Below are 57,671 nucleotides of genomic sequence, written 5' to 3' on the forward strand. Positions count from 1 at the left end.
TTCCCGGACCTTTTTGCGTTTCGGGGCTGCGGGGAATTTCGGCCGGGCCGGGCACGGGAGGCTCAGTGCTAAACGGCCGGCGTGGGCTGGTGGAGATCGGCCCGGTCCCACGGTCGCCGGTGGCCGGGAGCCCTGGGCTCCCCGGCGAGAGGTGGGCGTTGCTTGCCGGAAAGGCGCTGGCAACGGCGCGGAAGGGTGGGCGGCCCGGTGAGGTCCGCCGGGGAGCCTTTCCGAGTGGGTCGGGTGTTCGCGGCCGGCGGTCGCGTCTTGGTCGGCAGCGGGAGGCTCAGTGCTAAACGGTCGGCGTGGACCGGCGGAGATCAAGCCCGGTCCCACGGTCACCGGCGGCCGGGAGCCCTGAGTCCTCCGGCGAGAGGTGGGCGTTGCTTGCCGGAAAGGCGCTGGCAACGGCGCGGAAGGGTGGGCGGCCCGGTCGGGTCCGCCGGGGAGCCTTCCCGAGGGGGCCGGGCCGTTGCGGCCGGCGGTTGCGTTTTGGTCGGCAGCGGGTGGCTCAGTGCTAAACGGTCGGCGTGGACCGGCGGAGATCAAGCCCGGTCCCACGGTCACCGGCGGACGGGAGCCTTGGGTTTCCCGGCGAGAGGTGGGTGTTGCTCGCCGGGAAAGGCGCTGGCAACGGCGGAGCCGGTTGGGGAGCCCGGTCAGGTTCGCCGGGGAGCCTTTCCGAGTGGGCCGGGCGTTCACGGCCGGCGGTCGCGCTTTGGTCGGCAGCGGGTGGCTCAGTGCTAAACGGTCGGCGTGGACCGGCGGAGATCAGCCCGGTCCCACGGTCACCGGCGGTCAGGAGCCCTGGGCTCCCCGGCGAGACACGGGCGTTGCCTGCGGGGAAAGGCGCTGGCAACGGCGGAGCGGGAGGGGAGTCCGGTCGGGTCCGCCGGGGAGCCTTCCCGAGTGGGCCGGGCCGTTGCGGCCTGCGGTGGGTGGGCGGTGGCGGGAGACGAGAAGAAGAGCGGGCGGTGAGTGGGCGGTTTCGGTCGCCGGAGTGCACAACCCGGCCCTCGACACGCGCTCCTCCCGGTCGGTCCCGTAAAACCGCAGGTCAGCGGGAAGCCGCGAGCTTGAAGCAGTCCCGGGATCCCGATCGTGACCCTCGAACCCCTTAGACGGCCTTCGGACGGCCTCCCGCTCGACCGCCCCGACCCCAAACGCCCACCGGAACAGCCCCAACCCCCCCGGAAAGACTCCCGGCGCCCCTCACCGGGCCGCCCTTCCCGCCACCCGACCCGAAACGCCCACCGAGAACCCCTGCCCGCACGCAATCCACCACCGGCATTCACAAACCGGCCCTCGACACGCACTCACGCCGCGCGGCCCCGCAAAACCGCAGGTCAGCGAAATCCCGAGCGTGCGAAGCAGCCTCGGGATCCCGATCGTGACCCTCCAAGCCCTCAGACAGCCCTCCACCCTGCCACCCGACCCGAAACGCCCACCGAAACGCTCCCGACCCACTCGAAAAGGTCCCCCGGCGGACCTCACCGGGCCGCCCTCCCGCTCCGCCGTTGCCAGCGCCTTTCCCGCCGAGCAACACCCACCTCTCGCCGGGAAACCCAAGGCTCCCGGCCGCCGGTGACCGTGGGACCGGGCCCACCTCCGCCGATCCACGCCGACCGTTTAGCCCTGAGCCTCCCGCTGCCGACCAAGACGCGACCGCCGGCCGTGAACGCCCGGCCCACTCGGAAAGGCTCCCCGGCGGACCCGACGCAAGCACCCTCCCGCTCCGCCGTTGCCAGCGCCTTTTCCCGCAGGCAACGCCCGTGTCTCGCCGGGGAGCCCAGGGCTCCTGACCGCCGGTGACCACGGGACCGGGCCCACCTCCACCAGCCCACGCCGACCGTTTAGCCCTGAGCCAACCGCACCCAACCCAACCAAGACGCAACTCCCACGTCCCGCCCACGCCGGATCCATCCGCCTGCCGGGCGTGGCTCGTACCCTCGTAGTCCCAGGTGCAGGTGCGGATCAGGTTCGGGAAGGTGTGCCGGTGGTTGATTCACGGCAGGTCAGGGACATCGGAAACGTCGCGGATGCGGATGCGGATGCGGATGCCGAGCACGGGCCCGACGCCGGAAACGGCCCTGATGCTGTAGACGGCCCCAACGCCGCCAACGGCCCCGACGTCGAAAGCGGCCCCGATGTAGGGCTCTTCGGTCCAAGTTCGGTGACCTGGCAACTGCACGCCGATCCCGTCATGTGGGTGGCGGGCGTGCGAGCCCTGTATCTCCAGGCCCTCTACCCAAGGGCTGTGCGCGGTGTCGTGCAGAACTCCGACTTTCGGAAGGATCCCTGGGGTCGGTTGATTCGTACCGCCGACTTCATCGGCGTGACGACCTACGGGACGCGGGGGGAAGCCGAGGCGGCCGGGGCTCGGGTGCGGCGGATCCACGATGTGATCAGGGCGGTGGATCCCGAGACGGGGCAGCCGTACCGGATAGACGAGCCTGAGTTGCTGCGGTGGATCCACTGCGCCGAGGTCGGGTCGTACCTGTCCGTCGCCAGGCAGGCCGGGTTCCCGTTCACCGACGAGCTGGCCGATCTGTACCTGGACGAGCAGCGGCGCTCCGCCGAGTTGGTGGGGCTGCCGGGGGCGGAGGTGCCGGGGTCGGTGGTCGAGCTGGATCGCTACTTCGCGGAGGTTCGGCCCGTGCTCGCTTCGTCGGACGAGGCGCAGAGCGTGTTCGATTTTCTGCGTCGGCCGCCGGTGCCGTTCGTGCTCGTGCTCGGGCGGGAGGTGTTGTGGCGCCAGGTCTCGGAGTTGGCGTACGCGGCGTTGCCGCGCTGGGCCAAGGAGCTGTACGGGTATCGCGGCCTGCCCTCGTCGGTGGCGCGGCCCGGGCTCAAGGGGCTGCGGCGGGTGATGGGGGCGGCCACGCCGTTGATTCGTATGGCGTACCCGTCGCCGCACATCAAGGGCGCGATGCAGCGGCTCGGCCCGGAGGCCGAGCCGTCGGTGGCACGGTTGCCCGGGATCGGTGCCGCAGAGTGAAGCGTCGCTGACACCGTCCGGCGGGCTGCCACACAGACGACCACTCAGATCACCGAGCGGACCGCCACCCAGGCCACCACGCGGACCGCCACCCAGACCACAGCACAGACCGCAGCACAGACCACCGCCAAGGGACCCGCAGCCAGGCAGAAGTCACCCACAAATAAGTAAGGTCCCCTTTCTTTCTAGGCGCCGGCCCGTCACAATGTCAGACATTGTCAAGTAACCGGTCAGCTCGAAGGGAACCGCACGTGGCGAACGGCTTCTGGGCCCATGCGCAGGCCAATCCGGACCGGCTCGCGCTGGTCGACCCCGATGGCGCCGAGTGGACCGCGGGGGAGTTGTTCGCCGCGTCGAACCGGCTCGTGCACGGGCTGCGGGCGGCGGGGTTGGGCACCGGTGACGTGTTCAGCGTGATCCTGCCGAACTGTGCCGAGTACATCGTGGCGTACATGGCGGCGGCGCAGGCCGGGCTCTACATGGTGCCGGTGAACCACCACCTGGTCGGGCCCGAGATCGCCTGGATCCTCGCGGACAGCGAGTCCAAGGTGGTGATCGGCCACGAGCGGTTCGCGGACACCATCGCGGCCGCGGCGGACGAGGCGAAGGTGCCTGCCGAGGCGCGGTTCGCGGTCGGCGCGGTGCCGGGCTTCCGGCCGTTCGCCGAACTGAGCGAGGGCCGGTCGGCGGAGCCGCCGGCCGAGCGCAGCGTCGGCATGACGATGAACTACACCTCCGGCACCACCGGCCGGCCGCGCGGCGTGCGCCGGCCGCTGTCCGGGGGATCGCCCGAAGAGGCCCGCTACGGCGGCACGTTGCTGATCTACGGCGTCAAGCCGCACGACGACAACGTGCACCTGGTCGGCTCGCCGCTCTACCACACGGCCGTGCTCCAGCACGCGCAGCAGTCGCTGCACATCGGCCACGCCGTCGTGTTGATGGAGAAGTGGCGGCCCGAGGAGATGTTGCGGGTGATCGACCGGTACAAGGTCACCCACACGCACATGGTGCCGACCCAGTTCCACCGACTGCTGCAACTGCCCGACGAGATCAAGGCCCGGTACGACGTGTCGTCCATGCGGCACGCCGTGCACGGTGCCGCGCCCTGTCCCGATCACGTCAAGCGGCGGATGATCGAGTGGTGGGGGTTGTGCGTCGAGGAGTACTACGCCGCCAGTGAGGGCGGCGGTACCTTCTGCTCCGCGCAGGAGTGGCTGGACCGGCCCGGGACGGTGGGCAAGGCGTGGCCGATCAGCGAGATCGGCATCTTCGACGACGACGACAACCGGCTGCCGGCCGGCGAGATCGGCACCGTGTACATGCTGATGCGGGCCGGCCGGTTCAACTACCACAAGGACGAGGAGAAGACCCGCAAGGGTCGGATCGGCGACTGGTTCACCGTCGGCGACGTGGGGTTGCTCGACGAGGACGGCTACCTGTACCTGCGCGACCGCAAGATCGACATGATCATCTCCGGTGGGCAGAACATCTACCCCGCCGAGATCGAGAGCGCCCTGCTGCGACACCCCGCGGTCGGTGACGCGGCGGTGTTCGGCATCCCGCACGAGGACTGGGGCGAGGAGGTCAAGGCGGTCGTCGAGGCCAACGAGGGCTTCGTCGCCGGCCCCGAACTGGCCGGGGAACTGCTCGCGTTCTGTGTCGAGCAACTCGCCACGTACAAGCGCCCGCGCACCGTCGATTTCGTGGACGCGATGCCGCGCGACCCGAATGGGAAGTTGCAGAAGCGGCGGTTGCGCGATCCCTATTGGGAGGGTCGCGAGCGGGCCGTCTGAGTCGAGAGACGAATACACCGCCCGGGATTACCCGGGCGGTGTATTCGACGTTTCCTTTATCGATCCGAATCGGCACTCCACCGATTCGGATCGATGCGGCTAATTTTTTCGAACCGTGTTGTTCCGGTTCGAACCGTGTGCCGCCGGGCGGATTGCGAACCCCTGTTCCGCCACACGGCTCGGCAACCGCGGTCCGCTAAGCGGATTCGGTTTCGGATTCGGCTGCGCCGTCCGGTGCGGACGCCACCGCGAGTGCCCAGGGCAGGTCGGGCTTTCCGGTGGGTGTGCGCTGGGTCCGTTCGACGATGCGCATGACCCTGGGCACCTTGTAGCCGGCGATCTTGGTGCGGCAGTGCTCCTGGATGTCCGCCAGGCTCGGCGTGCGGCCATCGCGCGGTTGTACGACCACCGCGACGGTCTGGCCCCAGCGCGGATGCGGGACGCCGACCACGATCGCGTCGTAGACCTCGGGGTGGGCCTTGACCGCGCCCTCGACCTCCTCGGTGAAGATCTTCTCGCCGCCGGAGTTGATCGTCGCCGAGCCGCGGCCCAGGAGCGTGATCCGGCCGTCGCCCTCCAGGCGGGCGTAGTCGCCGGGTACCACGTAGCGGGTGCCGTCCGGGCCGGTGCGGAAGACCTCGGCGGTCTTGACCGGGTCGCCGAGGTAGCCGAGCGGGATGTTGCCCTTGCGGCCGAGTCGGCCCACGACCCCGGCCGGGAGCTGGTTGAGGTCGTCGTCCAGGACCACCGAGTCGGGGACCGCCTTGACGGTGATCCCGCTCTGCTGCTCGGTCTGGCCCTTGACCGCGACGCCCACGCCGTTGGCGCCCGACTCGGAGGCGCCGATGGCGTCGCTGACCACGATGCCGAGGCGCTCCATGAATTCCTCCTTCAGCGACGGCGAGAACAGCGCCGCGCTGGAGGACAGGGCGAACAGGGAGGACAGGTCGTACGACTCGCGCCCGTCGCGCGGCTCGGCGAGCGACTCCAGAAGCGGGCGGGCCATCGCGTCGCCGGTGATCAGGATGACGTTGACGCGCTCGGCGACCACGGTCTCCCACACGCCGTGTGCGTCGAACTTGTCGATCAGCACCACGCGGTGGCCCTTGGCCAGGTTCTGCAGCACTCCCCACTGGGTCGCGCCGTGCATCAGCGGCGCGATCGGGAAGGTGGTCATCTGGCCGTTGCGGCCCTTCTCGACCATCTCCTCGGGCCGGGATATGCGCTCGCCGTTGGTGGGGTCGATGCCGCCGCCGAGGGCGAAGATCACGTCCTCCTGGCGCCACACGACGCCCTTGGGCAGGCCGGTGGTCCCGCCGGTGAACAGCAGGTACAGGTCGTCGGCCGAGCGTGGCTCGAAGTCCCGCTCGGGCGCACCGGCCGCCATCGCGTCCTCGAAGCGCACCGCGCCCAGCGACTCGGCGGTGACCCCGGCCGGGTCGGGCTCGGTGCCGTCCTCGACCACGATCAGGTGGCGCAGCGAGGCGACCTTGGGCGCGACCTCGGCGACCCGGTCGGTGAACTGCCGCTGGAAGACCAGCGCGACCGGTTCGGCCTGATCCAGCAGATAGGCCAGCTCATCCGCGACATAGCGGAAATTCACATTGATGCAGACGGCTCGGATCTTGTAGATCGCGAGCATCGCCTCCGCCCATTCGATGATGTTGAAGGCGTAGACCGCGACATGGTCGCCCGGCTGCACGCCGGAGTCCCGGAGGTGATGGGCGAGGCGATTCGCCCGCTCCTCCAGAAGGGCATATGTACGGCGTTCACCGTTCGCGACGATCGCCTCGCGTTCGGGGTATTCCCCGGCCGCGCGCTCGAAGAGGTCGGCAAGGTTGAATTCCATGGGCGGAGCGTAAGGCGTGGGCCCGGCCATATTCCAGAGGCAATATCGTTTGGACGGCCTCGGGAAACTGTGACGCTGTCGACCGCCGCGAACACTTGACTGCGGCAAAGATGTGGGCAGGGGTGGTACGCCGGACCGGCGGGGCCGTCGACACGCCGGACCGGCGGCGCCGCGGCTCAGCGCTGTGCGTACTCCAGCAGACGCGGGCGCGCACTCGCCGCCACCAGCACCACGCACACCCCGAGCACGCCGATCGGCACCCACGGCCAGCCGGTCAGCGCGTCGTCGGCGCGGTCGGTGCGGTCCTCGAAGTCGGCCAGCTCGGCGTCCGCGACCTGGGCCAACGCGGTCTGGTAGTCGTAGAAGTCGAAGGCCAGGTTGCCGCGGCCGACCTTGGTGGCCAGGCCGACGGCGACATCCAGCCGGCCCTCGGCGACCGCCGCGCGCAGCGCCCGGTCGTCGCGGCGGAAGGCATCCAGGCGCGCGGCCACCCGCTGGTTCGGCACGATCCGCTCCAACTGCGCGGACTTGGCGGCGAAACTCTCGCTGTACGAGCGGGCACGGTCGGGCAGGATCACGAACCGGCTCTCGTCCGCGTTCGCGTCCGAGGCGGTCGCCCGGGCCCGGGCCAGCGCCAGGAACGGGTCGAACGCCTGCGTCTGCGCGTCGCGCAACCGGGCGGCGTGGTCGGTGAACAGGGCTACGGCGGTGCCGGTGAGCGCGGCCACCGCGATGGTCACCGCGGCCAGCCCCGGTGCCAGGACGCGGTGGAAGCGGCGGGCCCAGCGGATCTGGCCGACGATCAGCACGACCACCAGCAACACACCCACCGCGCCGACCGCCAGCGCCGCCCAGCGGGCGTGCGTGCGGTCGGAGTCCGCGTCGGAGGCCAGCTTCTCCTCGGCGCCACGACCCAGGGCGTCGGCGGCCGGCAGCAGATCCTCGTGCAGCATGCTGGTCGCGCTCGCGAAGTAGTTGAGCGCGGACGTCGGCGGGCGCCCGGCCGGGCGTTCCTGGACCTGCTCGTCGGCCAGGCGCGCCTGTGCGACGTAGGCGTCGTAGCGGCCGAGTCCGTCGATCAACGTGCCGACCGGCGCGCCGCCGGAGGCGAGCGTCTGGATGTCGGCGGTGATCCGGCTGCGCCGCTCGCGCATCTGCCGCAGCGCCAACTGCCGGTTGCCGACCTGCTCGTCCGAGCCGACCAGCAGCACGTTGGCGACCTGCGCGTCGAGATCGGCGAGCGCGAAGTAGAGATCCGCCGCGACGGCGGCCCGCGGTGCGGAGGTGTCGGCGACCTCGCCGAGTCCGGACCGGGCGTTGCCGGCGCCGACCGCGATCACCGCGGTCAAGGCGACCAGGCCGGCCAGGATCAGCGCGGCGAATCCGTACACCCGGGCGGGCGCCGCACCCACCCGGCGCAACCGACGCAGTCGAATGCGCGGCGTCCGATCCGGGGGCGGCGCGACCGGCGCGACTCGCGGCGGCGATGGCACGTACGCGGGCGTCGGGGGCGCGGGTAGGGCGGTCGGTGCGGCCATGCCGAAACGGTAGACAGACGGCGCGAAGGGCCAACCATGAACCGATGGCGGTGATGCGAAGGCCGAGTGAACATCCGTGTGTTCGAAGGGTGTTCGGAAAGTGACGGGCAGGCGGCCGGCGAGGGCCCGCGACTGACGCTTGGTCAGCCCTCGGTTGCGCCCAGTTGTGTCACCCGCGCGGATGAACCGAGCGACGTGTGCCGGCTATGCCCCCCGTTGGCCGCATTGGTGACGGTCGGATTCGCACTGCGAAGGGCTGTTGCGGAGCACTCGTTGGCATGTAGCGTTGTCCGCGGTTGCAGCAGTAGATGTAGTTCCCTCGCACGTCCAACGCCTGCGGACATCAACAGCCGTGGGCGTTTTTCGCTCCTCACAGCGAGGGCATCCCGGGGTAACGCGGGGAGTGGGACCACTCGACGGTTCGCGACCCGGGCATCACGAGGTGTGGTGTCTGTGGGTTACGTGAAGGAATCAAGACATGGCCACCGGTACGGTCAAGTGGTTCAACGCCGACAAGGGCTACGGCTTCATCTCGCAGGACGACGGCGGCGCAGACGTCTTCGTCCACTTCTCCGCCATTCAGACGAACGGCTACCGTTCGTTGGAGGAGAACCAGCGCGTGGAGTTCGAGGTCACGCAGGGCCAGAAGGGCCCTCAGGCCGAGATGGTTCGCCCGCTCTGAATCGGTCCCGCGGCTCCGGCAACGGACCGCAGACCTAGCAAGGCCCGCGCCCGTGCAGGGTGCGGGCCTTGGGGCGTTTTCGGGGCGATTCGTGGTGCTTTGGGCGACCTTCGGTGGATTCGCGTTCCCGCTCGGATGTCGCCCAAGGATCATGCGTGGCCGGCGGCATGGTGAGGGGCCACTAGCATGTCTGTATGGGTTTCCTGCGCCGCCGCCCCCCGTCCGGGCCGGATTTCGACGTTCTTGCCATCCCGTTCACCGACTGGCCCGGCTCCGTGATCGTGGCCATGTTGCCGGGGGAGGACGGCAGTTGCCAGGGGATCTTCGTCCGCTACGACCTGCTGGCCAACCGCGGTCCGGCGATGCTGATCGGCAACCTGCCGCCGGGCTCGCCCGCGCGCGAGGAGGGCGTCGGCCGGATCGAGGCCCAACAGCTGGTCGCGGCCCTGGGGCACGAGGAAATGCCCGAGGAGCTGTCCACCGAGGACACCCCGATCATGCTCGGCGACGACCTGCTGATCATCCGCAAGGTCAAGTACGCGGAGGGGCGCCTGGCCTGCGTGGAGTTCGACCGCAGCGACAACGTGATGGTGCGCATCGTGACCTGGGACCGCCCGATCACCGACGACGTGTTCCAACTGCTCAAGCCGATCCCTTCGGACACCTTCGGCGGCTGAGCGAGCGGTACGGCGGGGCGATCCCGCCGGCGCCGGGCGGCCACGACCACTAGCGGGTGCCGATGGCCGCGCGCACGGCCCGGCGGACCATCCCGCAGTCGTCGTGCAGCCTGCGCAGCAGCCGGCGCTGGTCCTCCCCGACCGGGCCCACGTCGTTGAGTCGGATCTCGCGGACGAGCACCAGCATCAGGTTGACCAGGAACGCGTCCCGGGACAGGGAGCCCGATTGTTGGGCCGTCTGGATGATCTGGCGGCGGGTCATCGGGTCCCGCGCCAGCAGGGTCCACAGGACCGCCAGGTCGTAGCCGGGCAGGTGGTAGCCGGAGGACTCCCAGTCGACCAGCGCCGCGCCCTGGGCGGTCAGCAGCACGTTGGACAACACCGCGTCGCCGTGGCAGAACTGCGCGGGCACCCGGCTGAGGCCGCGCAGGAGTTGGGCCAGGTCGCCGGCGTCGCGGTCGGTGAGCAGGCCGAGCTTGTGGTAGCGGTCGACGCGGGCCGGATAGTCGAACGCGAGCGGGAACGACCCGGGCGGGGGCTTCCACCGGTTGAGCGTGGTGAACGCGTGCAACACGGCGCGGACGTCGGCGCGGGCCATCGCGGTGCCCGGGTGGCGTTCGTTCGCCGCGGGCCGGCCGGCCACGTGTTCCATCACCAGGATGCGCCGCTCGGGGTCGGCGGCGATCAGTCGCGGCACCCGGACCGGCGGCCGCTGCCGGGTGAAGGTGCGGTAGGCGTTGACCTCGTGCCGAAAGCGCTGGAGCCAGTGCGGTGAGGCGTCGGTCAGATACTTGACCACGACCGGGCCGCGCCCGACCGAACCGGACAGCAGCAGCGAACGCGGTGTCCGGCGCAGCACCGCGCCGGCGGTGAAGCCGGGACAGAGTCGGGCCGTGAGCGCGGCGACCGCCTCCGGCCCCGGAATCTGTTGCGGCATGCGAGGCACTCCAGGGCCGGCTCCGCCGGCCGGGGCCGGACCGGTGGCGACCGCGGCGTTCGCCGCGACCGCGGGGTTCGTCGACGCCACCGTGCCGGGCGCCGAACCACCGGAGGATGTACGCCTGTTCGGACCGGGTGTGCCCGGCCGTGAGGTCGCGGAACCGGGATTGGTCGGGCGGCCGGGGGTGGTGGACGTCGTGGATGACATGTAGACCTTCCTGCGCTGCCGAGAGGGTGGACCCGGCCGCGCGGCGGGTGGGGGCCCACGTGCCGGATCCACCATCCACAACACTCCGAGATCCGGGTGGTGATCCACGTGGCGAGCCCTGGCGAACCATGGCGAATCGGAGCCGGCTGCTCCGGACCCGGCTAGCCTCGGTCCGGCGAGCGACCTCCTACAGGGCGCTTTCGAGCCACGGTCCCCACATCAACGGGCGGTTTGCAATGCGCCGGGAACCCAACACCAAACTGGTGGACCTCTTCGCCCTGACCGGGTGGTCCAAGGGCGAACTCGCCCGACTGGTCAACCGTCGGGCCGCCGCGATGGGCCATCCTCAGCTTGCCACGGATACCTCCCGGGTCCGGCGCTGGCTGGAGGACGGCGAGCGGCCGAGGGACCCGGTGCCCCGGGTCCTGGCGGCGCTTTTCACCGAGCGGCTCGGGCGTGTCGTCACCTCCGAGGACCTCGGCCTGACCGGTCGCCCCCGGCACAACGCGCAGGTGGTGCAGGAGGATCTGCCGTGGAGCACCGAGCGCACGGTGACCGCGCTGACCGAGTTCACCGGCATGGATCTGATGCTCAACCGGCACGGCTTCGCGGGCAGCGGGTTCGCGCTCGTCGCGGGTCCGGCCCTGGTGGCCAATTTCGAGCGGTGGCTCAACCCCGGGCTCGGCCTGTCCCATCCGCGCGGCGCGCTCGCCGATCCGGTGTCGTACGGACTCGTCGACGCGGGCCCGATCGGCGCCGAGGAGGTCACCGCGCTGGAGAACGCGGTCACCGTCTTTCGCATGTGGGACGCGGATCGTGGGGGCGGGCTGCAACGCAAGGCGGTGATCGGACAGTTGAACGAGGTCGGCAATCTGCTGACCTATCCCAACCCGATGCCGATCACCCGCCGGTTGTGGAACGTGGCGGCCAACCTCGCTGCGTTGGCCGGTTGGATGTCGCACGACGTGGGTCTGGACCCGACCGCGCAGAACTACTTCGTGATCGCGGCGCACGCCGCCCGGGAGGCGGGCGACCTGCCGCGTGCGGCCGAGGCGCTCTCGCGCGCCGCCCGGCAGATGGTGCACCTGGAGCGTCCGGCCGACGCGCTCGCGCTGATCGAGTTGGCGCAGCGCACGGCGGGCGAGCGGGCGGGGGCGACCACACGCGCGATGTTCCACACCGTGGAGGCGTGGGCGCAGGCCGCGCTCGGCCGGGCCGCGGACTGCCGGCGCACCCTGGGCCGGGCCGAGGCGGAGTTCGCCCGGTCGCGCCCGGACGAGGATCCGGACTGGGTGGCCTTCTTCGATGCGGCCGATCTGCACGGCATGCAGGCGCTGGTCTACCGCACGCTGGCCGAGGTGGACCCCACCGCCGCCGGCCGGGCTCAGGAACACGCGCAGAAGGCATTGGAGTTGCGGGCCCGCGGCCACGAACGCTCGAAGACCTTCGACCTGATCTCGCTGGCCTCCGCGTGCCTGCTCGACGGCCGACCCGAGCAGGGCGCGCACCATGCGCGCCTCGCGGTCCGCGCCGCCGGCGAGGTGAGCTCCAAACGCACCTGGGACCGCCTGGAGGTCCTGCGCAAACTCACCGACCGCTACCGCGACGTCCCGGAGATCCACGCCTTCCGCGAAGAATTCGGCCGCGAGGCCTGAGTACCCGGACCCGAACGAGTGCCTTCCGCGGCCCTCCCACCGACGCCGTCCAAGCCTGTCGCGAGCACCCGGTCCGCGAGGGGGGAGCACCCTGCCCCGAACATGCCTCCCGCCGCCTGCCCACCCGACGCAACGGGTGGGCAGGCGGGCAAAAGCCGTCCCGAGCCGAGCGGAGTGCTACCGCACGCACACCGCCATCACGCACGCGTCGTCCTCGTACCGGGTGTGCCCGAGCCGACTCAGTACCACGTCCACGCAGGTCCTGGCATCCGCGCCGAGCAACCGCGGGCCCAGGCCCAGGAGCGCGTCCACCGCCTCCTCCGTGCCGCGCCCGCGCCGCTCGACCAGGCCGTCGGTGAAGATCAACAGCACGTCCCCGGCGAGCAGTTCGACCCGGGCCTCGACGAACTCCGGTTCGTCCAGCGCGCCCAGCAGCACGCCGAACGGCGTCGCCAGCGCCCGCCCGGCCCCGTCCCGATACAGCAGCGGCGGCGGATGGCCGCCCTGTGCCCAGGTCAACACCCGCCCCACCGGCTCGAAGCGCGCGCACACGGCGGTGGCCACCTTGTCCGCCGGCAGCGTGTGCACCACGATCCGGTTCAGCGCCGCCAACATCGCCGCCGGCCCCGCCCCGGTCATCGCCACCCCCTGCAACGCGCCGCGCAGCGTGGTCATCCCGGACGCCGCCGCGACTCCGTGCCCCGACATGTCGCCGACCGCCAGGAGCACGTCGCCGCCCGGCAACGCGAGCGCGTCGTACCAGTCGCCGCCGACCTTGGAGTCCTGCTCGGCCGGGAAGTAGCGGGTGGCCACCTCGATCCCGGGCAGCCGGATCGGCCGGGTCCACCACGGCATCACCACGCGCTGGAGCTCGGCGGCGACCCGGTGCTCGGAGCGCACCAGCCGACGCTGGGTCAGCAGTTGTGCCCGGGTCCGGGTCAACGCCTCCTGGGTGCGCCGCAGTTCGGTGATGTCGCGGAGCAACGCCCAGACCGCGTGCGGGGTCCCGTCCGCGCCGAGCACCGGCTCGCCGACGAACTGCACGAAAACCCGGGTGCCGTCGGCCCGCACGATCCGGAATTCCCCCTCGGCGCCGTTCGCGTGTTCGAGCAGCTCGCGTACCAGCTCCGCGACGAACGCCCGGTCCTCGACCGCGGTGTGCCCGGCCAACTCGGCCAGCGGCACCGGGCCGAGCGCGCGGTCGCGGCCGAACAGCGCGTACATCTCGTCGGACCAGCGCACGTCGTCGCGATCGAGGTGCCACTCGGCGCTGGCCACCGGACCCGAGCCCGGCCCCTCGGTCGCGGCGGTGTGGCGCTGCTCGGGCAACAGCCCGTGCGGGTCCGGCTCGACGAACAACCGGCGCAGGTGCCGCCAGGGCAACGCCGTGTCGTCCCCGTCGTCGGGTCCGAACGGAGTGCCTGGCCCCACGTCCGCCGGCCGGACCGTGCTGCGCGCCGGCGTGCTGGTCGCCGGACCCGGATCGTGGGCCTGTCGATGTTCGGGATCGTCGGTGTCCAGAGTCAGCCGGGCCAGATACTCCGCCGCCTGCCCGAGGCTGCCGGCCAGCAGATCGCACAACAACCCGCGCCGACGCGCCTCCTCGACGGCCGCCGCGTCCTCGCCCGAACCGGCGCCGGCTGCGACAGCGGCGCCCGGGGCCGCTCCCGTGAAGCCGACCGGCCCCGGGCGCAGCCCGAAACCGCCGCGCAGGGCGTCGAGTTCGGCGCGCATCCGGCCGATGTGCGCGAGCCATTGCGCCGGATCCACCACGAGGGGGCCGTCCACGGGGTGTTCGGGCCGTTCGCGCATCCGCTCGCGCTCCTCCGGGCATGAGGTGGCAGGGTGCAATGACTGTCGCACATCAAGGGCCCGGACGCGGATGAAACCACGGTAACCGTGATGCTTGTGGCAGATTGCCCATTTCCGGTGTCCGGAGATGGCGAAAGGGGCCCGATCGCGACCGCGATCGAGCCCCTCACCAGCCGTGACGAGCAAATCCCGACGTGCTCGACATCCTCGAACGACGCACGGGCGAAGCGGGTCAGCCGAGTTCGTTGCCCAGGATGGAGATGAACGAGACCATGTCGCCGGGATACCCGCCGAGGTTGTGGGTCAGCGCGAGCTTGCGCCCGTCCGCCGGGATCCGCCGGTCCGCCGGCGCCTCGTCGCGCAACTGGAGCCAGGCCTCGAACATCATCCGCAGCCCGGACGCGCCGACCGGGTGGCCGAAGCTCTTCAATCCGCCGTCCGGGTTCACCGGCAGCCGGCCGTTCAGGTCGAACGCGCCCGCCAGCACGTCCTTCCACGCGGTGCCGCGATCGGCGAAGCGCAGGTCCTCCATCAGGACCAGCTCGGTCGGCGTGAAGCAGTCGTGCACCTCGGCCATCGCCAGTTCCTCGCGCGGGTTGCGCACCCCCGCCTGCCGGTAGGCGTCCTCGGCGCACGCGGCGATCTCCCGGAACGTGGTGTAGTCGTACTCCGGGTCGATCACCCCCGAGCCGTTGCCCGCCACCAGCGACAGCGCCTTGATGTACAGCGGCTTGTCCGTGTACAGGTGTGCGTCCTCGGCCCGCACCACGATCGCCGCCGCCGCACCGTCCGCGACGCCCGCGCAGTCGAACACGCCCAGTTGGCCCGCGAGCTTGGGCATCGCGGAGATCTTCTCCGGGGCGATCTCCTTGCGGAACTGCGCGCGCGTGTTGCGGGCGCCGTTGTAGTGGTTCTTCGCCGCGATGTGCGACAACACGTCGCGCATCTCCGCCTCGGACACGCCGTACTTGTCGCCGTACGCGGGCACCACCATCGAGAACATCGCCGCCGCGGTGAGCGTGCGCGCGGTGCCGTCACCCGGGATCGGGAACGCGTTCAGGCCCTGGAAGCCGCCGTCCTTGACCTTCTCCACGCCGACCGCCATGGCCACGTCGTACGCGCCGGAGGCGACCGCGTACGCGGCCTGGCGCAACGCGTCGGATCCGGTCGCGCACATGTTCTCCACGCGGGTGACCGGCTTGCCCTGCAACTGCAGCGGCTTGGCCAGCGTCAGTCCGGACATCCCGGATTGCGCGGTGCCCAGCCAGTAGGCGTCGACCTGCTCCTTGTCCACGCCGGCGTTCGCGAACGCCTCGGTGGTGGCCTCGATCAGCAGGTCGTCGGTGCCCCGGTCCCAGTGTTCGACGAAGGGGGTGCAGCCCATCCCGATGATGGCGACGCGGTCCTTGATGCCGTGCGATCCCATGCCTATGCCTCCTCGGCGGCTCGGGCGGTCCGCACGGGGCGGGCCTTCCAGAAGTAGTTGTGGATGCCGTCGGCGGTGCCCAGCCGGCGGAAGGTCGGCTCGACCCGGTCGCCGATGGCCACCTCGGTCGCGTCCATGTCGGTCAGCTCGATCGGCAGCCGGCCGCCGTTGTCGAAGTCCACGACCGCGAACACCACCGGCGGGCTGGGCGAGTAGGCCATCCGGTCCACGGTGAACGTCTTGACCGTGCCGAGCACGTCGGCGGTGGGCACCGGCTCCATGTCGTCCACGTTGCCACCGGTCATCGACACGCGCTGCGGCGGCAGGTGCACCGCGCCGCTCTCGCGATCGCGCGAGCCGACGAAGCCGTACTTCCACTCCACCGAGCGCACCGCGGCCGAGGACGAGGTACGCGCGGGCTCGGGGCGACGCGGCGGCTCGACCGGGAGCAGCCCGCGCCAGGCGAGGTACTTCCCGTACGGCAGCGGCGCGCCGCCGGCGATCTGCTCGGCGACCGTGCGGGTGGGCCGGTAGTCGGCGAGAGCGTCGGTGGTGCGGAAGAGGAACACCTCGGCGCCGTCGGAGAGCACGACCAGGGCGAGCACCCGGCCCGGCTCGGCGTTGTCCAGCGTCGCGCTCAGCAACAGACCCGGGTGCGCCGCGCCGGTGTTGCCGACGCTGCCGGCGAGGTCGTCGCCCAGGACTCCCTCGCGGACCCCGAGCCGGCGGCCCAGCCCGGCGACCGCGCGGCCGTGCAGGCCGGCGATCACCGCGTGGTCGACCTGGTCGGCGGTCAGACCGGTGGCCTTGAGCGTGTCGGTCCACGCCTGCCGACCGGCGGCGAGGTAGTTGTTCTCGCCGAACTTCTCCTCCCACAACTTCGAACGCACCTCGCCGGGGGTGCGCCAGCGGTCGACGAACTCGGCCGTGGCGGACGCGCCGCCGAGGTACTCGGCGAGCACCGGGCCATCGGCCGGACCGCCGACCAGCAGCGCGGCGGCGCCGTCGCCGCCGGCCGCCTCGTCGCCGCTGCCGGGCAGGCCGACCCGGATGTCCGCGCCGACCACGAGCGCGGCGCCGGCGCCGTCCAGGGCCAGCCGGAGCAGGCCCGCCGCGGAGCGCACCGAGCCGGTGGCGTCCATCGCGGGCACCGAGCCGTCCAGGCGCAACGCGGCGTGCATCGCGGTCGCGTTGGTGCGGTCCGCGTACGCGGGCGCCACCGTCGCGAACAGCAGCGCGCGCGGGCGGACCCCGGGCGTCGCGCGCAGCGTGTTGCGGGCCGCCTCGACGCCCAGGGTGGTGGTGTCCTCGTCGAACGAGGCGACCGTGCGGGTGCCCTTGCCGCCGCCGGTACCGGCCACGGCGGCGATGGTCTTGCGGTCCAGGCGCCGGTAGGGGAGATAGGCCCCGTATCCGAGGATGCCGCGTCCCGTCGAAACTGCGGTTCCGTCAGTCGTCATTTCTCCGCTTCCGCCTCGTTCCACTTGGGTTCGTCCGGGTTCATCGCGTTCGTGCGTTGCCGTCGGCTGCTCGGGCCGCCGTGCGGGTGGATTCGGGAGCGCGGCTACGGGGTCTCCAACCCGATCGCGCCGTCGGCCGCGAGGCGGTCGATCTCCGCGCGGGACAGGCCCAGTTCGGCCTCCAACACCTCGGCGGTGTGTTCGCCGACCCAGGGCACCCGGGTCTCCGGGCCCTCGGCGACGCGGGAGAGCTTGACCGGGTTGCCCGGCGACAGGACCGGTGCCGGGTCGCCGTCGGTGCGCTCCATCTCGACGATCATGTTGCGATTGCGCACGTGCTCGTCCTCGATCACGTCGCCGGGGTTGTACACGGGGCCGGACGCGACGCCCACCCCGCTGAGCGCCGCACACGCCTGCAGGCGGGACTTGTCCGCCGCCCATTCCTCGATGCCCGGCCGCAGGATGTCCTCGATGTGGTCGAACCACTCCTGGGGGCCGGCCAGGCGTGGGTCGCTCTTCCACTGCGGCCTGCCGACCAGGTCGGCGAGCGCCGCGAACATGTGCGGGCGGGCGCACTGGATCAGGAAGTAGCCGTCGAAGGCCCGGAACGAGTGGTTGATCAGCGGCGCCAGGCCGGGGTCCTTCAGGCCCATCGACCAGTAGCTGATGCCCGCGTCGTTCAGCGCGACCATGGCGTCGAACATGGAGATGTCCACGTACTGGCCGACGCCGGTCGCGTCCCGGTGGCGCAGCGCGGCGAGCACGCCGATCACCGCGAACAGGGCCGAGCCCGAGTCGCCCAGCGCGCCCAGCGGGGACACCACGGGCGCGGTGTTCGGGTCGCGCTTGAAGTCGTACAGACCGGCCATGCCCTCGGCGACCGGGGCGTACGCGGGCCAGGACGCGTACGGCGACTCGGTGGTGTTGCCGAAGCCGGACACCGAGAGGTAGATCGCACGCGGGTTGACGGCGGCGATGTCCGCGAAGCCCAGGCCGAGCCGGCCGGCCGTACCCGGCTTGAAGTTCTCGCAGACGATGTCCGCCTTCTCGGCCAGGCGCAGCACGATCTCGCGGCCCTCGGGGTGCTTGAGGTCGACCGTGACGCTGCGCTTGCCGAGGTTGTTGCGCAGGAAGGTGACGCCGACGCGGCGGCCGAGCGGGTCGGTCATCATCGGCAGTGCGGCGCGCCCGGATTCACCGACCACGGGCGACTCGATCTTGATGACCTCCGCGCCCAGGCGGGCGAGCATCTGCGTCGCGTAGGGGAGTGCCTGCATCTGTTCGATGGCCAGGACCCGGATCCCGTCGAGCGGCTTTCCGAAGCGTTGCAGGTCGGCGCCTGCCACCTCTCCCACGCGCATGGTCACTCACTCCCTGTTGTGCGGTCGTACGTGTGCCGCGCGGTCGACCGGCCGGCCGAACCTGCTGCAGCCGTGATGCCCGGGACCCGGCGAAGCGCCTGCCGGGCGCCTCGTACGAGTGCCCAATAGTCGCGAGACAGGCACCTCGTCACCATAGCTGACGGACAGTCAGATGAGCATGGGTCGAGTCCCGTGCCGCTCGTCACGCGCCCGGATCCGGGGGTCGCGCGGCGTTTCCGGTGGAGGTGCGCGAGGGGCGGAGGCGCTATTGTTGGTTGAGCCATGCAGTTAATGCGTGGCGAGCGACAAGGGGGCGGTCATCGACACCGCGACGACACCGTGTGACGAGCCGACAGCCGGCCGCGCACCGGACGAACTCGGACGCGAACTCGCGCGTCTCATGCGGCTCACGGCCGCCGCCAAGGCGCGCAGTCGCGCCGAGAGCGGCCCCGTGCCGGACGGGGGAGACCGGCTGCTCCTGGCCTACCTCGTGATGGAAGGGCCGCGCCGCGTCACCGACCTGGCCGTGATGACCTTCCTGGACGTGTCCACGGTCAGCCGACAGATCGCCTCGCTGGTCCAGCGCGGCCTCGTCGAGCGCCGCCCCGACCCCAGCGACGGTCGCGGCACCCTGCTCGCGGCAACCGAGGCCGGGGCCCAGGCGTTCGAGATCTACCGCGCCCGCCGCCAGGCCGAACTGGACCGGGTCACCCGCGACTGGTCCGCCGACGAACGCGAAACGCTCGTCCACCTCCTCGGTCGCTTCAACGACGACCTCGAACGAGACCAGGCACCCACGCGCGACGCCGCGCCCGGTGCACCGGAAGGCCGTACCGCATGACCGACACGAAACCGCAGGCCGCACCCGACCAGGCGGCGAGCGAAAGCGGCCTGAGCCACCGCCAGATCATGACGATCCTGTACGGCCTGATGGCCGGCATGTTCCTGGCCGCGCTCGACCAGACGATCGTCTCGACCGCGATCCGCACCATCTCCGACGACCTGCACGGCCTCAGCCGGCAGGCGTGGGCCACCACCGCCTACCTGATCACCTCGACGATCGCCACGCCGCTGTACGGCAAGCTGTCCGACCTGTACGGCCGGCGCCCGTTCTACCTCGCCGCCATCACCATCTTCGTGGTCGGCTCCGCCGCGTGCACGTTCTCCACGTCGATGTACGAACTCGCCGGCTTCCGCGCCCTCCAGGGTCTGGGCGCGGGCGGTCTGCTGTCGCTCGCGTTCGCGATCATCGGCGACATCGTGCCGCCTCGCGAACGCGCCCGCTACCAGGGCTACTTCCTCGCCGTGTTCGGCACCTCCAGCGTGCTCGGCCCGCTCGTCGGCGGCTTCTTCGCCGGCCAGGGCGAGATCCTGGGCATCGCGGGTTGGCGCTGGGTGTTCCTGGTCAACGTGCCGGTCGGCGTGGTGGCCCTGCTCGTGGTCGGCAAGGTGCTGCACATCCCGCACACCCGCCGCCCGCACCGGATCGACTGGTTCGGCGCGGCCACCCTGACCCTGGGCGTCGTACCGCTGCTGATCGTCGCCGAACAGGGCCGCGAGTGGGGGTGGGGCTCGGGCGCCTCGATCGCCTGCTACCTGATCGGCTCGATCGGCGTGCTCACCTGGATCCTGGTCGAGCACCGGATGGGCGAGGACGCGCTGATCCCGATGCGCCTGTTCGCCGACCGCATCTTCAGCCTCGCGTCGCTGATCGGCCTGATCTTCGGGATGGCCATGTTCGGCGGGTTCCTGCTGATCCCGCAGTACTTCCAGATCGTCAAGGGCGCCGGCCCGACCGAGGCCGGCCTGCTGATGATCCCGGTCATGGTCGGCATGATGGGCTCCTCGATCCTGTCCGGCCAGATCACCTCCAAGACCGGCCGGTACAAGATCTTCCCGATCCTGGGCACCGGCATCGCCACGATCGCGATGGGCCTGTTCGCGTTCTTCGTCGACGCCGAGACCTCGCTCGTGACCACGAGCCTGTTCATGGTCCTGCTCGGCGTCGGCCTCGGCCAGTGCATGCAGACGCTGATCCTGGTCGTACAAAACGCCGTTCCGCCGAAGGACATGGGCGTGGCCACCTCCGCCGCGACCTTCTTCCGGCAGATGGGCGCCACCGCCGGCACCGCGGTGTTCCTGTCCGTGCTCTTCAGCAACGTCTCCGGGGAGATCGCCAAGGCGTTCACCCGGGACGTGCGCACCCCCGCGTTCCAGTCCGCGCTGGCCGATCCCGCCGTGCTCGCCGACCCCGCCAACGGGCCGGTGATCGATCTGGTCCGGAACCCGAACCCGGGCGGCGCGCAGGGCTCCGGCGTGCTCAGCGACTCCTCCTTCATCCAGCACCTGGACCCGCGCCTGGCCGCACCCTTCAAGGAGGGCTTCTCCGAGGCGATGCAGTTGGTCTTCCTGATCGCCGCGTGCGTGATGGCGGTGGCGTTCGTGCTGGTCTTCTTCATCAAGGAGGTACCGCTGCGCACCATGTCCGGCCTCCAGGCCAAGGCCGCCGCCGAGGCGGCGGAACTGGCCGACGCACAGGCGACCACCGCCGCCTCGGAGCAGGCCGAACCGTCGCAGCAGCCCGCCACCGCCGGCTCGGCGTCCGCTGCGCCCCCATCGTCGGAACAGGACGCCCGACGCGCCGTCGGCCGCCGCCGGCCCGAACGAGACTGACCGCGCCCGACCCCGGTCGCACCGGCCGGACGGGGCCTTCCACCCCGTCCGGCCGGCCCGAACACCCGCACCACGAGCCGAGCGCCGCACACCGGATCAGACCCGGTGCGCCCCACGCCGCACGACCACCCGCCACGCCCACACCGCCGCGCCCAGGTTCACCGCGGCCAGCGCCACGAACGTCACCACGGCCGCGTGCGCCGAGGCGGCGGCACCCGGACCGGTCGCGGACAAGAACGCGGTCCCGTACGTGGCCACCCCCAACACCGCGCCGACCTGCATCAGCGTGACCAAAACCCCGCTCGCGTCGCCCGCGTGCTCGGCCCGCACCCGACCCAGCGCGCCCGCCATCAGCGGCCCGATCACCGCGCCCTGGCCCAGACCCATCGCGGCCAAGCCGCACGCCAGCGCCACGCCGCCGTCGCGGCCGCCGTGCACCGAGGCGGCCATGCCGACGTACGACACGGACACCAGCGCGAAGCCCAGGTACGCCACGTGCGTCCGGATCCGCTCCGGCAGCCGCCCCCACCCCAGCCCGGAAATCGCGAACCCGATCGCACACGGCACATAGGTCAGCCCGGCCCGCAGCGGACTGTCGCCGAGACCGGACTGAAGGTGCAGCGCCAGGGTGAACAGGAACCCGCTGTAACTCGCGATCCCGATCAGCAGCGCGATCCCGCCGGACAACAACCCGGGCGAACGCAACACCGCCCCCGGCACCAACGGCGAACCACCACGTGCCGCCACCGCCCGCTCGACCAGCGCGAACGCACCCATCCCGAGGACCCCCGCCGCGAGCACCAGCCAACCCCACACCGGCCAACCCTGCTCGTGCCCCATCACCAGCGGCACCACCAACGCGAGCATCGCCGGCGCCAACACCAGCACGCCCGGCACGTCCAACCGACCCCAACCCGTGCGCGTCCCCGGATCCGGCCCGTCCCCGCCCAACGCCCGCCACCCCACCACCAGCAACAACACGCCCAGCGGCACATTGACCAGGAACACCGGCCGCCACCCGGTGCCCAGCAGATCCGCGCTCACCAGCACCCCGCCCAGGATCTGCCCGACGACCGCACCACCCGCGATCGCCGTCTGGTAGAGGCCCATCGCCGCGGTCCGCCGCCGCCCCTCGAACCGGCGCTGGATCAACGTCAACACCTGCGGCACCAACAACGCGGCACCGGCGCCCTGAAGACCCCGGAACACCACCAACTCACCCGTGGACCCGGCCAGTCCACACGCCAGCGAGGCCAGCGTGAACAACCCGAGCCCACCCAGGTACGTCCGGCCGTACCCGAAGATCGAGCCCAACCGCGAACCGGTGATCAACAACATCGCGTAGGCGATCGTGTACCCCGCGATGATCCACTGCAGCCCGGCCCCCGACGCATGCAGGTCCGAACGCATCACCGGCGCCGCGACGTTGACGATCGACGCGTCCAACACCGCCATGAACTGGCCGGCCACCAGCACCACCAGCAGCACCGTGCTCGCGGCCCCGCGCCGGGCCGCCCCCCGTTCCCGCTCCGTCTCCTCGCCCGCGCCCCCGAGAGCGGTGGTCACCCGCTCCACGTCCCCCTCGCGCCGGGCGTCGCTGCCCGACATCAGATCCGTATCGTTCATGGAGACGACTGTGATCGGCCCCGGGTACCCGGACCAGTAGCCTGGTTATCCGGGTATAACCAGGCACCTGGCAATCGCCTGCACCGGGACACAGGATGGACCGATGACCGGCAGCCCACGCACCGACGCCGTTCCCGAACAGCACGACCGCCACCGGGCCGACCTCGACCCGAGCGACACCCACCGAGCGGACCCGCGCGCCTTCGAGCGCGCCGTGCCGCAATACGTGGGCCCCACCCGCGCCGCCTCGCGGGCCGAACTCGGCGCGTTCCTGCGCAGCCGCCGGGAGCGCATCACCCCGGACCAGGTCGGCCTCCCGGTCGGCCGCCGCCGGCGCACCCCGGGCCTGCGCCGCGAAGAGGTCGCCCAACTCTCCGGCGTGGGCGTCACCTGGTACACCTGGCTCGAACAGGGCCGCCCGATCAACGTCAGCGCGCAGGTGATCGGCGGCATCGCCCGCACGCTGCGCCTGGACGGCGTCGAGCTGGAGCACGTCAAGCGGTTGGCCTGCGTACCGAGCACGGCGACGCTGCGCAGCGAGAACGCGGTGGACGTCGACACCCAAACCCTGCTCGACGACTTCGCCACGCTGCCCGCGGTCGTGATGAACGGGCGCTACGACGTGCTGGCCTACAACGACCTGTACGCCAAGGTCTTCCCGGCCCTGGTCGCCGCTCCCCGAGCCCGGCGCAACCTGATCTGGGAGCTGTTCACCCGACCCGCGTGCTGCAACCCGTTCCACGAGTGGCGCCAGGAGTGCCAGGGCCTGGTCGGCGTGCTGCGCGGCACCTACGCCCGCAACATCGGCGATCCGGTCTGGGTCGCGTTCATCGACGAACTGGTCGAGGCCAGCCCCGAGTTCGCCAAGGCATGGGCGGCCCACCCGATTTCGCTCACCCGCACCCGGGTCAAGTACTTCCGCCACCTGGACGTCGGCGTGCTGCACGTGCGCGCCATCCCGACCGATCTGACCGCCGCCCCCGGCCAGCGCCTCAGCGTCTACGTACCGCAGAGCGAGGAGACCCGCGCCCGCCTGGCCCGGCTCACCGCACCGGACTTCGTCCCCAGCGCGCCCCACGCGCACCCGGGACCGTGAGTGGGCGAACGCACCCGGAGAAACGCCGAAGGGCCGGCGGATCGTGACGATCCGCCGGCCCTTCGATACCTCTGGTGCGCGATACTGGGATTGAACCAGTGACCTCTTCCGTGTCAGGGAAGCGCTCTCCCGCTGAGCTAATCGCGCGGGCGCCGTGCGTGAACCGTGTGGTGCACGTACTGCGTGTTTCGGTGGTGCGACGTGCGCGATACTGGGATTGAACCAGTGACCTCTTCCGTGTCAGGGAAGCGCTCTCCCGCTGAGCTAATCGCGCGGGAAGTTCACCTTCGGCACGGAGCCTCGGGGTCTCTTGGAGGTGGAGACGGGATTTGAACCCGTGTAGACGGCTTTGCAGGCCGTTGCCTCGCCTCTCGGCCACTCCACCAAGTGAAGGAACCATAGTGGGTACCCACTACTTTCCTCTACTTCTTCCGAGCGGACGACGAGATTCGAACTCGCGACCCTCACCTTGGCAAGGTGATGCTCTACCAACTGAGCCACGTCCGCCTGTCGACCCGAGCTGCGTTTCCGCGTCCCGGCGACGTTGAGAACTTTAGCGGATCCGAGGGCCATCACAAAAACCGATTCCCCGCAGACCCCGCCGGGCGACCCGCGCAACCTGCGAAAACGACCGAGGCCGGCTCGAACCATCAGGGTTCGAACCGGCCTTCGGCGTGGTTCGCCGGGCCGCGCCGAGGGACCTCGGCACGCCCCTCGACCGGGGCTCGCCGCCGTCTCCGCGGGCCCGGACGGGTCTTCGGCTCAGCTTCGGCGCTCGCCCGAGGGGGCGGGTTCGGCGGCCGGGGCGGTCGGGGTGTGGGCCGGGTCCGGGGCGGCCTCGGCGTCGTCGGCCTCCTTGGCGGGCGACGCCGGCTGGGCCGGGGCCTGGGCCGGGACCTGGGGGAGTTCGGCCTCCACTCGGGATTCGGCCGGAGTTCGGACTTCGTTCTCGACCGCGTCCTTGCCTTCGCCGGGCTCGGCGTGCCCGCTTTCCTCCTCGACCGCAGGCTCGGCGGCCGGCTCGGCAGGGGACGGGGTGGCGGCCTCGGCAGCGGGCTCGGCGGACTCCGCGACCTCGGCAGGCTTGGCCAGGGACACCGATTCGTGCGATTCGGCCCGTACGGGCGCGGCATCCGCCGTGGCGACACCGGCGGTCGGCGCGGCGGTGGGCCGCGGCGGCGGAACCCTCCCGGGCTGCGGGGCCGGCGTCCCGCCGACCGGCAGCACGGTGGTCGCATCGGCAACCACCGGAGCCTCATGATCGGCCGGAGCCGGAGCCGGAGCCGGAGCCGGAGCCGGAGCCGGAGCGGCAGCCGGTGCCGGAGCCACAGCCCCGTCGGCACCCGCCGCGCCCGAGTCCACCGCGGTCGGCGCCTGCGGCACCGGCGGAGCCCCCGGCGTGCCCGGAGCCTGCGGCACCGGCGGCGCGAAGTACTGCGCGGTCGGGGCCTGCGCCGGATAGGCCGCCCACGGCGCGGGCGCGCCACCGGGGAAGCCGACCGGCATCCCGGGCATCCCCGGCATCCCGCCCGCAACCCCGGCGGGCACCAGCCCCGAGGCGAAGGCCAGTGCCTCGCGCTCGTGCTGGAACGTGGTGATCCTGCGGACCACCAGGATCGCCGCGACCGCCGCCAGGATCAGCACCAGGTCCGCGACCCCGGAAAGCACGTCGATGGTCCGCAGCCGGTCGGCGTCGGACAGCACGATGTCCTCGTCGAGCGGGTAGGACAGCCGGCTCGCGAAGAACAACACACCCGAGGCCACCAGCAGCACCCACCAGGCCCACAACAGCGGCAACCGGCCGGGGGTACGCCCGCCGCGCTCGGCGGTGCGCGGATCGCTCGCGCGCCACACGTCGTGCAGGATCAGCTTGGGAAACCACAGGCTGACCACCGGCACCAGCCAGCCGCCGATCGCCCATCCGGTGGACAGATGTTGCTTCGAGGGGCCGAACAGGTCCACGTTGGCGCGTGCCCGGTACATCCAGACGATGAACAGCACGGCCGTCGCGATCATCGACAGGACCAGGAACACCGTCGCCGCCGCCACCAGCGAATCCGAGTCCTCGGCCTTGGTGCGCAGCGCGTCCGTCATGCCGAGCTCACCGGCGTCGGCGATCTGCTGCAGCACGTCCGCACGGTGGAAGAACGCCGCCGCGCACAGCGCCGCGAACACTGCGGACAGCGGCAGCAGGACGTACAACGTCACGGCGAGCCCACGCAGTGCCCGAAACGGCTGCGGCAGCCAACCCGGGTACGGCGAGGCCGGATACGCCCCGGGCATGCCGTACGGGGCCTGCGGGGCGAACTGCGCCGGTGCGTGCGGGGCGAACTGTCCCGGCGCGTGCGGATAGGCACCCGGGTACGCGCCGGTCGGCGCGGGCGCCGGTGCGGGTGCGGCGTACGGATCCGACGCCGCGGGAGTGGCGGGAGGCGCGGCGGGCCCGGCGACCACGGGGGTCGACCCGGTGCCGGCCTGCTGCGGTGCGGCGGCGGCCGGGACGGCGCCGCAGTACGAACAGCGGTCGGCCCGCGTAGACCAGGTGTCGCAGGCGGAACAGTGCACGGATGAACGTCCTTCGATCGCGTGGTGCTGTGGAGACTTCGGGGGCCGGGGCGAACCGACCGGGGGAGTGCGGTCACCGGACTCGGGGCTGCCGGATCCCTACCCACCGTGCCGCATCATGCCGTGCCGGACCGGCACACGGGAACGCGGAATCGGCTCGGGGCGGTTCCGGGCGCGTCGGGTGCGTGGGAACAGGCGGACGAAGCCGCCGATGCCGGGCCGCTCGGGCCGCTCGGGACGTCGGGACGTCGGGACGTCGGGACGTCGGGACGTCGGGACGTCGGGACGTCGGGACGTCGGGACGTCGGGACGTCGGGACGTCGGGACGCCCTTCTACAATGGACGATCTGATCCGCGCGCCGATCCGCCACAGGTGCCGCGGTCGCGACCCCGGAACGAACCAGTGAGTCAGCCACCTCCTCTCGCCCATCTCGGCGGGCGCTTGGCCACCGGCCTGCGTGACGTCACCCGTGACCCGGCCGCCCTGGACTCGCACGGGTTCTGGGCCGTCGTCGCCGACTTCGAAGGCGACCTGTTGTGCGCACGCTTCGACGAGGTGCGCCCGGCCCCGCTGCCCGCCGCGCCGTGGACCGGACCGCCCGCCCACGCCTGGACCGACTCGCTCGGCGCCGACGCCTACCGCGCCGGGGTGCGCCGGATCCGCGAACACATCGCCGCCGGCGACGTGTACCAGGTCAACCTGTGCCGCCTGCTCAGCGCACCGCTGCCCGAGGACGCCGACATCCTCGGCCTGGCCGGCCGCCTCGCCCACGGCAACCCCGCCCCGTACGCGGGGGTGATCCGGCTGCCCGCGCACGACGTCCACGTCGCGTGCGCGTCGCCCGAGCTCTACCTGCAGCGCGCCGGCGACCGGGTCTGGTCCGGCCCGATCAAGGGCACCGGCCGCACCGAGGCCGACCTGCTGCCCAAGGACCACGCCGAGAACGTGATGATCGTGGACCTGGTCCGCAACGACCTCGGTCGGGCGAGCGCGATCGGCTCGGTCACCGTGCCCGACCTGTGCGTGGTCGAGAAGCACCCCGGGCTGGTCCACCTGGTCTCCACCGTCGCCGGCACCCTGGCGCCGGGCGTGGGCTGGCCCGAACTGTTCGCCGCGACCTTCCCGCCCGGCTCGGTCAGCGGAGCGCCCAAGAGCAGCGCGCTGCGGATCATCGACGAACTCGAACCCGTCCCGCGCGGCCCGTACTGCGGTGCGATCGGCTGGGTCGACGCGGACCGCCGCGAGGGCTCGCTCGCGGTGGGCATACGCAGCTTCTTCATCCGGGACGGCAGGCTGTGCTTCGGCACCGGCGCGGGCATCACCTACGACTCCGACCCGCAGCGCGAGTGGGAGGAGACCGAACTCAAGGCCCACCGTCTGCTCGCGGTGGCGGGGCGGGACTATGCGTCGGGACCCGGACCCGAGCATGTCGGGCAGGACGCGCAGCACTCGGTTGTCCCGGAGATCCCGGACAACGCATCGCATGCCTCGGAGGGCGCATGAGCAGAATCTGGCTGAACGATCGCCTCGTCGACGACGAGCAAGCGGTGATTCGGGTGGACGACCACGGTCTGACCGTCGGCGACGGCGTCTTCGAGACGATGCGGGCGGCCGACGGGCGGGCTTTCGCCACGACCCGACACCTGGATCGGTTGGCCCGTTCCGCGCGTGGTCTCGGGCTGCCCGCCCCCGACCTCGACGCGATCCGCCACGCGTGCGCCGAGGTGCTGGCGGCCAACCCGCTGCCCGGCGTCGGCCGACTGCGGATCACCTACACGGGCGGTCGCTCGCCGCTGGGCTCCGAGCGCGGCAACGCCGCGCCGACGCTGGTGGTGGCCCTCGGCGCGGCCAAGCCCCGAAGCGAGAGCACGGCCGTGGTCACCGTCCCGTGGACCCGGAACCAGCACGCGCCGACCACCGGGCTCAAGACCACGAGCTACGCCGACAACGTGGTGATGCTCGGCTATGCCGCCGAACGCGGCGCGAGCGAGGCGCTGTTCGCGAACACGGCCGGCAACCTGTGCGAGGGCACCGGCTCGAACGTGTTCGCCGTACTCGACGGCCGGTTGCTCACCCCGCCGCTGTCGGCCGGCTGCCTGGCCGGGATCACCCGCGCGCTGGTGCTGGAATGGGTCGGCGCCGAGGAGGTCGACCTGCCCCTGGCCGCGCTCGCCGAAGCCGAGGAGCTGTTCCTGACCTCGTCGCTGCGCGACATCCAGGCCGTGCATCGGATCGACGGGCACACCCCGACCGCCCCCGGCCCGCTCACCCGCAAGGCCAAGGAGATCTTCGCGGCGCGCTCCGCCGAGGACATCGACCCGTGATCCCGACGTACCGGCGGTCCCGGCGCGCCGACGCCGCGGGGACCTCGTTCGCGGCGGCTTGATCACGCGTGGCCCGGGCCCGATTGGCCGGGGCCACGCGCGGGCAGCACTGCCGGTAACGGGGCATTGCGCCCGGGAAGGCGGGGGCCACCCGATGACCACCACTGTGCGACCGGCCGGACCTGGCCGGGACGGCGTGTACTCGATCTGCGCCAACGGCCGATCCGTCGGCGGCGTGCATCTGACTCCGCTGGGCCCGTGGGGTCCCGGCATCGGCTGGATCCTGCACATCCAGGTGTTGCCGTCGCGCCGCCGCCGCGGCCATGCCTGCGTGGCGATGCTCGCCGCCGAGGAGATCATGCGCGGCCTGCGCTGCACCCGGATGGCGGCGGCCGTCCCCGAGGGCAACCGGGCGGCGACCGGCCTCGTCCGGGCCCTGGGGTACACCTCCGACAGCAGCCGCCTCGCGGCCCCCGTGCGCACCACCGGCATGCCGCCCGGCGTACGAATGATGGACGCCGACGAACGCGACGCGTGGTGCGTGGGGGAGCTGCACCGGTACGCGGCGGATCTGCGTGCGGCGGGCTGGGCCGACGCCGCCGCGGAGAGCCGGGCCCGGGCCCGGTTGCCCGACCGCACCGCGCCCGCGCCGTACACGCTGGGCGAGGGGGCGGTGGTGTGGGTCGTCGACGGCGTGATCCTGGCGCTGACCGCGCCGACCCCGGCGGACGCGGCGACCCTGCTCCGCGCGGCCGGCCACGTGACGGCGGCGCAGGGCCTGCACGAGGTGGCCATCGAACTCCTCGACGACACCCACGCGAAGGTCTGTACGGCGGCGGGATTCGCGCCGCGCACGCGTTATTGGGGGAAACCCATCCTGTGAGGGTCGGGTACATCCCTGATCCTGGGTGTACTCCACGGGGAGGAGATGCATCGGTCGGTGTCCTCCCCGAGTACTGATCCGACCGCCGATCGTGGCGTCCGGAGGCGGAGGAGACGACGATGGGGGTGGAGGAAGTACCAGGTCCGACAAGACCGACACCGATGCTTCGAACGTCCTGCAGGTTTCGAATGCTTCGTACGAGGAGGAGGCCGAGCGCATGTCCGGCGCAGATGTGGTGACCGGCGCCCTGTGCATGGCGCTGACGGGTCTCGGCCTGGTCATCGCGGTACAGAAGGCACGCCAACGACGTTTCCTGAACGCGACCCGGTGGACCGCCGCGGCGCTGTTCCCGATCGGGCTGTACCTGACCGGCCTGGCCACGCTGGGCCGCCGGGTGGGCAGTGCCGCCGCCGACTGGGCGACCGACCTGGCCTTCGGGATCAAGGCATGGGGCGGCGTGGCGATCCTCGCGTTCGCCGTGATGTTGCTGATGATCACCCGCATGATCGGCCGCAAGCACCCGGAGCCGACCGGTACGGCGACCTCGACCTCCGCGGATCTGTCCGCGCTGCTGGGCGGATCCGACGCGGGTGGCGAGCTGCCGCAGAGTCGGCAGCAACGGCAACCGAAGCAGCCGAAGCCGGCCCCGGCGCCCCGCTCCCGTCGCGCCGCGCGCGGTGCGGTGGACGACGAGTTCGCGGAGATCGAGGAACTGCTGCGCAAGCGCGGGATCTGAAGTCGGGGAATCCCGATTTGCGGATTACCGCCGGTTGCCGGTGGTTACCGAGAGGCGGCGTAAACACGCGCTGTGTACAACAGGGCACGCGGCGGGATGGTGAATGTGAACGCATTCCCATGCCGGAAAATGTGTTCGACTGTGCGCTTTCTTTGCGGCATGTGCGGATCGTGTACATATTCGGATCGACCGATCGCGCGGCGTGTTCGATTCACTCGTCCGGCGGTCGCGACGCGCACGGGGCGGGTGTGGCGCCCGGGGCCGAAAAGCACTCCGCCGCCCCCACCGTGTGGACGGTGGGTGCGGCGGAGTGCTGACGTACGTACCCGGCGCTGCGGACAGGGGCGTGCCCGCGGTTCCGGGAGCTCAGTTCTCGGCGAGAATCTGCGACAGTTCCCGGTCGAGATCGAAGAAGCGATGCTCGTTGCCGGGGGTGACGGCAGCGTTCGTACGCTTCAGGAACGACTCCAGCGCCCGCGCGGGCGCTTCGAGCAGGGCTTCACCCTCGGGCGAACTGAGGGCGATGCAGACGATGCTCTGTCCGTGGCTCCGGGAGGGCCACACACGAACGTCGCCGGTGCCGGAGGGCTGACGCAGCCCGTCGGCGAGAAGGTCGCGGGCGAAGACCCAGTCGACCGTCTCATCGGCACCCGTGTGGAAGGTCGCATGCACGGCGTACGGGTCCGACGAGTCGTATCGCAGCCCCGCAGGGACTGGCAATGAGGACTCGCTCGAGACGACGAGGCGCAGGTGCAGCTCACAGCTGACCGTGGTGTTCATAAGCGCCATGGCCTTTCGCTCAGTGTGCGCTCGGGGATTCGCACGTCGGCGTTCGCAACATCCCACCTGCGGACCTCTTGTAAACGTCTCTGCCCGATATACGGGCGTCTGGGTACTCCTTAAGAGCGATGCGGAGGTGTAACGTTCGCCCGCATGATTTCCGGAAGGGAACAGGCGTTCAGTTCATACCGTCATGCCCGGGCCGGGACCACACGGCACCGCCGGGCCCGCATGGAACCCTGTGCCCCCTTGTAGCGTTGTCAAGCAAGGCCGAGGCATGGTCGGCTCCGACCACAGGCCACACGGAGGTGCCCGGTGAACGACGGCCGGTACGACGAGAGAGGAAGACCAGGGATGGACACGGGGGCCGCGGACAACAGCGCGCACGCCACAAGAGAGCCCACCCTCGACCAGGGCGCCCCGAGCGGCCCGGCCGGCAAGCAGGCGAAACCATTCGGCTCCCGCGCACCCGCCTTCATCAAGCGCTCCAAGCCGTTGCACATGACCTGGCAGATCGGCGTCGCCGTGATCGGCTTCGCGATCATCGTCGGCGGCATCATCATGCTTCCGCTGCCCGGTCCCGGCTGGGCGGTCATCTTCCTCGGCCTGGCCGTCCTGGGCACCGAATTCGTCTGGGCCCAGCGCACCCTCCTGTGGACCAAGGACAAGGTCACCAAGGCCGCCAACCGCGCCCTCGACCCCAAGACCCGCCGGCGCAACATGATCATGCTCGCGATCGGCCTCATCCTGATCGGCGCCGCGGTGGCCCTGTACCTGTGGAAATACGGCCTGGCCCTCCCCTTCTGACCACCCCACCGCCCACACCCGGGGGTGCGCACAACCGCCCCCACACATGCGGTAATGTTCTCCCTGCGCCCGGGCGATTAGCTCAGCGGGAGAGCGCTTCGTTCACACCGAAGAGGTCACTGGTTCGATCCCAGTATCGCCCACCCAGGTCACAGCCCCGGATCAGAAAATGATCCGGGGCTTTGTCGTGTTGCCGGCGGCGAAGTGCCTGCTGCTCGATGCGGCGGGGCTGTCGGGGCTGTCGTGTGGAATGGCCCAGGGACGTTTCGCTCGGCAGCTTCGAAGGAGACAACATGGCCGTGTTCGACGACTTCGGTCGTCCGCTCGTTGCCGGCTTCATCGTCGAACCCACACCGGGACACGCGGAGCCCCACCACTACGACGTAGTGCTCGCCTCGGCGGGCGGAGGCAAGGGCGTGCCCCGGAATCGGGACTACACCCAGGCACTCGAAATACTGCTCCGCCGACTCGGCGGCCTGCACGGCCGGCTGCTCGATGCCGCGGTCGACAGCCGGAACACCGCGCTCCGGAAACTCCCCTTGGCGGAGCGCCGTGTGCTCTTGCCGGCCTGGCACGCCGTCGACCTGTACACCGTCAAGGACTTCAAGGAGCTGCGGCTTTCTCTGACGGGTTCGCAAAAGAACATCGGAGCGAAGCCGCGTTCGAAGGGGGGCAACGAGCGTCGACGTCTTCGACTTACCGTGAATGTCCCCGCTGCCGGAGACGCCGGGCGACTTGAGCAACTGCTCACTCGGCCGGAAACGGTCGAGATCCCGGACACCGACGAAGCAGGGATCGACGAAGTAGGGACCGGTGCGGGAGCCGGGGCCGCCGGTGAGCCCGATCGTGCACCGTACCGATCGGGGATGCCCGATGCGCGCAACCGCAAGTCGGGGCGAGGGCAGGGGCGTTCAGCGGACAGTGCCGCGAATCGAGCCGTCGAGATGCGGGCGATGGCACTCGCCGAAGCCCACTACCGCGCCGAGGGCTGGGCCGTGAGCGTGGTCGCGAACACCAGCAGTTGGGACCTCACCTGTCGCAAGGACGGTGTCGAAAAGCACGTCGAGGTCAAGGGTCTGACCGGCACCCCCGAGGGCGTCCACCTGACCGCCAACGAGGTCCGGCACGCGCTCACCTATTCGAACCCCGCGCTCTTCGTCGTTCACGGGATCGTGGTGCATCGCTGCGGTGACGAGGTCACCGCCGACGGTGGTACCGAACTGTTGTGGGATCCGTGGGTCATTGCTCTCGACCGAGCTACTGCGACTCAGTACCACTACGCCCTGGACGGCCCCACGTAGGCACGGTCGATCGGCCGGTTCGCTATGGCCGGGCACCGTGGTGTCGGCGGAGTCGGGGTGGCGGATTCCGGAGGATGTGGCGGGGTGGGCGACGCCGGCACTCACGACTGTGTGGCAACACGTCGCGCGGCAGGGGCGGTTGATGACGCGGCTGTTGCCGGAGCGCATCGGGGGCGGGGGCGGTTCCGTGCTGTTGCCGGCGACGTTGATCGAGGGAAGCTCTTCGTGAACTCGGGCCCGGCGGCGGGGTGGGTTCGGTGGGCTTCGGGTTGGCTTCAAGCGCTCGGTCGGGCTGGGTTGGGCTTGAACGGTGGTGGGGTTGTTCGGTTTCGGAGGTCGGGCCGGCCGAGTGGGTCTCGGATGCCGGTCGGGTTGTCGAGTGGCTTCGAGTGTCGGGCGGGTCGGGGGATTTGTGGGTTGGGCGGGCTGTTTGGTTTGGGTGTTGCCACTCCTGGGGGTGCGCCGAAAGTGTGGTGTGTGAGTGGGGAAGTCGACACAGTGATGAGGTTACTTTTTGGCGGATCGGGGCTCTGAGATGGGTGTTTTTCGGGCTGTATCACGTCGGGCGCGTGGGGGTGGGGCGGACCCGATGTTCCGCCGGATGGGGGATCGCGCGATGATCTCCCGGTGACCGATACCTGTCTACCGATCCGCTGCGAGTGTGCGGGGGTACACCAGTGACCGGCGCCGGAACCGGCCTGTTGTTCTCTCCGTGGTTGTGGCTGGTGATGCCGCTGATCGTTTCCATCGACGCCGTGCTGCCGATCGTGCCCGGGGACGAACTCGTGATGGCCGCGGCGGCGGTGGCCGACGGTGACCTTCGGTACATCGTCCTGGTTTTGTTGACCGCCGGGATCGGCGCCTTCATCGGGGACCAATGCGCCTACGCGGTGGGCCGCGCACGGCTGCGTCGCGGGGGCGACGCCGTGTTGGGGCCGCGTCGGCAGAAGGCGATGGATCTGGCCCGCGGCGCACTGGCCAAGGGCGGGATGTCCGCGCTGATCGCGGCCCGCTTCCTGCCCGGCGGCCGGACCGCGGTGAACATGCTCGCCGGCCGACTGGGCTACCCGCGCCCGCAGTTCCGCGCGGCGACGCTGGTCGGGGCGACCATCTCGGTGTCGTACGCGATGACGATCGGCACGCTGGCCGGGCACATCGTCGAGGACAGCCCGCTGCTGGTGGCGCTCGGCGGGATGGCGCTGGGCGCCTCGGTACCGCTGATCGTGGGAGTGCCGGCACGTGTCGTCCGCGAGGTGCGCCGTCGGCGTCACGCCGGCGAGGCGCCGGCGACCGTCGAGGTCTGAACCGGCGGCACCACGACGGTGGGGCGCGGGATCGATGCCGATCCCGCGCCCCACTCGCCTTCTCGAACCGCTAGCCGGCCCCACGCTCCGTCAGCATCGACCGCATCAGGTCGATCTCCGAGCTCTGGCCCACCACCATCGTGTTGGCCAGGTCCCGGACCTGCTGGACCTGCGCGCGCGCGACGCCCTCGCGGGCCATCGCCACACCGGCCTCGTGGTGGGTGATCATGAGCTGGAGGAACATCACCTCGGCGTCCTTGCCGTGCAACGTCGCCAGCTTGTCCAACTGCGCCTGCGTGGCCATGCCCGGCATGAGCTGGGTGTCCGCGCCCGCCGACGGCGTGCCGTGCCCGGAGTGGCCCGGCATCGAACCCGGCGTCATCCACTGCATCACCGGCCGGGTCGAGCCGAGGGTCAGGCCCCACAACTGGAGCCAGGACGCCATCCGGCCGATCTGCTCCTGCTGGGTCAGCGCGATGTCGTACGCGAGCTTGCGGGTCGCGTCGTCCTGGGTCAGATCGCGGACCATCATCGCCATCTGCACGGCCTGGGCGTGGTGCGTGCGCATGTCGCGCGCGAACCCGGCGTCGACGGAATCGTCGGCCGGCGGATTCGGCACCGCGGCCGGCGCCGGGCCGAGCGCGCGGGTGGGCGCGGTCGCCGCGGCCGGCTCGGCCGAGTCGTCGGACGAACAGGCCGCCAGCGCCGGTACCGCGAGCAGCCCGGTCGCCACGATCAGCGCGACGCGTGCGCGGGGCCTCACGAGGTGGGCTTCCCGACGCCGCCCGTGCACGGCGAACCGGGCTCCGGGGTCTGCTTGCCTTCCTTGTACTCCTTGATGAACTGGTCCAGCCGCGGGTCGCTCGCGTTGTCGAGCTTGAGCTGGAGGCCCCACGCCGAGGCGACGACCGGCTTGTCCAGGCCGTCGTACGGGCTGAGCATCATGTACGTCTTGCCCTTGACCTTGGACTTCAGGACTTCCAACTGGTCCGCGGGCAGATTCGACTGGTAGGTGATCCACACCGTGCCGTGCTCCAGCGAGTGCACGCCGTTGCGGTTCGGCACCGGGGAGTCGTAGATCCCGCAGTTCTGCCAGACCGGGTCGTGCTCGCCGCCGACCGGCGGGCTCTGCTTGTAGGTGACTTCCTTGGGCTTGGAGATGTGCCCCTGGGACGCCGTGTACGCGCTCACCCCGACTATGTCGCTCTTGACGCTGGGGTCGGGCTTGACGTCGGCGATGACGTTGTTGGCGCCGCCCGGCTTGTCGCCCTCGTCGTCGGACGACATGACCACGGCGGTCAGCCCCGCCACCAGGGCGAGGACCGCGAGGCCCGAGGCGGCGAAGATGATCGCCGAGCGGCGCTTGGCGGCCTTGCGCTCCTGCTCGCGCTGAGCGGCCACCCGCTCACGCGTCGCCGCCATTCGGGCGGATTTCTGCGCCTTGCTCTGCTTCTTCGAGGTGTTGGGGGACTGTTGCCCCATGGCTCCGCCTTATTCCGATTCCGGGATTCGTCTGTGGGCCGTGCGAGGGTGTGCCGCGCGGATCACGTACGACTGACGCAGAGCACCGTCAGATCGGAGGCGTCCTCGGCGGGCCTGGGCGCGAGTGCGATGCCGACGGCGTCCGGTTCGGCCAACCACGGCGGGAGCATCGAGCTGGGCGCGGGGGCGACCACCGGCGGCAGCGGTGGAACGGTGGCGGGCACGCACGCGTGCGAGCGGTCACCGCATCGCCCCGACCCGTCGCCCTTGTCGTCCGGCCCGCTGCTGTCCCGGTCCTGGTGCGCGGTGTGATGAAAGGGACACACCGTCGGGATCGTCGCGGTCGAGGGCACCGACTCGGCGTGGATCGGAAAGGCGCTGCCGAGCAGCGCGGCGCACGCCAGTACAGCCCCGGCCAACAGCCGGATCACCGGCCGCAGCGGGACTGCCAGCGAGGCCATCCGTTGCGTCACGGGCCCTATTCTCACCCGAACGAGTGACCCTGTGGGAAGTCGGGGCAGGATCTTTCGTCGTCGTGACGGCAACGTGATGGCGACCCGGCGGCGACACGGCCGTACGCGCGTCCGCCTCGACCCCCGAGCCGCACCCGCCGGGCCCGGGCCGGGTGCCGGCCGGGACCGGGGCAAACCGAGGCGAGGTTCCCGCCGGCGGCTCGATAGCATCGGTGTGCGAGCGATGCACCCAGCGCCGCCCAGCACCCACCAGCCACATGTCAGGAGACGAACGGTGTCCCAAGCCCGAGTGACCATCAGCCGCGACCCGGACCGGGACGAGCGGGTGGTGACCACGGGCACTACGGCTGCCGAGCTCTTCGAAGGCGACCGCTCGGTGGTCGCCGCGCGCGTGGCCGGCCGGCTCGTGGACCTGGCGTACGTCGTGCTCGACGGCGACGAGATCGAGCCGGTCGAGATCGGCTCCCCGGACGGCCTGAACATCCTGCGCCACTCCGCCGCGCACGTGCTGGCGCAGGCGGTCCAGGAGCTGTTCCCCGAGGCCAAGCTGGGCATCGGCCCGCCGATCAAGGACGGCTTCTACTACGACTTCGACGTCGAGACGCCGTTCCACCCCGACGATCTCAAGCGCATCGAGAAGAAGATGCAGGAGATCATCAAGCAGGGTCAGCGCTTCGCCCGCCGGGTCACCACCGACGAGGAGGCGTGCGCCGAGCTGGCCGACGAGCCGTACAAGCTGGAGCTGATCGGCCTCAAGGGCGCCGCCGCGGAGGCCGCCGAGGGCGCTTCCGCCGAGGTCGGCGCCGGTGAGCTGACCATCTACGACAACCTGAACGCGAAGACCGGCGAGCTGTGCTGGAAGGACCTCTGCCGAGGCCCGCACCTGCCCACCACCCGCAACATTCCCGCGTTCAAGCTGATGCGCTCGGCCGCCGCCTACTGGCGCGGCAGCGAGAAGAACAAGCAGCTCCAGCGCATCTACGGCACCGCGTGGCCGAGCAAGGACGAGCTCAAGGCGTACACGACCTTCCTGGAGGAGGCCGAGAAGCGCGACCACCGCAAGCTCGGCGCCGAGCTGGACCTGTTCTCCATCCCGGAGGAGATCGGCTCGGGCCTGGCCGTCTTCCACCCCAAGGGCGGCATCATCCGCCGCACCATGGAGGACTACTCGCGGCGTCGGCACGAGGAGGCCGGCTACGAGTTCGTCTACACGCCGCACGCCACCAAGGGCAAGCTCTTCGAGGTCTCCGGCCACCTGGACTGGTACGCCGACGGCATGTACCCGCCGATGGAGCTGGACGAGGGCCAGAGCTACTACCTCAAGCCGATGAACTGCCCGATGCACAACCTGATCTACCGGGCCCGGGGGCGCTCGTACCGGGAGTTCCCGCTGCGCCTGTTCGAGTTCGGCACGGTCTACCGCTACGAGAAGTCCGGCGTGGTGCACGGCCTCACCCGCGCCCGCGGCTTCACCCAGGACGACGCGCACATCTACTGCACGCGCGAGCAGATGTCGGGCGAGCTGGACTCGCTGCTGACCTTCGTGCTGAACCTGCTGCGCGACTACGGGCTCGACGACTTCTACCTGGAGCTGTCCACCAGGAACCCGGAGAAGTCGATCGGCACCGAGGAGAACTGGACCGAGGCCACCGAGACGCTGCGCCAGGCCGCGCAGAAGCAGGGCCTGGAGCTCGTCGACGACCCGGGCGGCGCCGCGTTCTACGGCCCGAAGATCTCGGTCCAGGCCAAGGACGCGATCGGGCGCACCTGGCAGATGTCGACCATCCAGGTCGACTTCAACCTGCCGGAGCGCTTCGACCTGGAGTACACCGCCTCCGACGGCTCCCGGCAGCAGCCGGTGATGATCCACCGTGCGCTGTTCGGCTCGATCGAGCGCTTCTTCGCGGTCCTGCTGGAGCACTACGCGGGCAAGATGCCGCCGTGGCTCGCGCCGGTCCAGGTGGTCGGCATCCCGATCACCGAGGAGCACGTCCCGTACCTGCGCGAGGTCGCGGCCAAGCTCAAGTCGCACGGCATCCGGGTCGAGATCGACGACTCGGCGGACCGCATGCAGAAGAAGATCCGCAACGCCAACAAGTTCAAGATCCCGTACATGCTGCTCGCGGGCGACGAGGACGTACAGGCCGGCGCGGTCAGCTTCCGCTACCGCAACGGCGAGCAGAACAACGGCGTCGCGGTCGACGACGCGGTGGCCGAGATCGTCAAGGCCGTCCGGGACCGCATCCAGATCTGACGCGGTGTCACCGGCCGTGGCCCGGGGCCGCGCGACGGCGCGGTCACCGGGGCGCGGCCCGCTCCGACCCACGGCATATGCTTCCTGGCATGACGAGCGAGCCCGAGATGCAGGACGGGGTTGGGGGGCCGGATGCCTTCGGCAGGCTGTGGACTCCCCATCGGATGGCGTACATCAAGGGCGAGAACAAGCCGTCGGGGCCGACGCCCGACGACGGGTGCCCGTTCTGCCGGATTCCCTCGCTGAGCGATGTCGAGGGGCTCGTCGTCGCGCGGGGTGAGCAGGTCTACGCGGTGCTGAATCTGTACCCGTACAACGGTGGTCACCTGATGGTGGTGCCCTACCGGCACGTCGCGGACTACACCGACCTGGACGACGCGGAGACGATCGAGCTCGCCCGGTTCACCAAGCTCGCGATGGTCACCCTGCGCAAGGTTTCGGGCGCGCAGGGATTCAACATCGGGATGAACCAGGGGCACGTCGCCGGGGCGGGGATCGCCGCGCACCTGCACCAGCATCTGGTGCCGCGCTGGGGCGGCGACACCAACTTCATGCCCGTGGTCGGTCACACCAAGGTGCTGCCGCAACTGCTCGCGGAGACCCGCGAGATGTTGGCCTCCGCGTGGCCGGTCGACTGACCGGGTCGGCCGGCGTTCGAGGCGCGCGTACTCGCCGCGAGCGAGGCGGGCGCGCTCGGAGCCGGTGGGTGGAGTCGGTGCGATGGCAGGATCCAAGCGGCAGTTGTCAAGGAGAAGAGCTTTGAGCGCACGACCGGTTCTCGTGTACGACGGCGACTGCGGGTTCTGCACCCGGTCGGTGGAGTTCGCGCAGAAACACATCCCGTTCGACGCCGACGTGGTGGCCTGGCAGTTCGCCGAACTCGAGGAACTCGGCGTCGAGCAGCACCGCGCCGAGCACGAGGTGTTGTGGGTGACTCCCGTCGGCACCGTGTACGGCGGACACCACGCGGTGGCCAAGCTGCTGATGAACGCCGGCGGCCCGTGGGCCCTGGCCGGTGCCGCGCTGCGGGTGCAGCCGGTCAGCATCGCCGCACACGGCGTGTACCGCCTGGTCGCGGACAACCGTGACCGGATGCCCGGCGGGACACCGGCGTGCGCGATGCCGGCGCACCTGCGGCCGGACACCGTCAACGCTGCGGGGTGACCCGCCGGGCGGCCCTCGCGGTGGCCGCGTGCTCGCTCGCCGCGTATCTCCTCCTGGGCACCTTCGGTTCCTCGGACATGTGGTGGCTGGGCGATCTGAAGGTGTATCGCCAGGGCGGCGTGGACGTGCTCGCCGGGCACGGTGACCTGTACACGATCCGGCCCGGGCGGCTGCCGTTCACCTACACGCCGTGGGCCGGGCTGACCTTCACGCCGTTGGCCTGGCTGCCGTGGGGTGTGGTCGAGGTGGTCGGGGTGGCGGGCAATCCGGCCTTGCTCGGTACGGCGACCTGGCTCGCCTGGGGGATCCTCGGGCTGCGCGGCGAGGCCCGGGTGCGGGCGACCGCGCTGAGCGCCGCCGCGCTGTTGTGGACCGAGCCGGTCCAGGAGAACCTGCGCTTCGGGCAGATCAACCTGCTGCTGCTGGTCCTGGTGCTGGCCGACTTCGCCCGCCCGCGCGGCGCCCGCCTCACCGGGGTCGGGGTCGGCCTGGCGGCCGGGCTCAAACTCACCCCGGCGATCTTCATCCCCTATCTGCTGCTCACCGGACGCGTGCGCGAGGGGTTGACCGCGCTGGGCGTGTTCGTCGGCACGGTGGTGGCGGCGTTCGCGGTGCTGCCGAGCGAATGCGCGGACTACTGGGGCGGGTTGTTCCTGGACGACACCCGGATAGGGCTGGCCCAGTTCCCCGGCAATCAGTCCGTGCACGGCGCGGTGACCCGGCAGTTCGGCGCGCAGTCGCCGCCCGGGTGGTTGTGGCCGCTGCTCGCGGTCCTGGTCGCGGCGCCGGCCCTGACGCTCGCCGTCGTGGCGGCGCGGCGCGGGGCGGCGTTGGCCGGGATGGGGTTCTGCGCGCTGACCGCGCTGTTGGTGTCGCCGATCTCCTGGACGCACCACTGGGTGTGGGCGCTGCCGTTGGTGATCGTGCTCGCGGATCGGGTCCGGCGCACTCGGTCGCCGGTCGCGTGGGTCACCCTGGTGGCGGTGTTCGCGGTCGCCGCGGCCTATCCGATGGAGCGTGCCCGGGTGTCCGGGGTGTTGCCGAGCGGGATCGTGTGGACGGTGCCGTTCGGCGACGGCGGCGAGTTGGACCTGCACGGTTGGCAACTGGTCGTGGGCAACGCGTATGTGCTGGTCGCGGTGCTCGGGTTGATCACGGCGGTGTGGGCGCTGTACGCCGATCGCCGACATTTCACCTGTTCGACCGGTTTGGCCCCGACCGCCGAGCCCGATCCGGATCCCGCTTCGTAGACTCGTCGTACTTTCAGGTGATCCGTCCCATCCGCCCCGGCGGACCCGCGCGGATCGTACGACGAGGTGGGCGTGATGCGGGTGACGGGGCGAGGAGCGGGTGGGGGTCCGACGACGGTTCGAACGATGAGCCGATCATGCCTAGACTGAGCCGAACGGGGATCGGCCCGGCCGCGCGAAAGGCGGCGAGGGGCACGGGGGCGGAGACGGCGCGGATGAGTGACAAGGCCCGACCCCCCGGCATCGGCCGCAGTGCCCGCCGAACCCCCCACGAGCCGACCGGCGGCCCCGCACGGCGGACCCGCTCACTCGGCAGGTTCCGCCCGATCGGCATCGCCGTGGTCGGCCTGCTCATCACGCTCGGCATCATCGCCACCGTGGGCGGCGCGGCGCCCCCACCACGCACCACACGACCGCTGCTCCTTGGCGGCGTCATATCCGGCCCCGAGGGCCCCCTCGCACTGCCCACCGACGCGCCCGCGACCCCGCCCACCGACGCCGAGCGGGCCTGGCTCGCCGAGGGCACCGTGCCGGGCACGACCCCGCGCCACCGGGCGATGGCCGAGCGCGCGCTGCTGGACATGCGCGTGCTGACCCAGGCCGACGGGTCGGTGGCGGCGGCCTGGTTCGGGATCTGGAAGTACGTCTGGCCGCGCGACGCGGCCTGGGTCGCGGCGGCGTTCACCGCCACCGGACACCACCGGGAGGCCCTCGCGGTGCTGCGCCGACTGGCCGCGTTGCAACGCCCCGACGGCACCTGGGAGGCGCGCTACCGGCTGGACGGCGGGCCGGTCGGCGACGGTCGGGCGGCCCAGTTGGACGGCAACGGATGGGTGCCGTGGGCGATCTGGTTCTGGTACGTCCACCAGGACGCCGAGGCCCCGGAGACCGCGGCGGCCCTGCGGGAACTGTGGCCGACGGTGCGCGCGGCCGGTGACGCGGCGGCCGGCCGGCTGCGCCCGAACGGGTTGCCGCCTCGGGGCTCGGACTACTGGGAAACCCGCACCGACCAGGTCACCCTGGGCACCGCCGCACCCCTGTCGGCCGGCCTGCGCGCCGCCGCCGACCTGGCCCGACGCACCGGGGACGAGCCCGCCGCGGGGCGCTGGGCCGGCGCCTCGGCCCGCCTCGACCGCGGCATCCGGGAGGCGTTCGGGCCGCACGACTACCCGCGCACGGCCTCGGCCAAGGGCGGCGCGGACACCGCGGTGACCTGGCTGGGCCCGCCGTTCGCTCGCGCGGACGCCGGTGTCGCGAGCGCGGTGCGCCGATCCGCGGAGTTGCTCACCCTGCCCAACGGAGGCATCCTGCCGGGCGAACACTGGGCCGGCGACCCCACCGCGGCCTGGACCCCGGAAACCGCCTCCTTCGCACTGTTCAGCGCGGCGAGCGGCGACCGGGCCGGCGCGGAGCACCGGCTCGACTGGCTCGCCGACCACCGGACGGCGTTCGGCTCGCTGCCCGAGAAGGTCGACAAGAACGGCAAGCCGGCCTCGGTGGCCCCGCTGGCCTGGACCTCGGCGACCGTCCTGCTCGCCCTGACGGCCCTGGACGGCCCCCTCCCGATTCCCTGACGCCACGCGGCGGGGGATCGGGGTACCCGGGCCGGGGCGCGTCACGGACGTCGACCCCGGACCGGTGTCACCCGATGCGCCTTCGGGTCAGGCGTCCGCGTCGCTGGTGACCTTCGCGGCGAGTTGCGGGGGCATCGGGTCGTGGCGGCAGTAGGTGCGGGCGAACTGGCCGGTGCCGTGGCTGATCGAGCGCAGGTCGATCGCGTAGCGGCTGATCTCGATCTCCGGGACCTCGGCGCGGATCAGGGTGCGGCCCGAGCCGATCGGCTCGGTACCCACCACCCGGCCGCGGCGCGAGCTCAGGTCGCTCAGCACGCCGCCGACGTACTCGTCGGAGACGGTGACCCGTACCTCCGAGACCGGTTCCAGCAGGTGGATCCGGGTGCTCGCGGCGGCCTCGCGCAGCGCCAGCGAGCCCGCCATCTGGAAGGCCATGTCGGACGAGTCGACCGAGTGGGCCTTGCCGTCGGTCAGCGTCACACGCAGGTCGACCATCGGATAGCCGGCCGCGACGCCCTTCTCCATCTGGGCCCGGACGCCCTTCTCCACCGACGGGATGAAGTTGCGCGGCACCGAACCGCCGAACACCTTGTCGACGAACTCGAACCCGGATCCGCCCGGCAGCGGTTCGACGTCGATCTCGCAGATCGCGAACTGGCCGTGCCCGCCGGACTGTTTCACGTGTCGGCCGCGCCCGCTGGCCTTCTCCGCGAACGTCTCGCGCAGCGACACCTTGTGCGCCACCGCGTCCACCGCGACGCCGTAGCGACTGCGCAGCCGGTCCAGGAGCACTTCGACATGTGCCTCGCCCATGCACCACAACACCAACTGGTGGGTGTCGATGTTGTGTTCCAGGCGCAGCGTCGGATCCTCGGCGACCAGCCGGGCCAGCGACTGGGAAAGTTTGTCCTCGTCCGCCTTGCTGTGCGCGCGGATGGCCACCGGCAGCAGCGGGTCGGGCATCATCCACGGCTCCATCAGCAGCGGATCGTCCTTGTCCGAGATGGTGTCGCCGGTCTCGGCCCGGGTCAGCTTGGCGACCGCGACGATGTCGCCGGCGATGCCGCGGTTGAGCGAGCGCTGGTGTTTGCCCAGCGGGATCGACATCGCGCCGATGCGCTCGTCCAGGTCGTGGTCCTCGTGTCCGCGATCGGCCATCCCGTGCCCGGAGACGTGCACCGTCATGTCCGGGCGCAGGGTGCCGGAGAAGACCCGCACCAGCGAGATCCGGCCCACGTACGGGTCGGACGTCGTCTTGACCACCTCGGCCGCGAGCGGCCCCTCGGGGTCGCAGGTCAGCGGGTCGCGGGGCTTCCCGTCGGGGGTGGTGACCGGCAACACCTCGTGCTCGGGCGGCGCCGGACAAGCCCGGACGATGCCCTCCAGGAGTTCGATGGTGCCCAGCCCGTCGGGCGCGACCGCGAGCACCGGGTAGAACGAACCTCGGGCGACCGCGGTCTCCAGGTCGGCGATCAGCGTGTCGACGTCGATCTGCTCTCCGGAGAGGTAGCGGTCCATCAGGGACTCGTCCTCGCTCTCCGCGATGATGCCCTCGATCAGCCGATTGCGGGCGTCCTCGATCAGCGGCAGGTGCTCGGGGTCGGGGTCCAGCGTCCGACGAGTGCCCGAGGAGTAGTCGTAGACCCGCTGGGTGAGCAGGCCCATCAGACCCGCGACGCTCTCGTCCTCGCCGTGCAGCGGCAGGTAGAGCGGCAACACGGTGTCCGAGTCGGGGTCGCCGAACACCCGCTGGCAGATCAGCACCATCTCGTCGAAGTCGGCGCGCGCCTGGTCGAGCTTGGTGATCACGATCGCGCGGGGCATGCCGACCGAGGCGCACTCGTCCCAGAGCATCCGGGTCGAGCCGTCCACGCCGTCCGCGGCCGAGACCACGAACAGCGCGGCGTCCGCGGCGCGCAGGCCCGCCCGCAGGTCGCCGACGAAGTCCGCGTAGCCGGGGGTGTCGAGCAGGTTGATCTTCACGCCGTCGAATTCGACGGGGGACAGGGACAGCGCCACCGAGCGGTGCTGGCGGTGTTCGATGTCCTCGAAGTCGGACACGGTCGTCCCGTCCTCGACGCGACCGGCCCGGGGAATCGTCCCGGTCGCCACGAGCAGGGACTCCACCAATGTCGTCTTGCCCGCCCCCGTGTGGCCCACCAGCACCACGTTGCGCACCGAGTCCGGGCTCGCCGGCGCGGTTACCCTGCCGACGGTTCCGGCGTTTGCTCCGGATTTATCCGCCATGTGCCACCTCCTGGTTGTCCATCCGATGTGGTCGTCGTCGACGTCCCCGGGACGCGCAGGTGCAAGTCGGTCGTCGGTACGCCAACGTCCGCAAATCGATTCCTGAACGGCAGCATTGCCCCGACGTCCGACCGAGTACAAGTGTCCTCGCCGTACGTGATGTTCTCCAACGCGGCACGCCCGGGCGACGGGGGGCTCGGGAGGCACGACCGCGTCAGTACGATGGGCGCACCAGGCGGGTCGAGTCCACCGGATCCCCCGCCGCCCCGGCAATCCTTCGGGAAGGCGATGCTCAACAAATACGCTCGTGCCTTCTTCACGCGTGTGCTCACCCCGTTCGCGAGCTTTCTGCTGCGTCACAACGTGAGTCCGGACACGGTGACGCTGATCGGCACCCTCGGGGTGGTCGTCGCGGCGCTGGTGTTCTTCCCGATCGGCTGGTTCCTCACCGGCACGCTCGTCATCACCGCGTTCATCTTCTCCGACCTGGTCGACGGCAACATGGCGCGCCAGTTGGGCCGCTCGACCAAATGGGGGGCCTTCCTCGACTCCACGCTGGACCGGGTCGCGGACGCCGCGATCTTCGGCGCGCTGGCGATCTGGTTCGCCGGCGACGGCGACAACCTGCGCATGTGCATCCTGGCGATCTTCTGCCTCGGGTCCGGCCAGGTCGTGTCGTACTCCAAGGCCAGGGCCGAGAGCCTGGGTCTGGCCTGCGACGTCTCCGGACTGATCGAGCGGGCCGAGCGACTGGTCATCTCGCTGGTGGCCACCGGTCTCGACGGAATGGGTGTGCCGTACATCCAGGAGGCCGCACTGTGGTTCATCGCGGTGGGCAGCCTGATCACGGTCTTCCAGCGGATGATCGCGATCCATCGCTCGGCATCCGCGATCGACAACGCGGTGTCCGGAGGTGACAAGCCGTGACCGACGTCGGGCAGCGGCTGGCCGACACCGGGTACGCCCTGGGCTGGTCGGTGGTCAAGCGGCTGCCCGAGCCGGTCGCCACGGCCGCCTTCCGCCGGATCGCCGACCTGGTCTGGCGACAACGCGGCGGCGGCGTGCTCCAGTTGGAGGCCAATCTGCGTCGGGTCGTGGGGCCCGATGCCACGCCCGAGCAACTTCGCGCGCTCTCCCGCGAGGGCATGCGCTCCTACCTGCGCTACTACCAGGAGGCGTTCCGGCTGCCGGTGTGGGACCGCGAGACGGTGCTGGCCCGGATGGAGTGCGACCTGACGCTGTTGGACGAGTGCAGCGCCCGCGGCAAGGGGGTGATCTTCGCGCTGCCGCATATGGGCAACTGGGACCACGCCGGCGCCTGGATCACGCTCAAGGGCTATCCGTTCACCACGGTCGCCGAACGACTGAAGCCGGAATCCCTGTACCGGCGCTTCCTGGACTATCGCGAGTCGCTGGGCATGGAGGTGCTGCCGCTCACCGGCGGCGACGGCAACACGTTCGGCACGCTGGCGCGGCGGCTGCGCGCGGGTCGGTTGTTGTGCCTGCTCTCCGACCGCGACCTGACCACCGCCGGTGTGCCGGTGACCTTCTTCGGCGAGCAGACCCGGATGGCCGCGGGGCCGGCCGCGCTGGCCCTGCAGACCGGCGCGGCGCTGATTCCGGTCACCCTCCCGTGGGACGGCAAGGTCATCCGGGGCACGCTGCACCCCGAGGTCGTGGTGCCCGCCGAGGGCACCCGCCGGGAGAAGATCGCGGTGATGACCCAGCAGGTCGCGGACGCCTACGCCCGGGGGATCGCGCGCGACCCGCAGGACTGGCACATGCTTCAGCCGCTGTGGCTCGACGACCTGGACCGACGCCGGCTCGCCCGGATCGGGGAGGCCAAGTGAGAATCGGCGTCGTGTGCCCCTACTCGTGGGACGTGCCGGGCGGTGTGCAGTACCACGTGCGGGATCTCGCGGCGAACCTGATCGCGCGTGGGCACGAGGTGTCGGTGCTGGCGCCGGCGGACGACGACACCCCGCTGCCGGACTACGTGGTGCCGGCCGGGCGAGCGGTACCGGTGCGCTACAACGGCTCGGTGGCCCGGCTCAACTTCGGCTTCCTGTCCGCCGCGCGGGTGCGGCGCTGGATCCACGACGGGCACTTCGACGTGCTGCACATCCACGAACCGGCCACGCCCAGCCTGTCGTTGCTCGCCTGCTGGGCGGCCTCCGGCCCGGTGGTGGCCACCTTCCACACCTCCAACCCCCGCTCGCGGGCGATGATCGCGGCCTACCCGATCCTGCAACCGGCGTTGGAGAAGATCAGCGCCCGGATCGCGGTCAGCGAGTACGCACGCCGCACCCTGGTCGAACACCTCGGCGGCGACGCGGTGGTCATCCCCAACGGCGTGGACGTCGGCTTCTTCGCCGACGCACCCGTGGAGCCCACGTGGCAGGGCACACCCGAGGCGCCGACCATCGGCTTCATCGGGCGGATCGACGAATCGCGCAAGGGACTGCCCACGCTGATCGAGGCGTTCCCGCGGATCGTCGAGGCGTTCCCGGGCGTACGGCTGCTGGTGGCCGGGCGAGGGGACGCCGAACAGGCGGTGGAGGACCTGCCGGAGGCGTTGCGCGGACAGGTCACCTTCCTGGGCATGGTCAGCGACCTGGACAAGGCGCGGTTGTTGCGCAGCGTGGACGTCTACGTGGCGCCCAACACCGGTGGCGAGAGCTTCGGGATCATCCTGGTCGAGGCGATGTCGGCGTCGGCGCCGGTGCTGGCCAGTGACCTGGACGCGTTTCGTCAGGTGCTGGACGGGGGGCGGGCGGGGGAGTTGTTCGCGGTGGAGGACGCCTCGGCGCTTGCCGCTGCCGCGGTGGGGTTGCTTCGGGATCCCGAGCGGCGGGAGATGTTGCGGGAGGTCGGGCGCAAGCATGTGCAGCGGTACGACTGGGGGACGGTCGGGACGGACATCCTGGGCGTGTACGAGACGGTCACGGCGGGGGCGCCGGCGGCGTAGCGGGGGTTGGCCTCAAACGCCGGCCGGGCTGAAAGGTGGCCTCAAACGCCGGCCGGGCTGAAAGGTGGCCTCAAGCGCCGGCCGGGCTGGATTGGTTGGGTTGGTCTCGGACGTCGGGCGGGCTGAAAGGTGGCCTCAAACGCCGGCCGGGCTGGGTTGGTTGGGCTGAAGGGTGGCCTCGAGCGCCGGCCGGGCTGGAGGGTGGTCTCGGGCGTCGGGCGGGCTGGTGGGGTCGGGCGTTGGTCGGGTGGTTTGGGCGGGTCGGGTTGGGCTCGAAGGTTGGCTGGGGTGGGGGGTATTAGGGTCGCCGGGTGATGACTGTCATCTGGGTCCTGCTCGCGGTGCTTGCGGTTGGTGTGTATTTGAGTTGGACCGCCGGGCGGCTGGATCGGCTGCATGCGCGGGTGGATTCGAGTCGGGCCGCGTTGGACGCGCAGTTGTTGCGGCGGTCGGCGGTCGCGCAGGAGATCGCCACCTCCGGGTTGCTCGATCCGGCCTCCTCGCTCGTGTTGGCCGGTGCCGCGCACGAGGCGCGGAACGCGGCCGAGGACGAGCGCGAGGTGGCGGAGAGCGACCTGACCCGCGCGTTGCGGTTCCTGTTCGAGGACCCCGCCCAGGCGGAGGACCTGCGGGCCCGACCCGGCGGCGCGGAACTGGTCACCGAACTGCAGACCGCGGTACGGCGCGTGCCGATGGCCCGGCGCTTTCACAACGACGCGGTCCGCGGCGCCCGTGCGGTGCGCCGACACCGGTTGGTGCGCTATCTGCGGTTGGCGGGCCATGCCCCGTACCCGGTCACCTTCGAGATGGACGACGAGGAGCCGCGCACTTTGCAGCCCGGTGGGTCCTGACGGGAGCCACGCAAAGGCCACCGTGGACAGATTGGCCCGGGTAATTCGCCGGGGTGGCATGACATTAGGATCCACCTCACCCGTACGATGGAGCCAACCGTCGTCGTTCGCACCCGTGTGAGGTCATCCGTGTCCACCACCCCCGCAAGCCCCCAGACCGGCACCGACCTGGTCAAGCGCGGCATGGCCGAGCAGCTCAAGGGCGGCGTGATCATGGACGTCGTCAACGCCGAGCAGGCCAAGATCGCCGAGGACGCGGGCGCGGTCGCCGTCATGGCGCTCGAGCGCGTGCCCGCCGACATCCGCAAGGACGGCGGCGTCGCGCGCATGTCCGACCCGGACATGATCGACGGCATCATCGGCGCCGTGTCCATCCCGGTGATGGCCAAGGCCCGGATCGGCCACTTCGCCGAGGCCCAGGTGCTGCAGTCGCTCGGCGTGGACTACATCGACGAGTCCGAGGTGCTGACCCCGGCCGACGAGTCGAACCACATCAACAAGTGGAAGTTCACCACCCCCTTCGTGTGTGGCGCGACCAACCTCGGCGAGGCGCTGCGCCGGATCACCGAGGGCGCGGCGATGATCCGCTCCAAGGGTGAGGCCGGCACCGGCAACGTGGTCGAGGCCACCCGCCACATGCGCACCATCCTCAAGGACATCAAGCAGCTCTCGGTGCTGGACGAGGACGAGCTGTTCGTCGCCGCGAAGAACCTCCAGGCGCCGTACGCGCTGGTCAAGGAGGTCGCCGAGGCCGGCAAGCTGCCCGTCGTGCTGTTCACCGCGGGCGGCATCGCCACCCCGGCCGACGCGTCGATGATGATGCAGCTCGGCGCCGAGGGTGTGTTCGTCGGCTCGGGCATCTTCAAGTCCGGCGACCCGGCCAAGCGGGCCAAGGCGATCGTGGACGCGACCCTGCACTTCGACGACCCGGACGTGATCGCCAAGGTCTCGCGCGGCCTGGGCGAGGCGATGGTCGGCATCAACATCGACACCCTCCCGGCCGAGCAGCGCTACGCCGGCCGCGGCTGGTAGTCCCCGCCCCGTCGAGGACTTCGAAGCACTCGAACACTCGAAAAGCTGTGAGCCGGGCCCGGACGCGATCGCGTTCGGGCCCGGCTCGGTACCTACGACCGGACGAGGTTGACGTGTCCACCACCCCCATCATCGGTGTCCTCGCCCTCCAGGGCGACGTTCGCGAGCACGCCATCGCGCTGGCCGAACTCGACGCGATCGCACGCCCGGTGCGCAAGGTCGAGGAGTTCGCCGAACTCGACGCGCTGGTCATACCCGGCGGCGAGTCGACCACGATGTCCAAGCTCGCGGTGTCCTTCGGGCTGTTCCCGGCGCTGCGCGAGCGGGTCGCGGGCGGCATGCCGGTCTACGGCTCGTGCGCGGGCATGATCATGCTCGCCGACAAGATCCTGGACGGCCGCGAGGACCAGGAGACGGTCGGCGGGATCGACATGATCGTGCGGCGCAACGCGTTCGGCCGACAGAACGACTCGTTCGAGGCGGACGTCCCGTTCGAGGGACTGACCGGCGGCGACCCCATGCACGGCGTGTTCATCCGCGCCCCGTGGGTCGAGTCGGTCGGCGCGGAGGTCGAGGTGCTCGCCCGACTGACCGCCGAGCCGTACGCGGACCGCATCGTCGCGGTGCGCCAGGGAAACCTGCTCGCGACGTCCTTCCACCCCGAGCTCACCCCCGATCGGCGGGTGCACGCGTACTTCGTGGACATGGTCCGTGCCACGCTCTGAGCTCGCGCGCCGGTAGGATCTTCCAGCCTGTACAGGCCCGTGCAGTGCACCCGCGACCCGAAGGAGTAGAGGCGGATGTCCGGCCACTCGAAGTGGGCGACCACCAAGCACAAAAAGGCCGTCATCGACGCCAGGCGCGGAAAGCTCTTCGCCAAGCTGATCAAGAACGTCGAGGTGGCGGCGCGCACCGGCGGCGGTGACATCGCCGGCAACCCGACGCTCTATGACGCCATTCAGAAGGCCAAGAAGTCCTCGGTCCCGAACGACAACATCGACCGCGCGGTCAAGCGCGGCTCCGGTGCGGAGGCCGGCGGCGCCGACTACCAGTCGATCACGTACGAGGGGTACGGACCGAACGGTGTCGCGGTGCTGATCGAGTGCCTCACCGACAACCGCAACCGCGCGGCGTCGGACGTGCGGGTCGCGATGACGCGCAACGGCGGCTCGATGGCCGACCCCGGCTCGGTGTCGTACATGTTCACCCGCAAGGGTGTCGTGATCGTGCCGAAGAACGACCTGAGCGAGGACGACGTGCTGGGCGCGGTGCTCGACGCCGGTGCCGAGGAGGTCAACGACCTCGGCGAGACCTACGAGGTGGTCAGCGAGGCGACCGACATGGTCGGCGTGCGGACCGCGCTCGTGGACGCCGGGATCGACTACGACTCGGCCGACGCCAACTTCATCCCCAGCGTCTCGGTCGAGCTGGACGAAGAGGGCGCGCGCAAGATCTTCCGGCTGATCGAGGCGCTGGAGGACAGCGACGACGTCCAGGACGTCTGGGCGAACTTCGACGTCTCGGACGAGATCATGGAAAGCATCAACGGCGAATAGCGCGCTCGTCGAGGGGGCCGGCGGCAACTGCCGCCGGCCCCTCGCGCGTTACCGGTCCCCTCGGGGGCGCTACGGGTTGGTGTTTATCACGTACAGCAGGAAGCTCACGTACCACCCGGCGAACGCCGCTCCGGCGACCAGCACCGAGATCACCAGCCCGCGCGGCCACTTGGCCATCAGCCGGGCCAGCGGCAGCGCGATGGTGAAGGCGGGCAACATGAAGCGCGGCTTGGAGTGGAAGAACCAGCCGTTGCTCGTGGTCAGCGCCAGGAACATCACCACGCCGCCGTAGATGTGCACCGGCAGCGGGATTCGGCGGTCCCGAAAGGACCAGATCATCAGTGCCACGGACAGGATGATCACGAACGTGCAGACCACGTAGATCGGTCGGCCCAGGTGGGTGAGGTACTTGGCCATCCACTGGACGGTGCTTATGCCCCCGTCGAAGCGCAGGTTGAACGCCTTGTCCTGGATCCAGACCCAGCCGTCGGGCCGCCCGGCCAGCCAGCCCACCCAGGCGATGAAGCCCACGCAGGCCAGCGGCGAGATCAGGGTGGCGAGCACCGGGCGACGGGCCTGCGGCGCCAGCAGGCCGACCCGGGTGCCGTCCTCGCGCCGCTCCAGCACGATCGCCAGGGCGGCCACGCCCAGCGCCGCGACCAGGCCGAACGCGGTGTTCCGGGTCAGGCCGGCGAACAGGCACAACACGCAGGCCAGGGTCCACCGGCGGCGCACCACGGCCAGCAGGCCCCAGGACGCGAAGGCCACGAACAGCGCCTCGGAGTAGACCATGGTGAGCACCATCGAGCCCGGCGCGACGCCCCACAGGAGCGCGAACAGGGTGGCCACCCGGTGGTTGCCGGTGAGTTCGCGCCCGAGCGCGTACAGCCCCCAGGCCGCGACCGCGCCGGACGAGACGGTGACGACCATGCCGGCGTTGAGCGCGGACAGGCCGGTGAGGTCGCCGACGAGGCGGACCGCCCAGGGGTAGCCGGGGAAGAACTCGACGTTGGTCCAGTACGGCTTGCCGGCCGGCGAGACCGGGATCTTGTCGACGTAGCCGAAGTCCGCGATGTCGCGGAACCAGACGCCGTCCCACGAGCCGACCATGGACCAGAACGGCTTGCCGGCCGCCAACGCCATCACGCCGAGCACCACGAGGTTGATCGCGCGCGCGATCAGATAGCCGAACACCGCCGTGCGGGCGGGGCGGAACGAGGCACGCGCGCGGCGGGCGAAGTCGCCGGCACCGGCGCGCAGGCGGTCGGCGAGGCCGTCGGCGAGGACGCTGTCGGAGCGCCCCGGCATCCTGATCGCACCCTTCTCGGCGGCCGGCGGGGTCTCGGCGACCGGCATGGACGGCGACGGCATGAAAACCTTCCGGGCGGCGAGCGGGGGCAGTCTCCAACCGACCCTAGCGTCGCCTGTGCGGGCTCCCGTGCGGCGACCGGGCCGCTTGGGGAACGATCGTCACAGGGCTGTCATCGGGGCGTTATCGACCGGGACAAGCGTACGTGTCGCTCGAACGGGTGATCACGGAGTGGCGGTACCGAGGGCATCGGCGCGGCTGCACTAGGGTTTGTCGGGCGAACAGATGTTCGTATCGGGCGGGTTCGGCTCGATCGCAGGGGCGGGAGCGGAGTGTCGGCAACACGCCGGCCCGCCGCCGCCCGGGCGATGCGATGCCAGGCGGGACGAGAGGGGCGCGGCATGCGGGTCTTGGGGGTCGACCCCGGTCTGACCCGATGCGGCGTCGGTGTCGTCGACGGCGCGGTCGGCAAACCGCTGCGGATGATCGAGGCGGGCGTGGTGCGCACGCCCGCCGAGGCGTCGATCGACGCGCGGCTGTTGGGCATCGAGCAGGGCATCGAGGAGTGGCTGGACCGGCACCGACCGGACTGCGTCGCGGTCGAGCGGGTCTTCAGCCAGCACAACGTGAGCACCGTGATGGGCACCGCGCAGGCGTCCGCCGTGGCGATCGTGTGTGCCGCGCGGCGCGGTCTGCCGGTGACGCTGCACACGCCGAGCGAGGTCAAGGCCGCGGTGACCGGCAGCGGGCGCGCCGACAAGGCCCAGATCGGTGCGATGGTGACCCGTATCCTGCGTCTGGACGGCCCGCCGAAACCGGCGGACGCCGCCGACGCGGTCGCGCTGGCGATCTGTCACATCTGGCGCGGCGGCGCCTCCGACCGGCTCGCCGCGGCGGTGGCCGCGGCCCGCACCCCCACCGCACGGCTGCCGCGCGGCACCCGCCGATGACCGGACCCGGCCCGAGCGACCTTCGGGCCGCCGGCCCCCGTACCACTAGCCAAGCAGGAGCACTCGGGTGATCGCGTTCGTCTCCGGAACGGTGGCCGGCCTCGGCCCGGACACCGCCGTCGTCGAGGTCGGCGGGGTCGGCCTGGCCGTGCAGTGCACGCCCACCACGCTGGCCACGCTGCGCGTCGGCGTGGCGGCCCGACTGGCCACGTCGCTGGTGGTGCGGGAGGACTCGCTCACCCTGTTCGGCTTCGCCGACGACGACGAGAAGCGCACATTCGAGGTGTTGCAGACCGCCAACGGGGTGGGGCCGAAGCTGGCCCTGGCGATGCTCGGGGTCTACAGCCCGGACGCGCTGCGGGCCGCGGTCGCGGGCAAGGACGCCAAGGCGCTCACCGCCGTGCCCGGGATCGGCCCCAAGGGCGCGCAGAAGTTGCTCCTGGACCTGAAGGACAAGCTCGGCGCACCCACCGGCACGGGCGCCGCGCTCGGCGTCGGCGCCCCCGTGAGCGCGGGTTGGCGGGATCAGTTGCACGCCGCGCTGGTCGGCCTGGGCTATGCGACGCGCGAGGCGGACGACGCGGTCGTCTCGGTGACCGCCGAGGCGGAGGCGTCGGCCACGCCCGACATCGGCGCGTTGCTCAAGGCGGCCCTGCGCGGCCTGAACCGCCGATGAACCGCCGGGGGCGACCCCCGGGCCCGGTCCGGCGCGACGACACCGTGTCGCCCGGGTCGGGCAGGATGAACGCAGGCCGCACGAACACGACCATGGGCGGAACACGATGACGCAGGACGGCGAACGCCTGGTGACCGCCGAGGCGGACGGCGAGGACCAGGCCGTCGAAGCCGCGCTGCGGCCGAAGAACCTGGACGAGTTCATCGGCCAGGAGCGGGTGCGCGAGCAGTTGTCCCTGGTGCTGACCGCGGCCCTCGGCCGCGGCGGCACCGCCGATCACGTGCTCCTGTCCGGCCCGCCCGGACTCGGCAAGACCACGCTGTCGATGATCATCGCGGCCGAGATGGGGGTGCCGATCCGGATCACCTCCGGCCCGGCGATCCAGCACGCCGGCGATCTGGCCGCGATCCTGTCCTCGTTGTCCGAGGGCGAGGTGCTCTTCCTCGACGAGATCCACCGGATGTCGCGGCCCGCCGAGGAGATGCTCTACATGGCGATGGAGGACTTCCGGGTCGACATCATCGTCGGCAAGGGCCCCGGCGCCACCGCGATCCCGCTCGACCTGCCGCCGTTCACCCTGGTGGGCGCCACCACCCGGGCGGGGTTGTTGCCACCGCCGCTGCGCGACCGGTTCGGCTTCACCGGCCACATGGACTTCTACGCGCCCGCCGAACTCGAACGGGTGCTGAACCGCTCGGCAAGATTGCTCGACGTCGAACTGTCCGCCGAGGGCGGCGCCGAGATCGCCGGCCGCTCGCGCGGCACGCCGCGGATCGCCAACCGGCTGCTGCGCCGGGTCCGCGACTACGCCCAGGTCCGGGCGAACGGCAAGGTCGATCGGGACATCGCCGCGCGTGCGCTGGATGTCTACGAGGTGGACGCGCTGGGCCTGGATCGGCTGGACCGGGCCGTGTTGCAGGCGCTGACCACCCTGTTCGGCGGAGGTCCGGTGGGCCTGTCCACCCTGGCCGTGGCGGTCGGCGAGGAGACCGAGACGGTCGAGGAGGTCGCCGAACCGTTCCTGGTCCGCAGCGGTTTCCTGGCCCGCACCCCGCGCGGTCGGGTGGCCACCGCGAAGGCCTGGCTGCATCTGGGGCTCAACCCGCCGCAGGGCGCGCTGCCCGGGCAGCACGGTGCACAACAGAGCGTGTTGTTCGACAACGGCGCCGTGACCGGTAAGGATGCAACCGAGTAAGGCCGGTGCGCGTCGGGAACGCACGCGGTCGGTAGTCGTTGTTCCTGTAGTAAGTACCCGTCTAGACTCCGCCGAGGCCGCCGCACCGTGGCCGGCCGAGTGTCACCGTCCGGGCCGCCGAGCGGCCTTGGGAAGGAATCGTTTCAAGCCGTGGACCCGCTTACCCTCCTCCTGCCAGTAATCATCGTCGTGGTGTTCTACTTCCTGATCATCAAGCCCGGGAAGGCACGCCAGCGACAGGCCATGGAAACGCAGAACTCGCTGGTCCCGGGCGCCGAGGTCCGCACCATCGCGGGGCTGTACGCGACGGTCACCGAGGTGGAGGACGATTCCGTCATCCTTGAGGTCGCGCCCGACGTGCACTGCCGCTTCGTCAAGAGCGCCATCGCCGCCGTCCTGTCCTCGGGTGAGGACGACGAGGCCGACGACGAGCACGAAGACGACGCCGAGGCCGAGGCCGGCGACGACGTCGTAAAGCTCGACAAGAAGCCCGAAGCCGCTGCGGACGCCGAGGCCGAGGACACCAAGACCGTGGATGCCGGCAAGGCCGAGGGTGCGAGCAAGGCGCCCGAGGCAGCCGACCGGTTGCGCAAGGACGACAAGCAGGACTAGTTCGGCTCGTGGTGAATGCGGTGGTCCCCGGACCACCGCAGCGCAATACAGTCAGGTGACCGGGGGTGACACCCCGGATACGACAGCGTCCGGCATCCTGCCGGACGCCGTGCCGTGCCGACGGACCGTGGCGCAAGCCCGCCCGCGGCGGCATCGAGAGGGAGATTGGGCGAAGGTGGCAGCACCGAAATCGAGTTCCCGAGGGCACCCGGGACGGGTCCTGGCCTTCATCGGGGTCGTGATCGTCGCGCTCTACGCGATCATGTTCTCGACCGGGGACAAGACCCCACGTCTGGGCATCGACCTCGCGGGCGGCACCAGTGTCACGCTCACCGCCAAGGCCGACCAGGGCCGCAACGGTGCGGTCAACAAGTCGAACATGCAGACCGCGGTGGAGATCATCCGCCAGCGCGTCAACGCGTTCGGTGTGTCCGAGGCGGAGGTGCAGACCGAGGGCGACCGCAACATCGTCATCAGCATCCCCAAGGGCAAGAACGAGAAGGAGACGGCGGAGCAGGTCGGCCAGACCGCGAAGCTGTTCTTCCGCCCCGTTCTGGAGGCCACGCCGATCACCCCCCAGGGTGGTACCAAGCTGCCGCTGACCCCGCCGTCGACGCCGCCCGCGAGCACCCCGCCGACCGGCGCTCCGTCGGCCGGCGCGCCGTCCGCGAGCACGCCGCCCGCGACCCAGTCGGGCAAGCCGCAGGGTCGGGTCATCCCGAACCTGAAGGACGCGTCCGGCGCTCCGACGCCGCCGCCGTCGTCGCCGCCCGCGAGCACGCCGCCCGCGACGCCTCCGGCGAGCACCCCGCCGGCCGGAGCCGACGCGAACGGCATCACGCCGGAGCTGCGCGCGAAGTACAACAACCTGGACTGCACCCTCCCGGAGAACCGCGGCCTCGGCCCGGTGCCGGCCCCGGAGGACAAGCCGACCGTGGCGTGCAGTCGCGATCAGGGCGACGGCGAGGAGAAGTACATCCTCGGACCGGTGCTGATCCCCGGCACCGACGTGGCCTCCTCGAAGGCACAGCTCCCGCAGAACGGCAGTGTCGGCGGCTGGGAAGTCGAGCTGAAGTTCACCGACGCGGGCACCAACAAGTTCACCAAGATCACCGGTGACCTGGCGGCGGGCAAGTACCCGACCAACCGCTTCGCGATCGACCTGGACGGTGTGGTCGTCTCCGCACCGTCGGTGAAGTCGGAGATCCCCGGCGGCAGCGCCGTGATCTCGGGCAACTTCACCCGCAGCTCGGCCAAGGACCTGGAGAACGTGCTCAAGTACGGCGCGCTCCCGCTGTCCTTCACCAAGAGCGACGTGACCACGGTGTCCGCGTCGCTGGGTGGTGACCAGCTCAAGGGCGGTCTGATCGCGGGTGCGATCGGCATCGTCCTGGTCATCCTGTACTCGCTGTTCTACTACCGGGGCCTCGGCCTGGTGAGCATCGCGAGTCTGGCGGTCTCGGCGGCCCTCACCTACGCCATCATGTGTCTGCTGGGCCGAAGTATCGGCTTCGCACTCAACCTGCCGGCGGTGTGTGGCGCGATTGCCGCGATCGGTATCACGGTGGACTCGTTCATCGTGTA

The 57,671-nt window shown here is 71.0% G+C and carries 47 protein-coding genes and 5 tRNA genes (1 of these 52 running past the window's edge); 33 read left to right on the forward strand and 19 right to left on the reverse strand.

Annotation, left to right across the window (positions count from 1 at the left end):
• Window positions 1-2,203: 2,203 nt before the first annotated feature.
• A complete protein-coding gene (locus ACH4U8_RS30205; RefSeq protein ID WP_395781780.1) occupies window positions 2,204-2,998 on the forward strand; it encodes an oxygenase MpaB family protein in 795 nt (264 codons plus the stop codon).
• Window positions 2,999-3,249: 251 nt separating this feature from the next.
• A complete protein-coding gene (locus ACH4U8_RS30210; RefSeq protein WP_360313873.1) occupies window positions 3,250-4,791 on the forward strand; it encodes an acyl-CoA synthetase in 1,542 nt (513 codons plus the stop codon).
• Between the two features lie 196 nt (window positions 4,792-4,987).
• Here ACH4U8_RS30210 and ACH4U8_RS30215 read toward each other — a convergent pair whose 3' ends face one another.
• Both ACH4U8_RS30215 and ACH4U8_RS30220 read right to left on the reverse strand, forming a co-directional pair.
• Entirely contained in the window at window positions 4,988-6,640 is a 1,653-nt protein-coding gene (locus ACH4U8_RS30215) for an acyl-CoA synthetase (RefSeq protein ID WP_395781519.1), read from the reverse strand.
• 176 nt (window positions 6,641-6,816) lie between these two features.
• A complete protein-coding gene (locus ACH4U8_RS30220; RefSeq protein ID WP_360313869.1) occupies window positions 6,817-8,178 on the reverse strand; it encodes a hypothetical protein in 1,362 nt (453 codons plus the stop codon).
• 478 nt (window positions 8,179-8,656) lie between these two features.
• Between ACH4U8_RS30220 and ACH4U8_RS30225 the strand changes: the two genes are divergently transcribed.
• Entirely contained in the window at window positions 8,657-8,860 is a 204-nt protein-coding gene (locus ACH4U8_RS30225) for a cold-shock protein (protein ID WP_020557813.1), read from the forward strand.
• A 194-nt stretch (window positions 8,861-9,054) separates the two neighbouring features.
• The gene (locus ACH4U8_RS30230; RefSeq protein WP_360313867.1) at window positions 9,055-9,537 is read left to right on the forward strand and encodes a hypothetical protein; all 483 of its coding nucleotides are present in this window, start codon (window positions 9,055-9,057) and stop codon (window positions 9,535-9,537) included.
• 49 nt (window positions 9,538-9,586) lie between these two features.
• On the opposite strand, the gene ACH4U8_RS30235 is transcribed toward ACH4U8_RS30230, so the two are convergent.
• Window positions 9,587-10,474: an aminoglycoside phosphotransferase family protein gene (locus ACH4U8_RS30235; RefSeq protein ID WP_360313865.1), complete on the reverse strand. Its 888-nt coding sequence runs from the start codon at window positions 10,472-10,474 to the stop codon at window positions 9,587-9,589.
• Between the two features lie 446 nt (window positions 10,475-10,920).
• Between ACH4U8_RS30235 and ACH4U8_RS30240 the strand changes: the two genes are divergently transcribed.
• A complete protein-coding gene (locus ACH4U8_RS30240; RefSeq protein WP_395781521.1) occupies window positions 10,921-12,339 on the forward strand; it encodes a hypothetical protein in 1,419 nt (472 codons plus the stop codon).
• Window positions 12,340-12,516: 177 nt separating this feature from the next.
• On the opposite strand, the gene ACH4U8_RS30245 is transcribed toward ACH4U8_RS30240, so the two are convergent.
• The 4 genes from ACH4U8_RS30245 to ACH4U8_RS30260 form a co-directional block, all read right to left on the reverse strand.
• Window positions 12,517-14,151 (reverse strand): PP2C family protein-serine/threonine phosphatase, encoded by a 1,635-nt coding sequence (locus ACH4U8_RS30245; protein ID WP_395781523.1) that lies wholly within the window; start codon window positions 14,149-14,151, stop codon window positions 12,517-12,519.
• A gap of 232 nt (window positions 14,152-14,383) precedes the next feature.
• Window positions 14,384-15,577 (reverse strand): acetyl-CoA acetyltransferase, encoded by a 1,194-nt coding sequence (locus ACH4U8_RS30250; RefSeq protein ID WP_395781525.1) that lies wholly within the window; start codon window positions 15,575-15,577, stop codon window positions 14,384-14,386.
• Between the two features lie 2 nt (window positions 15,578-15,579).
• Window positions 15,580-17,037: an OB-fold domain-containing protein gene (locus ACH4U8_RS30255; protein WP_395781527.1), complete on the reverse strand. Its 1,458-nt coding sequence runs from the start codon at window positions 17,035-17,037 to the stop codon at window positions 15,580-15,582.
• 104 nt (window positions 17,038-17,141) lie between these two features.
• Entirely contained in the window at window positions 17,142-18,398 is a 1,257-nt protein-coding gene (locus tag ACH4U8_RS30260; RefSeq protein ID WP_360313855.1) for a CaiB/BaiF CoA-transferase family protein, read from the reverse strand.
• A gap of 295 nt (window positions 18,399-18,693) precedes the next feature.
• Between ACH4U8_RS30260 and ACH4U8_RS30265 the strand changes: the two genes are divergently transcribed.
• Both ACH4U8_RS30265 and ACH4U8_RS30270 read left to right on the forward strand, forming a co-directional pair.
• Window positions 18,694-19,239 (forward strand): MarR family winged helix-turn-helix transcriptional regulator, encoded by a 546-nt coding sequence (locus ACH4U8_RS30265; RefSeq protein WP_395781529.1) that lies wholly within the window; start codon window positions 18,694-18,696, stop codon window positions 19,237-19,239.
• A complete protein-coding gene (locus ACH4U8_RS30270; protein ID WP_395781531.1) occupies window positions 19,236-21,071 on the forward strand; it encodes an MDR family MFS transporter in 1,836 nt (611 codons plus the stop codon). The genes ACH4U8_RS30265 and ACH4U8_RS30270 overlap by 4 nt, the downstream gene beginning before the upstream one ends.
• A gap of 96 nt (window positions 21,072-21,167) precedes the next feature.
• On the opposite strand, the gene ACH4U8_RS30275 is transcribed toward ACH4U8_RS30270, so the two are convergent.
• Window positions 21,168-22,697: an MFS transporter gene (locus ACH4U8_RS30275; protein ID WP_360313849.1), complete on the reverse strand. Its 1,530-nt coding sequence runs from the start codon at window positions 22,695-22,697 to the stop codon at window positions 21,168-21,170.
• A gap of 103 nt (window positions 22,698-22,800) precedes the next feature.
• On the opposite strand from ACH4U8_RS30275, the gene ACH4U8_RS30280 reads away from it, so the two are divergent.
• On the forward strand, window positions 22,801-23,793 hold the full coding sequence (locus ACH4U8_RS30280) for a helix-turn-helix transcriptional regulator (protein ID WP_395781533.1): 993 nt from the start codon (window positions 22,801-22,803) through the stop codon (window positions 23,791-23,793).
• Window positions 23,794-23,865: 72 nt separating this feature from the next.
• On the opposite strand, the gene ACH4U8_RS30285 is transcribed toward ACH4U8_RS30280, so the two are convergent.
• From ACH4U8_RS30285 to ACH4U8_RS30305, 5 genes are all read right to left on the reverse strand, one after another.
• Window positions 23,866-23,940 (reverse strand) — tRNA-Val (locus ACH4U8_RS30285).
• Between the two features lie 55 nt (window positions 23,941-23,995).
• A tRNA-Val gene (locus ACH4U8_RS30290) sits at window positions 23,996-24,067 on the reverse strand.
• A gap of 37 nt (window positions 24,068-24,104) precedes the next feature.
• Window positions 24,105-24,178, reverse strand: a tRNA-Cys gene (locus ACH4U8_RS30295).
• A gap of 49 nt (window positions 24,179-24,227) precedes the next feature.
• Window positions 24,228-24,300 (reverse strand) — tRNA-Gly (locus tag ACH4U8_RS30300).
• A 255-nt stretch (window positions 24,301-24,555) separates the two neighbouring features.
• A complete protein-coding gene (locus tag ACH4U8_RS30305) occupies window positions 24,556-26,358 on the reverse strand; it encodes a DUF4328 domain-containing protein (RefSeq protein ID WP_395781535.1) in 1,803 nt (600 codons plus the stop codon).
• Window positions 26,359-26,761: 403 nt separating this feature from the next.
• Here ACH4U8_RS30305 and ACH4U8_RS30310 point away from each other — a divergent pair, with 403 nt between their 5' ends.
• From ACH4U8_RS30310 to ACH4U8_RS30325, 4 genes are all read left to right on the forward strand, one after another.
• The gene (locus ACH4U8_RS30310; RefSeq protein WP_395781537.1) at window positions 26,762-27,862 is read left to right on the forward strand and encodes a chorismate-binding protein; all 1,101 of its coding nucleotides are present in this window, start codon (window positions 26,762-26,764) and stop codon (window positions 27,860-27,862) included.
• Complete coding sequence (locus tag ACH4U8_RS30315) at window positions 27,859-28,683, forward strand: aminodeoxychorismate lyase (RefSeq protein ID WP_360313841.1); 825 nt, start codon at window positions 27,859-27,861, stop codon at window positions 28,681-28,683. Before ACH4U8_RS30310 ends, ACH4U8_RS30315 begins: the two co-directional genes overlap by 4 nt.
• A 154-nt stretch (window positions 28,684-28,837) precedes the next feature.
• The gene (locus tag ACH4U8_RS30320; RefSeq protein ID WP_379990628.1) at window positions 28,838-29,566 is read left to right on the forward strand and encodes a GNAT family N-acetyltransferase; all 729 of its coding nucleotides are present in this window, start codon (window positions 28,838-28,840) and stop codon (window positions 29,564-29,566) included.
• Between the two features lie 217 nt (window positions 29,567-29,783).
• A complete protein-coding gene (locus ACH4U8_RS30325; RefSeq protein WP_360313837.1) occupies window positions 29,784-30,302 on the forward strand; it encodes a hypothetical protein in 519 nt (172 codons plus the stop codon).
• Window positions 30,303-30,668: 366 nt separating this feature from the next.
• Here the strand turns inward: ACH4U8_RS30325 and ACH4U8_RS30330 are convergent, their stop codons facing one another.
• Window positions 30,669-31,082: an SsgA family sporulation/cell division regulator gene (locus ACH4U8_RS30330; protein WP_161356292.1), complete on the reverse strand. Its 414-nt coding sequence runs from the start codon at window positions 31,080-31,082 to the stop codon at window positions 30,669-30,671.
• 354 nt (window positions 31,083-31,436) lie between these two features.
• Here ACH4U8_RS30330 and ACH4U8_RS30335 point away from each other — a divergent pair, with 354 nt between their 5' ends.
• The 4 genes from ACH4U8_RS30335 to ACH4U8_RS30350 all read left to right on the forward strand — a co-directional run bounded on the left by ACH4U8_RS30335 (window position 31,437) and on the right by ACH4U8_RS30350 (window position 34,494).
• Entirely contained in the window at window positions 31,437-31,889 is a 453-nt protein-coding gene (locus tag ACH4U8_RS30335) for a TIGR02611 family protein (RefSeq protein WP_360313835.1), read from the forward strand.
• 71 nt (window positions 31,890-31,960) lie between these two features.
• Window positions 31,961-32,032 (forward strand) — tRNA-Val (locus ACH4U8_RS30340).
• A 150-nt stretch (window positions 32,033-32,182) separates the two neighbouring features.
• Window positions 32,183-33,190: a protein NO VEIN domain-containing protein gene (locus ACH4U8_RS30345; protein WP_395781539.1), complete on the forward strand. Its 1,008-nt coding sequence runs from the start codon at window positions 32,183-32,185 to the stop codon at window positions 33,188-33,190.
• Between the two features lie 677 nt (window positions 33,191-33,867).
• Window positions 33,868-34,494, forward strand: coding sequence for a DedA family protein (locus tag ACH4U8_RS30350; RefSeq protein WP_360313831.1), 627 nt, complete (start codon window positions 33,868-33,870; stop codon window positions 34,492-34,494).
• Between the two features lie 70 nt (window positions 34,495-34,564).
• Here the strand turns inward: ACH4U8_RS30350 and ACH4U8_RS30355 are convergent, their stop codons facing one another.
• The 3 genes from ACH4U8_RS30355 to ACH4U8_RS30365 form a co-directional block, all read right to left on the reverse strand.
• The gene (locus tag ACH4U8_RS30355; RefSeq protein WP_360313829.1) at window positions 34,565-35,257 is read right to left on the reverse strand and encodes a DUF305 domain-containing protein; all 693 of its coding nucleotides are present in this window, start codon (window positions 35,255-35,257) and stop codon (window positions 34,565-34,567) included.
• Window positions 35,254-35,976, reverse strand: coding sequence for a DUF3105 domain-containing protein (locus ACH4U8_RS30360; RefSeq protein ID WP_360313827.1), 723 nt, complete (start codon window positions 35,974-35,976; stop codon window positions 35,254-35,256). The genes ACH4U8_RS30355 and ACH4U8_RS30360 overlap by 4 nt, the downstream gene beginning before the upstream one ends.
• A 62-nt stretch (window positions 35,977-36,038) precedes the next feature.
• Window positions 36,039-36,449, reverse strand: coding sequence for a hypothetical protein (locus tag ACH4U8_RS30365; protein WP_360313825.1), 411 nt, complete (start codon window positions 36,447-36,449; stop codon window positions 36,039-36,041).
• 274 nt (window positions 36,450-36,723) lie between these two features.
• Between ACH4U8_RS30365 and thrS the strand changes: the two genes are divergently transcribed.
• The 5 genes from thrS to ACH4U8_RS30390 all read left to right on the forward strand — a co-directional run bounded on the left by thrS (window position 36,724) and on the right by ACH4U8_RS30390 (window position 42,691).
• The gene (gene thrS, locus ACH4U8_RS30370) at window positions 36,724-38,703 is read left to right on the forward strand and encodes a threonine--tRNA ligase (protein WP_395781541.1); all 1,980 of its coding nucleotides are present in this window, start codon (window positions 36,724-36,726) and stop codon (window positions 38,701-38,703) included.
• Between the two features lie 77 nt (window positions 38,704-38,780).
• Window positions 38,781-39,341, forward strand: a complete 561-nt coding sequence (locus ACH4U8_RS30375) for an HIT domain-containing protein (protein ID WP_360313801.1) — start codon at window positions 38,781-38,783, stop codon at window positions 39,339-39,341.
• A gap of 121 nt (window positions 39,342-39,462) precedes the next feature.
• Complete coding sequence (locus ACH4U8_RS30380; protein WP_126643328.1) at window positions 39,463-39,867, forward strand: thiol-disulfide oxidoreductase DCC family protein; 405 nt, start codon at window positions 39,463-39,465, stop codon at window positions 39,865-39,867.
• Window positions 39,864-41,117 (forward strand): glycosyltransferase 87 family protein, encoded by a 1,254-nt coding sequence (locus ACH4U8_RS30385; RefSeq protein ID WP_395781543.1) that lies wholly within the window; start codon window positions 39,864-39,866, stop codon window positions 41,115-41,117. The genes ACH4U8_RS30380 and ACH4U8_RS30385 overlap by 4 nt, the downstream gene beginning before the upstream one ends.
• A 215-nt stretch (window positions 41,118-41,332) precedes the next feature.
• Entirely contained in the window at window positions 41,333-42,691 is a 1,359-nt protein-coding gene (locus ACH4U8_RS30390) for a hypothetical protein (RefSeq protein ID WP_395781545.1), read from the forward strand.
• Window positions 42,692-42,778: 87 nt separating this feature from the next.
• On the opposite strand, the gene ACH4U8_RS30395 is transcribed toward ACH4U8_RS30390, so the two are convergent.
• Window positions 42,779-44,938, reverse strand: a complete 2,160-nt coding sequence (locus ACH4U8_RS30395; RefSeq protein WP_395781547.1) for an elongation factor G-like protein EF-G2 — start codon at window positions 44,936-44,938, stop codon at window positions 42,779-42,781.
• A gap of 222 nt (window positions 44,939-45,160) precedes the next feature.
• On the opposite strand from ACH4U8_RS30395, the gene pgsA reads away from it, so the two are divergent.
• The 7 genes from pgsA to ACH4U8_RS30430 all read left to right on the forward strand — a co-directional run bounded on the left by pgsA (window position 45,161) and on the right by ACH4U8_RS30430 (window position 51,345).
• On the forward strand, window positions 45,161-45,865 hold the full coding sequence (gene pgsA / locus ACH4U8_RS30400) for a phosphatidylinositol phosphate synthase (protein ID WP_379991241.1): 705 nt from the start codon (window positions 45,161-45,163) through the stop codon (window positions 45,863-45,865).
• Window positions 45,862-46,788, forward strand: a complete 927-nt coding sequence (locus ACH4U8_RS30405; RefSeq protein WP_395781549.1) for a phosphatidylinositol mannoside acyltransferase — start codon at window positions 45,862-45,864, stop codon at window positions 46,786-46,788. Before pgsA ends, ACH4U8_RS30405 begins: the two co-directional genes overlap by 4 nt.
• On the forward strand, window positions 46,785-47,906 hold the full coding sequence (locus tag ACH4U8_RS30410) for a glycosyltransferase family 4 protein (RefSeq protein ID WP_360313789.1): 1,122 nt from the start codon (window positions 46,785-46,787) through the stop codon (window positions 47,904-47,906). The genes ACH4U8_RS30405 and ACH4U8_RS30410 overlap by 4 nt, the downstream gene beginning before the upstream one ends.
• Before the next feature lie 314 nt (window positions 47,907-48,220).
• On the forward strand, window positions 48,221-48,757 hold the full coding sequence (locus ACH4U8_RS30415; RefSeq protein WP_360313787.1) for a hypothetical protein: 537 nt from the start codon (window positions 48,221-48,223) through the stop codon (window positions 48,755-48,757).
• An 87-nt stretch (window positions 48,758-48,844) separates the two neighbouring features.
• Complete coding sequence (gene pdxS, locus ACH4U8_RS30420; RefSeq protein WP_360313785.1) at window positions 48,845-49,789, forward strand: pyridoxal 5'-phosphate synthase lyase subunit PdxS; 945 nt, start codon at window positions 48,845-48,847, stop codon at window positions 49,787-49,789.
• A 113-nt stretch (window positions 49,790-49,902) separates the two neighbouring features.
• Window positions 49,903-50,514 carry a pyridoxal 5'-phosphate synthase glutaminase subunit PdxT gene (gene pdxT / locus ACH4U8_RS30425; RefSeq protein WP_360313783.1) on the forward strand — a complete coding sequence of 204 codons (612 nt, stop codon included), beginning with the start codon at window positions 49,903-49,905 and terminating at the stop codon, window positions 50,512-50,514.
• A gap of 75 nt (window positions 50,515-50,589) precedes the next feature.
• On the forward strand, window positions 50,590-51,345 hold the full coding sequence (locus ACH4U8_RS30430; protein ID WP_360313781.1) for a YebC/PmpR family DNA-binding transcriptional regulator: 756 nt from the start codon (window positions 50,590-50,592) through the stop codon (window positions 51,343-51,345).
• 69 nt (window positions 51,346-51,414) lie between these two features.
• Here ACH4U8_RS30430 and ACH4U8_RS30435 read toward each other — a convergent pair whose 3' ends face one another.
• Window positions 51,415-52,716 carry a mannosyltransferase family protein gene (locus ACH4U8_RS30435; protein ID WP_395781551.1) on the reverse strand — a complete coding sequence of 434 codons (1,302 nt, stop codon included), beginning with the start codon at window positions 52,714-52,716 and terminating at the stop codon, window positions 51,415-51,417.
• Window positions 52,717-53,055: 339 nt separating this feature from the next.
• On the opposite strand from ACH4U8_RS30435, the gene ruvC reads away from it, so the two are divergent.
• The 5 genes from ruvC to secD all read left to right on the forward strand — a co-directional run.
• Entirely contained in the window at window positions 53,056-53,604 is a 549-nt protein-coding gene (ruvC, locus tag ACH4U8_RS30440) for a crossover junction endodeoxyribonuclease RuvC (protein ID WP_360313777.1), read from the forward strand.
• A 67-nt stretch (window positions 53,605-53,671) separates the two neighbouring features.
• Window positions 53,672-54,280 (forward strand): Holliday junction branch migration protein RuvA, encoded by a 609-nt coding sequence (gene ruvA, locus ACH4U8_RS30445; protein WP_360313775.1) that lies wholly within the window; start codon window positions 53,672-53,674, stop codon window positions 54,278-54,280.
• 106 nt (window positions 54,281-54,386) lie between these two features.
• Window positions 54,387-55,475, forward strand: coding sequence for a Holliday junction branch migration DNA helicase RuvB (gene ruvB, locus ACH4U8_RS30450; RefSeq protein ID WP_360313773.1), 1,089 nt, complete (start codon window positions 54,387-54,389; stop codon window positions 55,473-55,475).
• 150 nt (window positions 55,476-55,625) lie between these two features.
• Entirely contained in the window at window positions 55,626-56,087 is a 462-nt protein-coding gene (gene yajC, locus ACH4U8_RS30455) for a preprotein translocase subunit YajC (protein WP_360313771.1), read from the forward strand.
• A 175-nt stretch (window positions 56,088-56,262) separates the two neighbouring features.
• A protein-coding gene (gene secD, locus ACH4U8_RS30460) for a protein translocase subunit SecD (protein ID WP_360313769.1) crosses the window boundary here: on the forward strand, window positions 56,263-57,671 show its 5' portion. It continues 373 nt past the right edge of the window; 1,409 of the gene's 1,782 nt are visible here — the first part of the coding sequence; the start codon lies at window positions 56,263-56,265; its stop codon lies beyond the right edge, outside the window.

It is taken from the genome of Embleya sp. NPDC020886, from assembly GCF_044333915.1.
Lineage (GTDB): Bacteria > Actinomycetota > Actinomycetes > Streptomycetales > Streptomycetaceae > Embleya.

Coding starts and splice junctions, on each gene's coding strand:
- ACH4U8_RS30325 (WP_360313837.1), top strand. CDS start 29,784: ATGTCCGGCGCAGATGTGGTGACCGGCGCCCTGTGCATGGCGCTGACG.
- ACH4U8_RS30335 (WP_360313835.1), top strand. CDS start 31,437: ATGGACACGGGGGCCGCGGACAACAGCGCGCACGCCACAAGAGAGCCC.
- ACH4U8_RS30280 (WP_395781533.1), top strand. CDS start 22,801: ATGACCGGCAGCCCACGCACCGACGCCGTTCCCGAACAGCACGACCGC.
- ACH4U8_RS30275 (WP_360313849.1), bottom strand. CDS start 22,697: ATGAACGATACGGATCTGATGTCGGGCAGCGACGCCCGGCGCGAGGGG.
- ACH4U8_RS30255 (WP_395781527.1), bottom strand. CDS start 17,037: ATGACGACTGACGGAACCGCAGTTTCGACGGGACGCGGCATCCTCGGA.
- ruvB (WP_360313773.1), top strand. CDS start 54,387: ATGACGCAGGACGGCGAACGCCTGGTGACCGCCGAGGCGGACGGCGAG.
- ACH4U8_RS30225 (WP_020557813.1), top strand. CDS start 8,657: ATGGCCACCGGTACGGTCAAGTGGTTCAACGCCGACAAGGGCTACGGC.
- ACH4U8_RS30260 (WP_360313855.1), bottom strand. CDS start 18,398: ATGCGCGTGGGAGAGGTGGCAGGCGCCGACCTGCAACGCTTCGGAAAG.
- ACH4U8_RS30320 (WP_379990628.1), top strand. CDS start 28,838: ATGACCACCACTGTGCGACCGGCCGGACCTGGCCGGGACGGCGTGTAC.
- ACH4U8_RS30270 (WP_395781531.1), top strand. CDS start 19,236: ATGACCGACACGAAACCGCAGGCCGCACCCGACCAGGCGGCGAGCGAA.
- ACH4U8_RS30205 (WP_395781780.1), top strand. CDS start 2,204: ATGTGGGTGGCGGGCGTGCGAGCCCTGTATCTCCAGGCCCTCTACCCA.
- ACH4U8_RS30435 (WP_395781551.1), bottom strand. CDS start 52,716: ATGCCGTCGCCGTCCATGCCGGTCGCCGAGACCCCGCCGGCCGCCGAG.
- ACH4U8_RS30220 (WP_360313869.1), bottom strand. CDS start 8,178: ATGGCCGCACCGACCGCCCTACCCGCGCCCCCGACGCCCGCGTACGTG.
- ACH4U8_RS30415 (WP_360313787.1), top strand. CDS start 48,221: ATGACTGTCATCTGGGTCCTGCTCGCGGTGCTTGCGGTTGGTGTGTAT.
- ACH4U8_RS30395 (WP_395781547.1), bottom strand. CDS start 44,938: ATGGCGGATAAATCCGGAGCAAACGCCGGAACCGTCGGCAGGGTAACC.
- ACH4U8_RS30375 (WP_360313801.1), top strand. CDS start 38,781: ATGCTTCCTGGCATGACGAGCGAGCCCGAGATGCAGGACGGGGTTGGG.
- ACH4U8_RS30430 (WP_360313781.1), top strand. CDS start 50,590: ATGTCCGGCCACTCGAAGTGGGCGACCACCAAGCACAAAAAGGCCGTC.
- pgsA (WP_379991241.1), top strand. CDS start 45,161: ATGGGCGCACCAGGCGGGTCGAGTCCACCGGATCCCCCGCCGCCCCGG.
- ruvC (WP_360313777.1), top strand. CDS start 53,056: ATGCGGGTCTTGGGGGTCGACCCCGGTCTGACCCGATGCGGCGTCGGT.
- ACH4U8_RS30330 (WP_161356292.1), bottom strand. CDS start 31,082: ATGAACACCACGGTCAGCTGTGAGCTGCACCTGCGCCTCGTCGTCTCG.
- ACH4U8_RS30230 (WP_360313867.1), top strand. CDS start 9,055: ATGGGTTTCCTGCGCCGCCGCCCCCCGTCCGGGCCGGATTTCGACGTT.
- ACH4U8_RS30360 (WP_360313827.1), bottom strand. CDS start 35,976: ATGGGGCAACAGTCCCCCAACACCTCGAAGAAGCAGAGCAAGGCGCAG.
- ACH4U8_RS30235 (WP_360313865.1), bottom strand. CDS start 10,474: ATGCCGCAACAGATTCCGGGGCCGGAGGCGGTCGCCGCGCTCACGGCC.
- ACH4U8_RS30250 (WP_395781525.1), bottom strand. CDS start 15,577: ATGGGATCGCACGGCATCAAGGACCGCGTCGCCATCATCGGGATGGGC.
- ACH4U8_RS30345 (WP_395781539.1), top strand. CDS start 32,183: ATGGCCGTGTTCGACGACTTCGGTCGTCCGCTCGTTGCCGGCTTCATC.
- ACH4U8_RS30390 (WP_395781545.1), top strand. CDS start 41,333: ATGAGTGACAAGGCCCGACCCCCCGGCATCGGCCGCAGTGCCCGCCGA.
- ACH4U8_RS30315 (WP_360313841.1), top strand. CDS start 27,859: ATGAGCAGAATCTGGCTGAACGATCGCCTCGTCGACGACGAGCAAGCG.
- ACH4U8_RS30215 (WP_395781519.1), bottom strand. CDS start 6,640: ATGGAATTCAACCTTGCCGACCTCTTCGAGCGCGCGGCCGGGGAATAC.
- ACH4U8_RS30245 (WP_395781523.1), bottom strand. CDS start 14,151: ATGCGCGAACGGCCCGAACACCCCGTGGACGGCCCCCTCGTGGTGGAT.
- ACH4U8_RS30240 (WP_395781521.1), top strand. CDS start 10,921: ATGCGCCGGGAACCCAACACCAAACTGGTGGACCTCTTCGCCCTGACC.
- pdxS (WP_360313785.1), top strand. CDS start 48,845: ATGGAGCCAACCGTCGTCGTTCGCACCCGTGTGAGGTCATCCGTGTCC.